Genomic DNA, 55238 nt, shown 5'->3' on the forward strand with positions numbered 1-55238 from the left:
TCTAAGGTCTCTTCCATTTGCACACGATCATGAATAAATTCGCGCACCCCGTATCGGCTCATTTTCGTACGACCATTGCCGCCGCATTGGCCATATTCCTTGCCCTTCCGCTCTATTCCGCGCCCGCCGCGGCCGCGGACGCCGAACAACAAACGAATGCCCCCGGCCAGACAAAACAGCTTCCACGCGTCATCGTGCTTGCAACCGGAGGCACGATCTCCGGAACGGCGGATGCCCGTTCCGCAATCGGCTACAACTCGGGCGAGCGCACCGGGCAGCAGTTGATCAAGGATGTCCCTGGCATCGAGAAATTCGCCACGATCTCGGCGGAGCAGATTTCGAATATCGGTTCGCAAGACATGAACGACAAGGTCTGGTTCCAGCTCGCCAAACGCATCAATGAGGTTTTTGATCGCGGCGAGGCAGACGGTGTCGTGATCACGCATGGCACGGACACCATGGAGGAAACCGCGTTCTTTCTGAAGAACGTTATCCATTCCACCAAGCCTGTCGTGCTCGTGGGATCGATGCGACCGGGCGGTGTCACCAGTGCTGACGGCCCCAATAACCTCCTCGAAGCCGTTGAAGTTGCCGCCAGCCCGCAGTCGCAGGGGCGTGGTGTGATGGTGGTCATGAACGATACGATTCATGATCCGCGTTGGATCACCAAAACGAATACCACTTCCCTTCAGACGTTTCTGTCTCCCAACGCCGGGCCAATCGGCTACGTGGATCCGGCGTCGATCCGCTTCGTTGCGCCCGTCCTCGCGGCTCGCAAGTCCTCGTACACGCTGCCCGCTGACGGACAATTGCCCCGGGTCGAGATTGTCTTCGCGCACAGCAACATGGACGCGACACAAATCGACCATGCGATCGCAGACAAGGCGAAGGGGATTGTGATCGCCGGGGTCGGCGACGGCGACGTTTCCAACGCCGCCATGCTGGCCATGCAGCGCGCTGCAAAAATGGGCGTCGTTGTCGTTCGGTCCTCGCGGGTTGGATCGGGTTTCGTGAACCGCAACGTCGAAGTCGACGATGACAAGAGCGGATTTGTCGCGTCGCTCGATCTCAATCCTGAGAAGGCCCGTTTGCTGACCCAACTGCTGATCGCCAATGGGATCACGTCGCCCGCGCAGGTCCAGGCCGCGTTTTCTGCGACTTACTGACCGAAGCCGGAGTGGATTGCGCCCGCAATGAGTCAGCGCGGGTGCAATTCGCGTGGTTGCGATCACCGACTTTCAGTGGGTCAGTCGCGATAGCGAGCGCGACCTGGTGCAACGGCACCAGCGTAAGATCGGAGCTTCCTGAAAACGGTATTTCGCGTCTCGGAAGGCGGGCCATACGTATGGAAATCAAGTGGGTCGAGGACTTCATCGCCCTTGCTCAATACCAGAGCTTTTCGCGCGCAGCGGAGTTCCGCAATGTCACGCAGTCCGGGTTCAGCCGGCGCATTCAATCGCTGGAGCAATGGGTCGGCGCGGAATTGATCGATCGCAGCAGCTTCCCTCCGGTGTTGACGCCCGCAGGTCAACTCTTCCGCGAAGTCGCGGAAGACATCCTGAATAAGCTCTTCGATACACGCGCCATCATCCGGACTGAAAAACGGATCGCAGGCAAGAGCCTCCAGATTGCCGCTGGCCACACGATTGCGCTGAATTTTTTGCCTGCGTGGCTCAAGGCGCTTTCCGCCCACTTCGGGGACGTGCGCGCGCGCGTGGTGCCGGCCAATGTGCACGACTCGATCTTGACGCTCGTGAACGGCAACTGCGAATTGATGTTCGCCTACCACCACCCTGAACTGCCCTTGCATCTCGATCCCGCGAAGTATGAGCATCTCACGGTCGGTATCGACACGCTCATGCCCGCCAGCCGGCCAAACCTGCGCTCCGCGCCGATGTATCGACTGCCAGGAACGGCTAAACAGCCGCTGCCTCACATTTCATACACCGAGACCAGTTATTTCGGCCGTTGCCTTGCAGTGCTGCTCGGTCGAGCCCCCTCTGCACCGTCCTTATTGCTCCACTATGAATCGGACATGGCCGAGGTGCTCAAAAAAATGGTCATGGAAGGCGAAGGGATGGCGTGGCTGCCGAAGAGCGCGATAGCCGCGGAACTGGATGCGGGTGAACTGGTCCCTGCAGGGCCGACGCCCTGGAATCTGGATATCGAGCTTCGGGTCTACCGCGACGCATCGAATCGCAGTGAGTTTCTCGATACGCTCTGGCAGCATCTTCGCGCGGTTGTACAGCCTGGCGTCTAGGGTATTCCCGCGTTATGCAAAATTCGCATACGCGCATGCAACAACGGCATCATCGCTTCTTTTGGCACCCCTAATATGCCTCCCAACGCTTGACCGAGGTCGCAGTCGATCTCGCTCCAGGCGTCTCTCAACGTACACCGGTCATGTCTTGACCGCCTTGCGTCACTCAAGGACAGACGGAAATGAAAAATCGCCTCACCGTTTTTATTGCCGTAGGCATGATACTGGGCGTCATTGCGGGCTACGCATGTCACGCCAGCACATCCGACCCGGCGACACTCAAAGCCATTGCAGGATACTTCTCGATCATCACGGACATCTTCCTGCGTCTCATCAAGATGATCATCGCGCCACTGGTGTTCGTCACGCTGGTGTCGGGCCTCGCCGGCATGGACAGCGGCCAGGACGTCGGCCGCATCGGTTTGCGTTCGGTGGGCTGGTTCGTTTGCGCGTCGCTGATTTCGCTCACGGTGGGCCTCGTCTTCGCCAATCTTCTGCAGCCGGGGGCTGGCCTGCACATGGTGGCCGGTGCCGGTGAGGTCGATACCGGCCTGAATACCTCGGCACTGAACTTCAGGGACGTCCTGACCCACGCCTTTCCGACCAGCCTGCTCGACGCCATGGCGCGTAACGACATCCTGCAGATCCTGGTCTTCTCCGTCTTCCTCGGCCTTGGACTGAGCGCAACGAAGCGCGACGCGCGCGTCAAGGTCGTGATCGAGATGATTGATGGCATGGTGCCCGTCATGCTGCGGGTGACGAACTACGTCATGCGGGCGGCGCCCTTCGGCGTGTTCGGTGCGATCGCCTCGGCGGTGACACTGCGCGGCCTCGACGTCATCTACACGTATGGCAAGTTGATTGGCTCCTTCTATCTGGGGCTGGTCGTGCTGTGGGCGATCCTGGTTTTGGTCGGCTATCTGTTCCTCGGCCGTCGCGTCGGCACCTTGCTCAAGGCGGTGCGCGAACCCGCCATGATCGCGTTTGCGACGGCGAGCAGCGAGGCGGCCTATCCGCGGCTGACTGAGCAGCTGGAGCGCTTTGGCGTCGACAAGAAAGTCGTCGGCTTCACGCTTCCGCTGGGCTATGCGTTCAATCTGGACGGCTCGATGATGTACCAGGCGTTCGCGGCCATCTTCATTGCCCAGGCGTTCGGGGTCAACATGCCGATCTCGCAGCAGTTCTTCATGCTGCTCGTGCTGATGCTGAGCAGCAAGGGCATGGCCAGCGTCCCGCGCGGCTCGGTGGTGGTAGTCGCGGCAGTGGCGCCGATGTTCCATTTGCCGGTCGAAGGCGTGGCCATGGTGCTTGCGATCGACCAGATTCTCGACATGGGCCGCACGATGACCAATGTGATCGGCAACAGCGTAGCTACCGCGGTGATCGCGAAGTGGGAAGGCGCGCGAGCGAGCAACGCCGCCGACTTCATCGAGGACGACGAACAGATTTTCGGCCCGGCGCATGGTGGAGCCAAATGACTTCCGATGTCGCCGGCCACAAGCGCAAGTTCGGTATTGTCGGCGGCCTGGGGCCGCTGGCAAGCGCCGATGTTTTCTTCAAACTGGTGAAGGCGACGCCCGCATCGACCGATGCCGAGCACTTCGACGCAATCTTTCAGCAGTCGCCATTTCCCAACTCGGGCTCCGGAAGCACCGCGACGACGGAACGCAAGCTGTATATCTTCGAGATGATCCGGGACTTCGAGAAGCGCGGCGTGACCACGGTCGTGCTGCCGTGCTTTCTCAGTCACACCTTCATCGACGAACTGCGCGCGAACACGCGCTTGCAGATCGTGGACATGATCGAGGCGGTTCGCAGCCATATTCGGCGCAAGTTCCCGGGTGCGAGCCGCATCGGCATACTTGCCTCCGACTACACGCGGGAAAAGCGCCTGTTTGAACGGTACTTTGCGCCCCTCGAGTTCGAAGTCATCCACCCCCGATGCGATGAACGCTTCGATCCGGTTACGGAAGCGGTATATGGATCGGATGGCATCAAGAGCGGGAACCTGGGCGGGCGTCCGGTCGAGCTATTGCGCGAAGCTTGCCGCGACCTGGTCGAGCAAGGTGCCCAGGTGATCGTGCCCGGCATGACGGAAATCGCCCTGGTCGCGGATGAAATCGGCCCGCTGGGCGTGCCGCTCGTCGATGCCAACCTCGCGTATGCGCAGTACGTCGTCTCTGGCGGCTACGGTTCGCCGTCTCACGCCTTCAAGGTTGGGGTCGTGGGCGGTGTGGGGCCCGCGGCGACGGTCGATTTTCTACAGAAGATTGTCCGCAATACGCCCGCCACGCGCGACCAGGATCACATCAAGCTGCTGGTCGAACAGAACCCGCAGATTCCGGACCGCACCGAGAATCTGATCGGCGACGGCGCGGACCCAACGGTCTCGCTGTACGCGACGTGCAAGCGGCTCGAGGACGGCGGCGCGGACATCATCGCCATTCCGTGCAACACTGCGCATGCATTCGTCGAGCGCATCCAGCCGTACCTCAACATCCCGATTGTGAACATGTTGACGGTCACGGTCGGCTATTTGCGCGAGACTTATCCGGCGCTTCGTGATGTCGGCGTGCTCGCGACATCGGGCACGATCGAGAGCGGGGTCTATCGAAAGGCGCTCGAATCGCAGGATCTTCGTCAAGTCCTGCCCTCCCCGGCGCTACAGGAGCGCGTAATGGAAGCCATCTACGGCAAACATGGCGTCAAGGCGGGATTGACGACGGGGCAGTGTCAGGAAGACATCGCTGCCGCCATGGAAGGACTGATTGCCGAAGGCGTTGAAGTCGTCGTCCTTGGGTGCACCGAACTCCCGCTCCTTTTGACCGGGAGTGAATTCGTGGGCAGCGGCGGCGCGCGCGTCAGGCTGATTGATCCCACCGACGTTCTCGCTCGACGGTGCATCGCGTACGCATTGTCGGCAGACGCGACCCTCGGTTGACCCGAACACTCTCCAACGGAGCAAAGAGATGTCCAATCGTTCTGAACGCATCGAACACGATCTTCTTGGCGACCTCGCCGTGCCCAACGAAGCCTATTACGGAGTCCATACGCTTCGTGCGCTCGCCAATTTTCCGATTACCGGCATTCCGATCTCGACTTATCCGAATCTGGTCAACGCCCTGGCGTATGTGAAAGAGGCCGCGGCGATAGCGAACTACGAGTTGCGCCTGCTTCCCGAGCACAAGATGAAGGCCATCGTTCATGCGTGCCAGCAGATCCGTGAGGGGGTTGTCCACGACCAGTTCGTCGTCGACGTGATTCAGGGCGGGGCCGGCACGTCGACCAACATGAACGCGAACGAGGTGATTGCCAATCTCGCGCTCGAACATCTTGGCCACGAACGAGGGGACTACGCGGTGCTGCACCCAAACGAAGATGTGAATCTTGGGCAAAGCACCAACGACGTGTATCCGACTGCGCTGAAAATCGCCACGTATATGGGCATCGCGCAACTGGTCGATGCGATGGGCGTCTTGCGCGAATCGTTCGAACGGAAGGCGGCGGAGTTTCGCGACGATCTGAAGATGGGGCGAACCCAGTTGCAGGACGCGGTCCCCATGACCCTGGGACAGGAGTTCAGCACCTTTGCAGTCATGCTCGAAGAAGACCAGGAACGTCTGCGGGAAGCGTCAAAACTGATTTGCGAAATCAACCTCGGCGCCACGGCGATCGGCACGGGCATCAACACGTCGCCCGACTATGCGCCGCTCGTCTGCCGCCATTTGGCCAGCGTCACGGGTATCCCGGTGACGACGTCGCCCAATCTCGTGGAGGCAACCCAGGACGTCGGCTCGTTCGTGCAACTGTCGGGCGTGCTCAAGCGCGTGGCGGTCAAGCTTTCAAAGACCTGCAATGACCTTCGCCTGCTATCGAGCGGCCCGCGCGCAGGCCTTGGCGAGATCAATCTGCCGCCGGTTCAGGCGGGCTCCAGCATCATGCCGGGCAAGGTCAACCCGGTCATTCCTGAGGTGGTGAACCAGATCGCTTTCGAAGTCATTGGCAATGACGTGACGGTAAGCTTTGCTGCGGAGGCCGGTCAATTGCAGTTGAATGCGTTCGAGCCGATCATTGCGCACAGCCTGTTCAAGAGCGTGGCGCACCTGCGTGCGGGATGTCTTACCCTGGCGTCGAGGTGTGTCGACGGGATCACGGCCAATCGCGAGCGGCTTCGCTCGCTCGTCGAAAATTCGATCGGCATCGTGACCGCGCTGAATCCGTACATCGGCTATACGAATGCGACGCAGGTAGCCCAGGAAGCGCTCGTCTCGGGAAGGAGCGTCGCCGATATTGTCATTGAGAGAGGATTGCTCACGCGGGCGCAACTCGAGGACATTCTCAAGCCAACGATGCTGACGCAGCCGAGGCATCACCTGCCGCTTGCATAGCTACCGTACGCCGCCAGTCGAACACCGCCAGCATCCGGATGAAGTCCAGCGCGTTCATGCAGCTGGACGGCCAGCCACCGTATGGCTAATTGCGACCTTGCAGACGGTAGAGTTCGTTGGCGCGCGTAAGATGGGCGCGCATCGCCTCCTCGGCGGCATCACCGTCACGGGCGGCGATCGCATCGACGATGCGTTGATGCTCAGTGAGCGTCAGTTCCTCAACGCCTGGCGCGCGCACGAGCGGCTGGTAGTATTCGCCCGCCCACCGGAACAGCGACTCCACGATCGAGGGAAAAATCGGGTTGCCGCTGATCTTCGCAATTTCGCGGTGGAACGCCATGTCCCTCTCGATGAATTCCGCGAGATTGACCATGGACGCGCGATGCTGCGCCACGCTTAACTGAAGCCGTGCGACGTCCTCTTCAGTAGCCCGCTCGGCTGCCATGCGCGCAGTGCCGGTTTCCAGGAAGAGCCGCGCATGCTTGAGGTGCTCGAGCATGTCGGGCTGGGTGCGCAGCAGATGCAGCGCGCCACCGGCGATCTGGGCGATCAGGCGGTCTGCGGTTGGCACGACCACGCGGGCGCGCTCACCATGCACGATCTCGACGATGCCGGAACGCTCCAGCGCCTGCAGCGCTTCGCGCACCGCCGGGCGCCCGACGCCGTATATCTCCATCAACTCGCGCTCGGACGGCAACTGCGCGCCGGGCGCGATCTCGCCCGCACGAATGCGTTCCATGAGCCGGTCGACGACTTCCTGGTATAGCTTGCGACGTGGAATGATCTCGCCCATTGCAGTGGTACTGTAAACGTCTGGTGTAATGACAATACCACACCGCGCCGCCGGCCACCACGTCACAGCCGGCTCACTTCGCCTGCCCTTCGCGTACGGCGCCAAAGAAGTCGGCCTGGCCGATCTGTCCGCCCTTGAGCACAATTTCGAGACCATCGCGCCCGGCAGCGCTCGACCACGCCCGGCACAGCGGCGCACCGGGCGCCACGCCCGCCGCCACACTCAGCGCGTCAATGCCGAGCGCGCTGGCGACCTCGCCCGAACTGTCACCGCCTGCAACGACCACACGCGAGACGCCGGTGCGATCGAGCATGTGCCGCATCACCTCAGCGAGCGCACGGCCCACCTCGCGGGCAGCGTCCTGGCGCGTGCGTCCGGAGCGCCGCGCAATCTCGTCGAAGCCGCGCACGACCGGGTCGTCCGGGCCTTCCGCGCTGTGGACCAAGGCGCTGCTTCCGCTGACGATGGCTTGCGTAGCCGCACCGGCCGCCCGTTCGATTTCAGCGGGTCCGGCCTGCGGATCGAGAGCACGCGTGAGGTCGAGCCGATCCACGTGAAAACCGTGCTGGCGTGCCCAGCCAATCTGTGCCGCGGTGACAGGTGAACAACTGCCGCTCACCACGCCAATTGCCTCGACCGGGCTCGCCGCGGGCAACGACGGCGTAGCAGGCAGCCAGCCGCGCGAGTGCCAGTACGCGGCAAGCGCATACTGGAGGCCCGATGACGAGGCCGTGAACACCCCTTCGCCGCGCGCTTCCCAAACGAGGCGGCCCGCTTCTGCCAACGTTTCGTCGTCGAGCACATCGATCAGCACGACGGGGGTATCGTCCGCGCATAGCATGCCGACGCGTGCGGCGCCCTCCCCGGCGCGCAACTGAAGCATGTCGACGAGTTCGATGCGGCGCGCCGTCTGCCGCGCGAGATGGCGGCGCAGATCCGCTTCGTCCATCGGCGTCACGGGGTGGCGCGCCATCGTCGGATGACGGTCGAGGCGATAGCCGACGCCGTCGACGGCTGCGAAGAGATTGCCGAACACCTGGTAGCGTTTCAGGCGCGGTGCGCCGATCACCATGGGCGACCAGCGCCCCGGTATGTGCTGCGCGCCGATGTCGATCGCGGCGCCAATCGAACCGACCTCAGGCGACGAATCGAACGTGGAGCACACCTTGTACTGCAGCACCGGTGCGCCGAGCGCGGCGAGGCTCGAAAACGCATGTGGCAGCGTTTCGCGCATCCACGCCGTGCTGCGGCCGCGCGACGATCCCGCAATGCCCACACAACGCGCCTCGGGAAAACGCGCGAGCGCCTCGGGTGTTGGCGTGTCGAGAAAAAGGACGGTGGGGATGCCCGCGGCCGTCATGGCCTCCATCGCATCGGTCGACCCCGTGAAGTCGTCGCCGTAATACGCGAGCAGCAGGCCCTCGGGCAGGGACGCGTTGTTTGCTTCAGCCATACCGCGGCTCACTTCCAGAAGCCGAGCGCCGCGCGCAAGGACGGATGCCTTTGCGCGTGCTGCTCCAGCGGTACCCCTTCGATGGCGGCGCACCAGGCTTCGCGCAATGCATCGACGCCCGCGGCCACGCCCTGCGGGTGTCCGAAGATGCCGCCGCCCGCCGTGTGGATGAGATCCGCGCAGCCGAGTGCGGCGTAGGTATCGGCGGCCTGCAGGCCGGTCTGCCCCGAGCTGAAAACAGGCATGGCCGGCATTGGGGCGCTTGCCATCACGGGCGCGAGCACGGCGCGCGCCGCGCCGATCACGCTGTCGTCGGGTTCGCTGAACTTGTTGCGCAGGCCGTTCACGTGCATGTGGTCCGCTCCGGCGAGACGCCAGATCATCTGCCACGGCGCGTAGTCCCAACCGAGCGCCGGACTGCGCGAGAGGTAGCCCCACCCCGCCCGATGCGCGTGGATGGGCAACTGCGAATGCCGCCGCAATTCATGCAGGCCCACGATACCCACCGAATTGAGCACGGCCATTACGCACGTTCCGCCATGCGCGAGCACGAGATCGTGGCGGCGGCGCATCTGGTCGAGGTCGCCCGTGAGATTGAACGCCACCATCGCCTTCTTGCCGGTGCGCTCGGCATGGTCGTTGACCACGCGCATCACCGCCTTCACACGTTCGTCGAAGGGACAATGGGAGCCGTCGGCCTGTAGTTCGTCATCCTTGATAAAGTCGATGCCGCCCTGCACGAGCTCGCGCACCTGCTGCGCGGTTTGCTCGGGCGAGAGCCCCACGCTCGGCTTGATGATCGTGCCGATCAGCGGACCGTGCGCCACGCCCGTGAGTTGCCGCGTGCCTTCGATGCCGAACGCCGGCCCCGGATAGGCCGCCGCGAACGACTCTGGCAGTCGCAGCCCGGTGAGCCTCAAGCCCGACACCTGGTGCAGCTCGAACAGGTTGCCTGCAACGGTCGACATCAGATTCGGCAGCGACGCGCCGAAATTCTCGATCGGCCACGAGAGTTCGAGCGTGCAGCGCGTGTAGGTGTCTGAGCGCATGCCGCCGGGCAGGCTCGGCGCATCCGCGGTTTCGAGCACGTCGAGGCGCTCGACACGCGCGCCCGAGCGCGCCTTCAGCTCGGGTGTTTCGTTTGGCAGTGCGACGAAAGTGCCGCTCGACTGCTCTCCGGCGATGACGTCGGCGGCACGCCGCGGATCATCGCCGGTTTCCAGCCAGTAAGTCGCGTGAATACGTTCGGTCACGGTGTGCTTCCTGTTTCGGGTCAGGTGATACGGCGAATGCTCTCGGCGATCTCGGCGCGGTCGAACACGCCCTTCCAGTCGTCGCGCATAAGGCGCGGCTTGCCGAATTCGATCGCCTTGTTGCAGGCGTCGGAGAACGCGCCGGGTATCTCGTTGAAGATCACCGCGCTCAGGATGTTCATGTGGCCGAGCAGGAAGTCGCGCGCGGCTTCCTTGGGCACACCGCGCTGGATGGTCTCGTCCATCGCTTCGCGCATCACATACAGGAGCGTCGCGCAGACCGTTTCGGAGAGGCCCGGCTCGAGCATGGCCATCTGGTCCACACTCAGGCGATACGAGCGCAGGATCGGCGCGTAGATGGTTTTCGCCACGTCTTCGCCGAGATCGAACGCCTCGTCCGGGCCCTGCATCAGCGCGCTCGTGATCGACTGCTTTGCGTATGCGCCACCGAAATGATCGTGAAGTGACTTTTCATCGACATCGTAGTTAAAGATGATCGGATGGCACGGATGCGCCACGAAGTACGTGAGATCGGGCCGCTCCGGCAGATGGCCCGCGAACGGCGCGGCGGCGTCGAGCGTCATCACCATCGTGCCGGCCTTCAGCATGGGCGAGATCTCGTGGCTCAGCTTGCCGATCAGCGTATCGGGCACGGCGAGGATGACGACGTCGGCGCTATCGAGCGCCGCTTCGACCGACACGCAGTCAATGTTCAACTCGTCCTTGAGTCGCTTGCGGCCCGCCTCGCCGACTTCGACGTGCGCCACGCGGTAGTCCGACTTCTGCAGGTTGCCCGAAAGGCGAAAGCCCATCTTTCCGCCCGCGCCAAAGAGCGCAATTTTCTCTTTCATGCTCATCCTCCTTGCAAGGTCCGTGAGTCCAGGTTCGATCAGTTCGCGGCGAGCGTGCGCGCGCCCTCGCCTGATGCGCGCGGTTCGCGGGCAAAGGCCAGCGCGAGCACCGCGCTCAGCAGCATCAGTGCGCCGACGACGAACATCGGCGCGTGGTAAGAGCCGGTTGCATCGTGCATGGCGCCCGTCACGTAAGGCGCGACGAAGCCCGCCACGTTGCCGACCGTGTTGATGAGCGCGATGCCCGCGGCGGCGCCCGCGCCCGAGAGCGAGCGGGCCGGCAGCGTCCAGAAGCACGGCAGCGCGGCGAACACGGCGCAGGCCGTCACCGTGATGACGGCAATGCTGGCGGCCGGCGACTTCATGTAGAGCGCGAGCGGAATGCTCAGAGCGCCGAGCAGCGCGGGAATCCCGACGTGCCAGCCGCGCACGCCGCGGCGCGTGGCGTCGCGGCTCCAGACGAAGAGTGCGATGGCGGCCGGCAGATACGGAATGGCCGTAATGAGCCCCTTCTGGAACACGTTGAAGTGCGTGCCGAACTGCCCTTCGAATCCGCCGATGATGGTCGGCAGGAAGAACGCGAGCGCATAGAGGCCGTAGACGAGCCCAAAATAGATCAGCGAGAACATCCACACCCGCGGGCTCAGCAGGGCCGCGCCCGCATGCGCGCCGTGGCTCGCGGCGCCCTGCTCTTTTGCGCGCGCCTCGGCTTCGATTTCCGCGGTGAGCCATGCCTGTTCGTCGCGTGTGAGCCAGCGCGCCTGGGAGGGACGGTCGCTCAGATAGAACCACGCGATCACGCCCACCACGATGGCCGGCAAGGCCACGCCGATGAACATCACGCGCCACCCCGCCAGCCCGAACCACCCATGCGCCCCGATGAGCAGCGCGGCGAACGGCGCGCCGATCACGATGGTGAGCGGCTGCGCCAGATAAAACAGCGCGAGGATATGGCTGCGATGGCGCTGCGGCACCCAGTTGCTGAGGAAAAGGATCGCGCCGGGGAAAAAGCCCGCCTCCGCTACGCCCAGCAGGAAACGCAGCACATAGAGCGAGGTCGCGCTGTCGACCCACGCGAGCAGGAGCGCGACCACGCCCCACGTCACCATGATGCGCGCGAGCCAGCGGCGCGCGCCGTAGCGATGCAGCGCCAGGTTGCTCGGCACTTCGAGAAAGATGTAGCCGATAAAGAACACGCCCGCCGCGAAACCGAACTGCGCCGCGTCGAGACCGAGGTCGTGCGCCATGCCGTTCGGGCCGGCAAACGAGATCGCGGTGCGGTCGAGGAAGTTGATGAAGAACATCAAGGCGACGAACGGCACGAGGCGCAGCGAGACCTTGCGGATCGTCGGACGTTCGAAAGCGGATTCGGCTTTTCGTGAAACGGCTTGCATGCATTGGCTCCCGCGAGATGATCCGCAACAGATCATATGTGCTGGTGTGATGAGTAGACCACTATGACGGAACGACAACACCTGGTATTTCCACCGACGTGCCTGCACGCCCCAGCGCTTATGAGCCGCGAACGCTGCGCCTACACCACGCGCGAAGACGCGAACACACAGGCAAACGGACGCAGCGTTACCGGAACACCGGGCGACAGCGTCCACGGCGTGGGCGCGCCGGGTCGTCCGCTCAACGTGCATTCGTCGAGGCTCGTCGCTTGCAGTGACGTGGGGATTGCCTCGTTGAATTCGAGCCGAACCTCGCGTGGCTCGCTCGTCAGATTGGCCAGCACGAGTTCGATCGCGCCGTCTGCGTGGCGTGCTGCGAGACACGCGATACGGGCGGCAGTGCCGCTTCCCGTGACGCGCAAGCGCGCCGCTCCCGCCACGCGAGCCAATGCCTTCGCGACATCGAGAACCGCATAGCGTGCGGGCGTGTCGCCTTCCACATCGGCAAGCCCGCGCGGCCCCGTCAAGGCGCCGAGCGTGAGTGCTTCGATTCCCGCGCCTTCGAGCGCAGCCGCGTACCCGGCGAGCCAGGCCGCGCCGAATAACGCGCGCTGGCGCGGATCGTTGGCGGCCATGGCGACGCGTTCGCCTGCGGGATTCGGCATCACGCGCGAACCGTACGGGTTCTGCCGCATGCCGATCGAGACCGGCCCGATCGCGTAGGGCTGCCCGCCGATCAGCGCGCGGCACGAGCGCGTGATGTGGGGAATGGCTTCGAGCGTCTGCATCACACTGCGGTCGTCGGCGGCGTGCACGATGGGGCACGTCGCGTGGGTAACCCAGTCGACCATGTCGAGCGGCGGCCGCTTGCGGTTCAGTTCCGTGAAATAGCTCAGCATGCCGCCGCCAAGGCGCAGCTTGGGGAACGCACGGCGCGCCTCGCGATAGACCTCGTCGAGCGCGGGGCACGGCGGGCTCACGCTGCCCGGCGGGTTCGACTGCCGATGCACAGCCGGGCTCACGACGATGCCCGTCAAGGCGAGGCCCGCCTGGTCGATCTGGGCAGCGAGGCGCGAGAGTTCCACAGGCGGCGCCTCGACGCCGGGCAATGCAAACTCCAGCACGGCTGCCACGCCGCTTTCGCGCTGCAACTGCGCAAAGCGCCCAAGCTCGGCCACGCCATCGCCCGCAAGCGGGTCGAAGCCCAGCGTCAATTGCTGCGGCCCGAGTTCGGCAAGCAACGAGAGATTCGCGAGCGCCGCCGCGGCATCGTGTGCGGCGATCGCTACGCCGATCGCCGGCATGGTTTCGGGCAGCGCGGAGTCAGCGCCCCCGATTTCGATCGTGAGTGCGCCAGGCTCGCGCGGCTTTTGCGCCGCCTTCGCCACATCGTCCGCCGCGCTCACGCTCAGCGTCACCGTCTGCGCGAACGTCGCGCCCTTTTCCAGCGTATAGGGCCAGGGTAGTTCGAGCGGGCGTGAGTAGGTCTTGAACGACGCATCGGACCAGTTGCGCTGGTCTTCCATCTCGAACACGTCGCCCGTGAAGGCGCAACGCACCGTCAATCCGTTCGGCAGATCGTGTTCGATTGCCGCGATGTCCTTGAAGGGCTGCCACGGATCGATCAACGCCGGGAAGGCCGCGCTTTCGCGACTGCCATCGCCGTGCTCCACACGCGCAGGTGCGCCTGCTACGCTGTCGATGGGATGCAGCACGCAAAACCCGCAACGCGCCGCGAGAAACTCGGAATACACGGTGACGGCGCTGCGAAACGAGAGCGCGCCATGGCCAGAGCCATCGATGGCAAGTGCAAAGCGGAGCGCAGCTCCGTCCGGATTCGCGCAGCGCGCGTCATACGCGACGTGAAAGCCGCCCGCCGTCTCTTCGACGTCGATGCGTTCGATGTCGGGGCGGCACGTGCCCCAGTCCTTGTCCCGCACGAGAAACGACACGGCGCGTATGACTTCGGTGCCTTGATAGCGGATGTCATGCAATGCGCCGTCGATCAGCCACGCCGACCACGGTCCCGCTTCGAGGCGGCGCGCCGGTGTCACCGGCTGCTCCGTGCCGTAGTAGACCGCGCTGTTGATACCCGCGCTCATGACGCCGCCTCTCCCGGCACGACGCTGCGCCCCTCGCGCGCCGAAAGATACGTGGCCTCCACAAGTTCCAGCGTACGCAGATTGTCGCGACCGCTCGTGGCAGGCTCGACGCCGCGCCGCAGGCAATCCACCCAGTGCGCCTGAATGCTGGACACGCTGCCCTGGATCGCCACCCAGGGCTCGCTCGTCCACGAGAGCGCACGCGGTGCGACGTTGCGCAGCTCCGTACCTGTACGCGTATGGATCTGCAACTGGTAGTCGGCGAAGAGCCGCAACGAACCCTCGGCGCCGTCGATTTCGATGAGCGTCTGTGGAAAAAGCTCGCGCGGCAACTGCGTCGCGTAGCTGCAATCCACCACGCTGCTCACGCCGTTTTCATGCGCGAGCAGGATCGTCGCGACGTCTTCGCCGCGAATCGAAGGGTTCACGCGCGCGGTCGTTGCGCTCACACGCGCCACGTCGCCGAACAGGAAGCGCGCGATATCGAGAATGTGTATGCCGAGATCTTCGACGATAAAGCGCTCGCCCTGCGCCAGATAGGGTTGGCCGCTAAACACATCATAGGCAGAACGAAACGACACGCGGCCCCAGAACGGCTGCCCGATCGCTCCCTCGCGCAGCGCCCTTCCGACGGCCTGGATCGCGCTCTGCCAGCGAAAGTTTTCATGAACCATCAGCGGCACGCCGGCCTCGTGGCACGTTTGAACCATCGCGCGCGCATCGTTGAGCGTGGAGGCGAACGGCTTCTGGCAGATCGTGGCCACGCCGGCCGCCGCCGCAAGCTCCACGAGCGCGCGGTGACTCGGCACAGTGGTCGCGATATCGATGAAATCGAGCCGCTCTTCGCGCAGCATCGTCGCCGCGTCCGTGTAGCGCCGCTCGATCCGAAAGCGCTCGCCGACCTCGTCGAGACGCGCGCGGTTGGCGTCGCACAGCGCGACGATCCGTGCGCCGTCGATGTCCTGCCATGCATGCAGATGATTGAGCGAGAAGAATCCGCAGCCGATCAACGCGCCCTTCAATTGCGCCGGTGTTGCACTCATCGGTCACGCCCCCGTTGCAGCCTGTTTTTGCAGCGCAAAGCGTTGCTGCGCGCGCCGCTGGATCTGGTCCACGACCACCGCCGCCACGATGACGACGCCCTTGATCACCGTTTGCCAGAACGAACTCACGCCCATCATCACGAGGCCATCCGAAAGCATGCCGATCACGAACGCACCGACGATGGTGCCCCCGATCTTGCCGCGTCCGCCCGACATCGACGTGCCGCCCAGCACGGCCGCCGCGATCGCGTTGAGTTCGAATGTCTCGCCGCTCATGGGGTGCGAAGCGACCAGTTCGGACGCAATGATCAACCCGACGATCGCCGCGCAGAAGCCGGAAAACATATAGACGAACATCTTCACGCGGTTCACGCGCACACCCGAGAGCTGGGCGGCGCGCTCGTTGGCGCCGACCGCGTAGATCTGCCGGCCGAGTGGCGTGCGCGCGGCGATGTACGCGGCGATCACGCCCACCACGACCAGCAGCCATACCGTGAGCGGGATGCCGAGTATCGTCGCGCTGCCGAGAACGGGAAAGCCACCCGTGCCGTAGGCGGGATTGCCCGTGAGGTTCGGGAAGGTCTCGCCGCCCGAGGACAGCAACGCGGCGCCGCGCGCGATATAAAGCGTACCGAGCGTCGCGATGAAAGGCGCCACGTTCAGCCGCGTGATGAGCAGGCCGTTGATCGCGCCCACGAGTATTCCCGTGATGAGCGCCACGACGATCACGGCAGGCACGCTCAGGAACAATGTGTACTCGCTGCCGATGGGAATGCCCTTGAGGATGAGCCCGCCTGCCACCATGCCCGTCAGGCCCACGACCGAGCCCACCGAAAGGTCGATGCCGCCCGCCACGATCACAAACGTCATGCCGATCGCGAGGAAGGCATTGAGCGCGACGTGCCGCGACATAATGAGCAGGTTCTCGATGCTCAGAAAGTTGTGGGCGGCGAACGAAAAGAAGACCACGACCGCGAACAATGCGATGAACGTGCGCAGCTTCAGCAGCAGGAGCAGCGGCGCCTCGCCGAAGCTCGCTCCGGGTGCCGTGCTCTTGATGGCCAGCGACATGAATGCTCTCCAGATGAATACAGGCTAAATGTTGGAACCGTGACAACCGTTGAACGCGCTTGCTCAAGCCGCCTGTTCGTGCGCCGCATGGGCGGCATGCGCCGTCCTGTGCCCGACTGCGGAGGCGGCGACGAGCGCGTCCTGCGTAGCGTCGGCGGCATCGAATTCAGCGGTGACACGGCCGTTCGACATCACGAGAATGCGGTCGGACAAGGCCATCACCTCTTCCAGATCGGACGTCACGAACAGCACGCCCAGTCCCCGGCCGGCCAGGTCGCGCATGACCTTGAAAATGTCCGCCTTCGCGCCCACGTCGATGCCGCGGCTGGGCTCGTCCATCAGCAGGACTTTCGGCGTGGTCATCAGCGCACGGGCGATCACGACTTTCTGCTGGTTGCCGCCGGAGAGCGAGCTGACCGGCAGCCGCCAGTCGGCGACCTTGATCGCGAGGTCGCGAATGTAGTCGAGCACCGAGCGCTGCTCGCGCCGCGGATCGATGTGAAAACCTCGCGCATGGGCCGCGAGACTCGAGAGCGTCATGTTCTCGCCAATCGACATGATGGGCAGCAGCGCGTCGGCCTTGCGGTCCTCGGGAATGAGCGCGAGCCCCTGCGCGACGCGCCCCGCGATCGGCTTGCCGTCGAGCGCCTTGCCGTTCAGCACTACGCTGCCGGTTGCGTGAGGATGCACGCCCAGAATGCATTCGAACAGCTCGGAGCGCCCCGCCCCCATCAGTCCGTAGATGCCGACGATCTCGCCCGCGTGCAGCGACAGCGAGACGTGATCCACGAGCAGGCCACTGCCCTTGCGCGGCAGCGTGACGTCCCGCAGCGTCAGCACTTCGGCACCGCGAGAGTGGCCGACGGGGCGCGAAAAGTCCTTCGTTTCGCGGCCCACCATTTGCCGCACGATCCACGGCACGTCGATCTGCGCCATCGGTTGATGGCCCGTGATGAGGCCGTCGCGCAGCACCGTGATGTAATCGCCGATCCTGACCAGTTCTTCGAGCCGGTGCGAGATGTAGACGATCGACACGCCCTGCGCTTTCAGCTCCGCAATCACGCGAAACAGCACGGCCACTTCCGCCGCGCTGAGCGCCGAGGTGGGTTCGTCGAGAATCAGCACGCGCGCATCGTGGGCGAGTGCCTTCGCGATCTCCACGAGCTGCTGCTGCCCGATGCGCAGATCCTCGACCAGCGTGTCAGGGCTCAAATCGAGTTCGAGCCGCGCGAGCAACTCGCGCACTTTCTCGCGCTGCGCGTCGGCGTCGATATCGATGCCGACGCGCGTGATTTCGTGCGCGATGAAGATGTTCTCGGCGATCGTGAGGTTCGGAAAGAGGTTGAGTTCCTGAAAGACGATGCCGATGCCGTGGCGCAGTGCCTCTGCACTGCTGCCCGGTGCGACAGGCTTGCCGTCCAGAACCAGACTCCCGCTGGTCGGCTGCTCCGCGCCCGCGATGATTTTCATGAGCGTGGATTTTCCCGCGCCGTTCTCGCCCACAAGGACATTGACTGCGCCACGCCGCACCGAGAAGTTCACGCCCTTCAGTGCAACCGTGCCGGGATAGACCTTGGTGACGTCCTCGACCTGGAGGATCACGTCCGCATTGCAGGCATCGGTCATGACTTGCCCCCGACCGTGACCGCGAGCGGCACGATCTCCGGCTGGTCGCTCGACGAGTCGTACGAGAACGACCCCGTTACGGTAATCGGCTTGCCTTTCAGATCGTTGCGCGGCAGCGGCTTCATGACGTGATTCGCCGCGTACGCATTGAGCGCCGTGCCAAACTGCGCATACTCGATCTGGTTGCGGAAATTGCTGAATGAAATGAAATCGAGCGAATCGCGCAGCGTGGTGCCGAGCACCGTCGGCCCGATGTCGACGATCACGCTCGCCTGCCCGCTGCCGTCGACGTCCACGCCCACGGTGCCCTGGCTCGACTGCGTGTCCACGTCCACGATGGTGCCGTGCAGCGTGGTCGGAAAATTCCACGGCGCGCCATCGTCCTTGCCGCGGTAGCCGTACTTGTGGCCGGCGGCGTCGGGGTCCGCCTTGATCGCGTCGCGCAGCGTGCGATAGTCCACTGCGCGCTTCTCGATGTCGGGCACGATCTTCGTACTCCACATCGACGCCACCATGGCGTTCGGGTCGTAGCCCGCCGACGCATAGTTGTCGTGCGATCCACCCGAGCCCTGCAGGTCGCTGTTTTTCACGAGCTTGCAGCCGTGCAGCGCGCCGCTCGCCACAACGGCAATGACCGCGTACCGAAGCACTCCCATGCATAACCCCATGTGGTTACGGATGTCGTTGCGGAGCGCGCCGCGCTCCGCTCGTGCAATGCTTGTGCTGCCGATGCGCGCCTTAACGCAACGCGAACATGTCGAGCTTGCTGGCGTTCGTCTTCGTGATGAGCGAGCAGTTGATGAGCTGCTTTTCGGGCTTGCCCGTCGCGCCGGTCTTCAGATACTTGTCGGCCTGATCGACGGCGTCCGTGGCCGCCTCTGCCGCGGGCTGCAGCACCGTCGCGCGGATGTCGCCGCGCTTGATCGCGTCGCGCACGTCGTTGCTGCCATCGAAACCCACCACGATGATGTCGTTGCGTTTCGCAGCCTTCAGCGCGGCTGACGCGCCCATGGCCATGGTGTCGTTGCCGGCTATCACGCCCTTGATGTCGGGGTGGCTCTGCAGGATCGATTCCATCACCGTATAGGCTTCAGTCTGACTCCAGTTCGCCGACTGGTGCTCGACCATCTTCATGTTCGAAAACTGGTCGATCACATCGTGATAGCCCTTCGAGCGGATGCCCGCGTTGATATCCGCCTCGCGGCCGACGAGTTCCACGTAGTTGCCTTTCTCGCCCATCGCCTTGACGAAGGCGCGCGCGCCGAGCTGCGCACCCTGGTAGTTGTTCGAAACGATTTGCGAAATGGCGATACCGGTCGCGTTGATTTCCCGGTCGATCAGAAACGCGGGAATTTTCGCGTCCTTGGCCTTCTGGACTGCGGCGATGGACGCCTCCGAACCGGCGTTGTCGAGAATGATCGCCTTCGCCCCGCGGGCGATGGCGGTGTCGATGAGCTGCGATTGCTTGTTGGCGTCGTCGTCGTGCACCAGCACGATGGTGTCGTAGCCAAGCGCCCTGGCGCGCGCGTTCGCCGTGTCGGCTTCCGCCTTGAAGAAGGGATTGTCGTGAGAGGGGGTGATGATGGCGATGAGACTGGCCGCTTGCGCGGCCCCCGCCGTGCCGAGAACCGCAAATGACATCAACGTCGACGCAAGCCAACGCCTGGGTGCCTTCATGATGCTGTCTCCTGTCTGGTTAAACGCCTTTGTCTGACTACAACCAGCTGACGGTCTCGACTGCTTTGCAATACTCATCACTTATGCCGTCATGATGTCATCATACCAGTAGACGCGCGTTCCGCTATGTTTTTAGATCCAGGGTTTTCTCTCATCCGGAGAGATGGGGACGGGGCACGGCCAGCGCGCTTCACCCGGTGCGCGAGAAGACTCAGAATCTGGCCGAATCTGCCCCCCTGCCCAAGTTAAAGATTTATAGTTCCCAGACCAAACCGGCACGCAGCCCGCTCGCGCGCCCATCGTGCTTCTGCTCCGCTTTTTTAGTCCTCTTTCCGCTTCCAGCCTGCTATGAAGTCCCATCGGCATACCATCTTCACGGCGCTGCTTGCGGCCGCGCTGTTCGGCATCACCACACCGCTCGCCAAGGCGTTGCTCGGCAGCGTCTCGCCGTTCATGCTCGCGGGGCTCTTCTATCTCGGCAGCGGCTCGGGGCTCGCGGCCGTGCTGCTGTTGCGCCGCCTCCCGGCGCGCCGCGACTCGGCCGCCGCGCAACAGCCCACGCACGACCCGCTGCGCATGGCCGAATTGCCGTGGCTTGCCGGTGCGATCGCCGCGGGCGGCGTGGCGGCGCCCGCCCTGCTCATGCTCGGCCTGAACACTACGCCCGCCGCCACGAGCGCGCTGCTGCTGAACCTTGAAGGCGTGCTGACGGCGCTCATCGCATGGGTCTGCTTTCGGGAAAACTTCGATGCGCAGATCGCGCTAGGCATGCTGGCGATCGTGGCGGGCGGCGTGCTGCTCTCGTGGCCCGGCGCGCATGCCGGCGCCGTGTCCGGCATCGCGCCCGGCGCGCTGCTCGTCGCGCTCGCGTGCCTGTGCTGGGCCATCGACAACAACCTCACGCGCAAGGTCTCGACCAATGACGCGATGGTCGTGGCGTGCACCAAGGGGCTCGTGGCCGGGCCGGTGAATATCGCCATTGCGCTCGCGGCGGGCGCGCACTGGCCTGCGTGGCCGGCGGTCGGCGGCGCCATGGCCGTGGGTTTCGCGGGCTATGGCGTGAGCCTCGTGCTCTTCGTCGTCTCGCTGCGCCATCTCGGCACGGCGCGCACCGGCGCCTACTTCTCCGTGGCGCCGCTGTTCGGCGTGGCGCTTTCACTGCTGCTGTGGCCGGAGCGCCCGGCGCTCGCTTTCTGGCTCGCGCTCGCATTGATGGCGTTTGGCGTGTGGCTGCACGTGCGCGAACGTCACGACCACACGCACACGCACGAGCCGCTCGAGCACACCCACGCGCACCGGCACGACGAACACCATCAGCACGAGCACGATTTCGCGTGGGACGGCTCGGAGCCGCACGCGCATGCGCACCGTCACGCGCCGATCACGCATAGCCACGCGCACTACCCCGACGTGCACCATCGGCACGCGCATTGAGGCGGCACGAGTCGCAGCCGCTGCCCTCGCAAACGACGTCAAGATTTCCCAGGACCGCCGTGCGTTGCGCGCGCACGATGCACTCGTCACACAAAACGAAGGAGACAAGTGCGATGGCTACCGTCTACCGGGACATCCCCGTTGAAGCCTCGGCGCAAGACGTCTGGGCCGCGCTGCGCGACCCCGCCAACGTCGACCGTGTGTTCGCCGGCGTGTTGACCGACGCGCGCATGGAAAACGACGTGCGATGGGTGACGTTCGCCGACGGCACCGTGATCGAGGAACGCGTGATCGGCGTCGACGACGCCCACATGCGCCTCGCCTACACCGTGTGCGGCGGACGCTTCGAGCATCATCACGCGACGCTTCAGGTGATGCCGGATTCACCCGATTCGCCCCAACGTTGCCGCGTGGTCTGGATCAGCGACTTCAAGCCCGATGAGCGGATCCAGATGGTCGAGCCGCTCACGGATGCGGGCTGCGCAGCGCTCAAGCGCAATCTCGCGCGGCGATAAGGGTGGCCGCGGGGCAGTAGTGGCCTGAAACAGACCCGGCGCGTGCGCTCGGGCATCTGCGCCGCATGCCCTGGAGACCGGTTTTATTCGCGTCGATGGCTGGACTCCTTTGCGGTCGCGCTGGCCAAATTCGACTGCCGTGGTCGGGCTTGACAGTTAGTTGCACAACCATGTCGCAGCCAGGCTGACAAAAGGCACGAGCCAGGCGCCGTGCTGCCGCGAAACGCACTGTGCGACGGCGTCCATACCGGCACGCCAATTGCGGCCACAATAGTGTCAGATGACTCGACACCGGGAGCCGCAATGCGGGTAGGTAAATTAACGTTGGCCGTGCACTGCATCGCTGTCTGCGCGACCCTTGCTGGAACACCCACGGCGCACGCCGCAGGCACCTTCGATGGCGACTGGAACGTGACGCTCACGTGCCCCAAGGGCGCCGGCGACACACCGGGCTACCGGTATCAATTCCCCGCCGAAATCCAGCAAAACGTCCTGCACGGAGAACACGGCGAACGGGACGCCAGTGGCTGGCTCACGCTGGACGGCAAGCTCGAACCCGACGGGTCTGCCACGCTCGTCGCCCAGGGTCTGACTGCCACATCGCCCCACGCCGACAATCGAGCGCCCTATTCGTATGAAGTCAGCGCGCAGTTCGACGCGACCTCAGGCAGCGGCTCGCGCACGACCACACGCAAATGCGACTTTGTGTTCGTAAAGGAATGACTGGCGAGGATGGCTGGCGGCCTGAGCAAACCGGCGCCAGAAAAGAAAAAGCCCGCTGAGAGAGCGGGCTGAATCCATATCAAGAGGAGACATGGAGGAGACGGGTTAAGTATAGGGTTTTCCCCTAAGCTGTGCAACTGTTTTTTTGCGCGATCTTGCCGCGGCCTGCTTCGACCTCAATCGGCGCGCTTTTCCCGCTGAACCGCGCCGAAATGGAACGCAAGAAAAAGCCCCATGATGAGCCCGCCCGCCAGCAGCGCCACGACGTCCTCGCGCGTTGCAGGCTGCTGAAGACGCCCAGTGCCCAGCGCGATTGCGATCGCGATATTCACGAAGCCCCAAACCACGTTCACGATGGGCGACGAGTCGCCCCGCCCTCGCGGACGGGCGAAGGGCGTAGGAAAAGGCAGCCCCTGCAGGCCGGAAGCCAGATGCGGGATCGCGTTGCAAAAGAACGCGCCAGCGAAAAAGAGCCACACGTACGGCATGTCGTAACCTCGAACGTTCAAACGGGAAAGGTAAGCGTGATGGCGGCAGCGGCGGCGATCGCCGCGCCGAAATGCGAGGATAACCTCGCAAATCATGGTAGAGAGTATCCTCGCATAAGTCAATTCATCGGCAAGCAGCTGGCGCGCATCCATTTGTTTCCGTGCGTTCTGGCGCCTCGCCGTGAAAGGCGTCCCGCATGCTAATATGCGAGGTATTCCTCTCATATCCTCGCATTTGAAGATATCGCCATGACGTCCACCACGCCTGCTGCGGAAACCGCGCGCCCTACCGAGCCCAAACGCGAAAGGGGCCGCCAGCGCGTGGCCGCGATCATGGACGCCGCCGTCGCCGTGTTCACGGAGAAGGGTTACGACGCCGCCACCATGACCGAAATTGCGGCGCGCTCATCGACGGCAATCGGCTCGCTGTACCGCTTCTTTCCGACCAAGGAGGCGCTGGCCGAAGCGCTGTTGCTGCGTTACGCCCAGCAGGCAAAGAACGGACTCGCCGAGCTGGAGCGACAGGTTCCGGAGATGACACTCGAGGCCGTTGCCGACGCGCTCGTCGATTTCGTGCTGCTGTTGCAATCGCAGCGCAGCTTTGCCGTTGCACTCGTCGACGCCCGCAGCGGCAGCGACGACCACCGCAAGCACTTTCGCGAAGCGATGCGCGGCGGCGTTGCCGACATCCTGAGCCGCGCGATCGCGCATCTCAGGCCGCCCAGGGCAAAAGTCATGGCGATCGTGCTGATTCACATGCTCAAGGGCGTCGCCAGCATCGCCGACGAAGAGCCATCGGCGCGCGCCGTGCTGATGGCCGAGCTGCGCGATCTCGTGCGTCTGTATCTAGTTTTCGCTGCGGAACGCGCCGACGGCAAATAGCCTGGCGCCGGGAAAAAGCCGCTTCAGGCGCGCATGATCTTTGTGCGCTACCATCGCTGCATGCCCGAACAACCGCTATCCGCACACGCGGCTGCCGCGCCGCCTACCGCCGCGGCGCAGCCGCCGAGTCCCTACGCCACCGCGTTGGCGGGTGTCATCGCGCTGCTCGCGTGGGGAGCGCTCGCCGCGCAAACCGACATGACGATCGAGCGCATGGTGCTGCGCGGCTTCGACACGTTCGAGGCCATCGGCAGGCTGTCGGCCTACCTGACCAATCTCACGGTGCTGCTCGTCGCGCTCACCTTCACCTGCATCGCGCTGCGCGTGCGCACGTGGCCGGCACGCCTGCTCCGCGCTCCGGGCGCAGTGAGCGCAGTCACGGTGTATATCGTGTTCGTTGGCATTGCTTACAATCTGTTGCTGCGGCATCTCTGGACGCCGCACGGTTACCGCGCGCTGCTCAACGAGAGCCTGCACAGCCTGATCCCGCTGCTATGCGCGGCGTATTGGCTGCTGTTCGTGCCACGCTTCAGCCTTACTGCTCGCGACCGCTTCGCCTGGCTCCTCTACCCGCTTGGCTACCTTGCCATCACCTTCTGGCGCGGCAGCGAGACGGACTTCTACCCCTATCCGTTCATCGACGTCGCTCAACTCGGCTATGCACACGTGCTCGTCAACAGCGCCTTGCTGCTCGCCGCCTTCATGGTGCTGATGGCGGCCTTCGTGACGATCAACGCGCGCAGGCGCCCTGCCATCGTGGCAAACGAAGGCCTCGCCGCAACCGCTTTGCGGCGCCCTGACTAGCTCCTGGCTTCCCGATCGATCCCATGCCCGTCTATATCGCCCTGCTACGTGCCGTGAATGTCGGCGGAACCGGCAAGCTCCCCATGCCCGAACTTCGCGGCATGTGCGAAGCGCTCGGGTTCACGCAAGTGCGCACCTATATCGCGAGTGGCAACGTGGTGTTCGAGAGCCGGCTGGCCGAAGCATCGGTGAAAAAGAAGCTCGAGCAGAGCCTGGAGGCTTATGCGGGCAAACCCGTTGGCGTGGTGGTACGTACGGCCGCCGAATTGGGCGCGGTGCTGGAGGGCAACCCGTTTCCCGCTGCCGCACCGGATCGCACTGTCGCGATCTTTCTCGACTCGCCGCCGCCCGCGGACGCGTTCGACAACGTGAGCGGCCAGCAGGCGGAAGAATTCCGCCTGGGCGAGCGCGAGATCTTTGTGTTCTACAAGGACGGTATCGGGCGCTCGAAGCTCAAGATCGCTGCGGCGAAGGCCGGAACCGCGCGCAACATGAATACCGTGGCGAAGCTTCTGGAGATGGCGCAGGCGTAAGCTGCCCTTTGAAGCACGGCCCAAGCCCTTACTTCAACAACCAAAAGAAAGACCCCATGATTACCTGCTATCTGCGTTACGTCATCGATCCATACCAGCTCGTAGAATTCGAAACGTACGCCAAAATGTGGATTCCGCTCGTGGAAAAGTTTGGCGGCAAGCATCACGGCTACTTCCTGCCTTCCGAGGGCGCCAACAATATCGCGCTCGCGCTCTTTTCGTTTCCGAGCCTCGCGGCCTATGAAACCTACCGCGCCGATTCGATGAAAGACGCCGAATGCCAGACCGCATTCCGCTATGCCGCCGATACGCGTTGTATCGTGAGTTACGAACGGAGTTTTTTCAGGCCGGTGCTGGAATAGGGCACATCAACCGCATGGCCCGCAGAGGCGATTCGGTTAGCCGAAAACGCCGGCCTCGTTTTCAGGCACCTCGCAAAGCAGCTTACGAAAGCGTTCCGCAGTGACTGCGGCGAGATGCTGTTCAGGAGGCGTCGCCCCGCTACGCGTTACCCCCTGCCAGTCGCCGCCGCCAAAGCCCCCTGCCGCGCCTCCCCGCTCGCCTGCGCCGGATCGACTTCGCTCGTATCGTGCAGGCGGTCCGGAATGAACAGCGCCATCACGCCGCTCAGGAAAAACACCGCGCCGACCAAAAGAAAGCCCATGCCGATCGAAAACTGCGTCGCGATATAGCCGATCACGACGGGCGCCGCGCCAGAACAAAAGCGCCCCACGTTATACGAACCGCCCACCGCCGTGCCGCGAATGCGCGTTTCGAAGCTCTCCGACATGAACGTGCCGATCGTGCCCAGCGGCACGCCATAGAGAAAGCCGAACACGAGCATCAGCCACGCAATGTTCTCGCGGGTGTGGAACAGCACGATCATGGGAAGAAAGACGGCCGCACCGATACAGCCCACCACATACACGCCGCGCCGGCTCCAGCGGTCGCCCAGCCAGCCCGCCACGATCTTGCCGATGAACGCCACGACCCATGTCGCGGTCATGTACCCCGTCATCGAGCCGAATTTGATATGCAGTTCGCTTTCCAGATACGTGGGTAACCAGTTGTTCAACCCATAGAACCCCGAAAGCGCAAACACGGAAGCGAGCGACCAGAAGATGAACATCCTGCGCGCTTCGCGGTCCGCGAAAATCAATGCGTAGCGGTTGCCGTGCCAGCGGCGGCCGCTCGGGCGAGCCGCGGCCTCGCTCATGCGCCAGCTCGGCGGCTCGGCCACGAAGAAGTGAATCGCCACTGCGAGCAGTACGGGCGCCGCCGCCACATAAAACAGCATACGCCAGCCGTAGTACGGCAGGATCCAGGTGCTGAGCGCGATCACGGTGATATAGCCTGCGGAAATCGCCGTTTGCAGCATGCCGAGTATCAGCGAGCGCCGCGCCATGGGCACGTATTCGGCCACGAGCGTGCTCACCAGCACCATGCAGCCAATGCCCATCGAGCTGACGAAGCGCACGACCGCGAATTCCAGGAAGCTGTGCGTGAAACCGAGCAGCCCCGCGCCCACCGAGAACAGCATCATCGCCCAGACCACCACACGCACGCGCCCGAACGAGTCGCTCGCCCAGCCGCCGAGAATTCCGCCAATCGCCATGCCGAGCAGCGTCAAGCTGCCGAGCGCGCCCGCCTCGACATTGGTCAAGCCGAATTCGCTCTTGATTCGCGAGAGTGTGAGGCCGTACATCATGACGTCCGCACCGTCGACCAGCAGCGCGAGATAGCCGAGCGCGAAGACGAGCAGCCAGCGATTGGCGTTTCCTGCGGATGTCGTTGTCTTCATCAACATGGGTCCTGCGATCAGGGGCTCGAATGGGCTGCGCAAGACATGCCGTGCGCGACGAGCGCAGGCGCGAGAAACGCGCCGAGCAGCAGGCCCGTTGCCTCGTGTTGCGCGGTGTACCAGCCCTCCACGTGCGTAAGGTTCATCGTCCCGACACAACGGCCGTTGTAGGCAACCGGTATGTTCAGAATCGAGCCGAGCCCCATCGCCGTCATTACCGCGTGATCGTCGAAGGCTTCGCGCAGGCCGTCTGGCGTCGTGGCGCGAAACGGTTCGAGATCCGAAAGAATTCGCTGTGCCCAGGGCGTGCCGCTTTTTCGCTTGCGCCCGCCCGGCGGGTAGACGTCGGGCATATTCGTGAACATGCGCTCCACCTCCTGGTTCCCGGCGTCATAGGCCATGATCGTGAAGAGGCGAAAGCCGATGGCTTCGGCGGCGACGGCACACACTTCGCGGAAAATCGCGTCCGGTTGCCCGGGCTGGCGAATGACGCGCGCAAGACGCGCGAGCGTGGCAAGTTCGCGTTGCAGCGCGTAGGGTTCGCTCGCGAGGGAAAGGGGCGTTTGCATGGGACGTACTCGAGAGTGAGAATGGCGTGTGCTCAGCCGCGCAGCCCGTCGCGCGCGAGCGGCTTGTGCGCATCGAAGTCCGCCTGCGCGCCGCTCGCCTCGATGTCTTCGAGCGAGCGATTGCGGGTTTCGATGCCGAGGAAGAACACGACGCAAGCGCCCGCGAGCAGCACGGCGGTCGTCATGGCGAACACGCCGAGAAAGCCGAACGCGGGATACACGAGACCGACCAGAATAGGCGCGCTCACCGAACCGATGCGACCGAACGAAGACGAAGATCCCGTACCGGTCGTGCGTACCGCTGTCGGGAAGACCTCCGGCGTATAGGCATAGACGCCCGCAAACGCGCCATTCATGAAGAACGAGAGGCACACGCCCGCCACCGTGATCTGCACGCCCGTATGCGAGAAAGCCAGCGCAATCGCGGCGAGCCCGCCAAGCGTCATGTAAGAGGCCACGACGCCCTTGCGGCCGATCCGCTCATTGAGCCACGCCGCCGAGAAATAGCCGGGAATCTGCGCACCGTAGATGGCAATCGAATAGCCGAAGCTCTTCGTGAGCGTCAGGCCTTCCTTGACGAGCAGGCTCGGAATCCACGAGAAGAACGAGTAGTACGCGAAGGCCACGGAGAACCACATAAGCCAGCTCACCGCCGTCGTGCCCACGAGCCGGCGTGAAAACAGCGTCAGCACGTTCTGCAGCGCACTGCCGCTGCCCTGCGCCGCGGCGGGAATCGCGCCCACCGAGCCCAGCGGCGCCAGCGCAATGCCCTCCTGCTCGTAGCGCGACTCGATCGCCCGCACGATGCTGTCGGCTTCGGCAGAGCGTCCGCGGCTTTCGAGCCAGCGCGGCGACTCGGGCAGCGTCCTGCGCCACCAGAGCAGCATCACCACCGGCAGCGAAGTCAGCACCGCGAGATAGCGCCAGCCGTCCGGGAAATTGCGCACGACGGTATAGCCAAGAATCGATGAACTTAGATATCCGAACGACATGAAGCCGACGAGCGCGCCGCAGAACATGCCGCGATAGCGCCGCGGCACGAATTCCGCGAGGAACGGCGCGATGACGACCGTTTCCGCGCCCGAACCGAAGCCCGCGAGCATGCGCAGCGCGAAAAACGTGTGCCAGTCGTGCGCCGTGGCGCTCGCCATGGACGCCGCGCAATAGATGGCCAGCGCGCTCATCATGATGCGCCGGCGACCAATCACGTCGGCCAGCACGCCCGAGAGAAATGCGCCGAAAAAGTAGCCGATATACGTGCTGCTGGCGACGAGTCCCGTTTCGGCGCTCGTCAAATGCCATAGCTTGCTCACGACCGGCAGCAAAAAGGCGAGCGACGACGAGTCCAGCCCGTCGAACATATAGCCGAGACCGCCGATCAGCAGCAGTTTGCGATGGAAGCCCGCGAGCGGCAGTCTTTCGAGTCGGGCGGCGACGGTGGACATGGTGGGTCGGTTCCGGTTGAGCGTGGCGCGTGTTCAGCGGCCGATCGCATAGGCCTGCATCTGGCGCGGCGTGGCCGCGCCGCGCATGAGCCCGTTGCGCATGCCCACCGCGCACACCCGCCCGAGCCCCCACGGCTCGGCCACAGTGAGATCGTGGCCGCGCGAGCGCAATTCGGCGAACGTGGCTTCGGGAAAGCGCGACTCGGCCGACATCTTGCCGAGCTGCATCGAGCGCGGATAAAACGAGCCGGGGAAATGCGCGGTCTGGAACGAGGGTGCGTCCACGGCGGCCTGCAGGTTCATGCCCGCATGCACGTGCCGCAGGAACAGCTGCATCGACCATTGATCCTGCTGGTCGCCGCCCGGCGTGCCGAACGCCGCATAGGGCTTGCCCTCGCGCGTGACGAGCGTAGGCGAGAGTGTCGTGCGTGGACGCCGGCCCGGCCCGAGCGACGAAGGCAAGCCCTCTTCCATCCAGAACATCTGCGCGCGCGTGGTGACGTTGAAGCCGAGGCCGGGCACCGCGGGCGACGCCTGCAGCCAGCCGCCCGATGGCGTGGCCGACACCATGTTGCCCCAGCGATCGACCACGTCGAGATGAACGGTATCGCCGCGCAATTCGGGCAGCGGCGCGAACGTCGGTTCGCCCTGCCCGAAGCCGCCCGGCTGCTGGCGCCCCGCGTTGGCGAGGATGCGCGCCGCGCGCGCTTCGCTGTCGAGCAGCGGACCGGGACGGAATTCGAACGAGGCCTTGTGCGGATCGACAAGACGGCGGCGCGCGTCGTTGTACGCGTCGCTCAGCAGCGTATCCATCGGCACGTCGGCAAAGCGCGGGTCGCCATAAAACACGTCGCGGTCGGCGAACGCGAGCTTCGACGTTTCGATGACGGTGTGCACGAAATCCGCACCGAACGGATCCATCGCACCCAGATCGAAGCCCTTGAGCAGCGCGAGCTGTTGCAGGAACATCGGCCCCTGGCCCCACGGTCCTGTCTTGTGCACCCGCAGGCCCGCGTAGTCGTATGAGAGCGCTTCCTCGTAGGTGGGCTCCCAGCGCGCGAGATCGTCCGCGTTGAGCAGGCCGCGATTGCGAAGCCCCGAGGTGTCGAGCACGTCGGTCGAGCGGAAATACTGGTCGATCGCGTCGGCCACAAAGCCGCGGTAGAACGCCGTGCGCGCGAGTTCGCACTGCTCGGCGCGGTCGCTTTTCGCGCTCGCCTCCAGCAGGATGCGGCGGTACGTGGCGGCAATGGCGGGATTGGCGAACAGCGCGTTCGGGGCGGGGGCGTCGCCGTTGCGCAGCCATTGCCCGGCGGAGGTCGTCCATTCGCTGAGGAAGAAGTCCTTGATCGCGAGAATCGACGCGCACATGCGCGGCAGCACCGGATAGCCATTCTCTGCATAGCCGATCGCGTAGCTCAGCACGTCTTCGAGCGGCAGTTGCCCGTAGTCGCGCAGCATCGTCATCCAGGCGCCGAATGCGCCGGGCACCACGGCGGGCAGCAGGCCGGTGCCCGGCACAACTTCGAGCCCGAGCGCGCGCATGCGTTCGATCGTCATGGCCGCCGGCGTCACCCCCTGGCCGCACAGCACGCGCACGCGGTCTTCCCGCGCGCTGTAGAACACGACGGGCAACTCGCCGCCGGGACCGTTGAGATGCGGCTCGACGATCTGCAGCACGAAACCGGCCGCTGCCGCCGCGTCGAACGCGTTGCCACCCTTCTCGAGCACCGCCATCGCCGACGCGCTGGCGAGCCAATGCGTGGACGCCACCATCCCGAAGGTCCCGATCAGCTCCGGACGCGTTGTAAACGACATCTTCCACTCCCTGTGCGAAAGGTTCGACTGGTGGACGAACCATTCATGATTGGTTCCAAAACCTTTCACGATCAGCTTACGAAGGAAGATTTTTGGCCGCACCCGGTGTTAACCCTGAAATCTCGACCAAATCCTACGGTTTTGTCCATTCTGGAGACCGTGCGGTTGCGCGTCACCGCCCGGCTGCTAGAATCGAACCAATTCATATTGGTTCACACGACACCATGGAAAGATCCGCGCTCGACCACCTGCTTGCCTACATCGCACAACACCGCTTGAAAGACGGCGACGCGCTGCCTCCCGAACGCAAGCTCGCCGAGGACCTCGGCGTGAGCCGCCGCGAACTGCGCGCGGCGCTTGCCTCGCTGGAGGCGTCGGGCCGGATCTGGCGCGGCGTGGGGCGTGGCACTTATCTGGGCGCGCGGCCCCTGCAGTTCGCGCCCACGCTGCGCGGCCTGCGCTCGCGTACGAGCCCGGCCGACATTGCGGAGATGCGCCTCATGTTCGAGCCGGCGTTAGCCGGGCTTGCCGCCGCCAAGGCCACGCCCGAGGATCTGAACGAACTGGAGAAGTGCGCAAAAAGAAACGCGACGGCGAAAACCGATGAGGAGTGGCAACTATGGGACCAGCGCTTTCACCTTCTGATCGCCCAGGCCTCGCGCAATCCCGCGATCATTGCCCTCATGGAAGTGATCAACGGCATGCGGGTCAAGCCAACCCAGCGTGAAAAGACCACGGATCAAGCCACGCGCCATCATTTCGCGCAGCAGCACCAGTTCATCGTCGACGCGATTCTCGCCCGCGACGGCGAAACCGCCGCGCGTTGCATGCGCGAGCATCTGCTGAAGGTGCAGGGATACGGCTCGCCGCATTGACTGAGGAAGCTACGGCGCCTCCCGCGTTCACTTCACGGTGGAAGCCGCAGCCTTGCACGTTACGGCATCCTGATCGCCCGTGCCGCCGCTGCAGCCGATCGCACCGATCACCTTGCCGTCCTCGACCAGCGGAAAGCCGCCGGGTGAAGCGACGAGGCCCGGCACGAGCGTGGCAACGTAGGCATGACCGCTCTCGAACTGGTTATAGAAAACGCGGGTCTCGCGGCGAAAGCGCGCGGACGTGCGCGCCTTGTTCTGCGAGACCTCGACAGAGGCGTACTGCGCGCCATCCATGCGCTCGAAGGCAACGAGATCGCCATGCGGATCGACCACGGCGATGTTCATTTTCCAGTCGTGCCTGCGCGCCTCGGCTTCAGCAAGCGCAAGCAGATGCTTCGCCGCATCGAGCCCGATAGGCGAACCGTAAGGAATGTCGTAAGGCATGCGCTCGGGCACAGCAGCCGCTGGCGGCGTGGAAGCTGACGTTTGAGCCTGCACGGAGGTTACAAAGACGAGACAGGCCACGCCTGCGATCTGAACAGAGTGATGCATTGCACACCCTCCTTCATCGGCGGGCCCAAGGCGTCTCGCGCGTCCAGCCCTCGCCAGTCAACATACTCGCGCGATCCGCCGTGTGCAAGGCCGATGGGTCAGCCCTCCTTACCATCGACACGCGGTGCAATGAGCCATCCGGCGTAGCGATAGCAGTAGGCCGCGAACGCAACGACCCAGCACGCGCCTGACGCTTCGATCCAGAACGTGAGCCACTGCGGCGCGAGCCAGGGTCCCACCACGCGAATCAGCGCGGCGACCACGAGCAACACATAACAGGCGATATCGAAGCCGCCCGCCACCAGCTTGCGGCCCGTATGTCCGCGCGCCGTGCGTGTGATCATCGCCATGATCGCGCAACCGATAGCGCCCACCGTGAACGCGTGAATGGCGAGCGTATGCGCGACGAGCCCCAATGCGGCCAACGCGAGCAGCACGAAGCCGACGGGTATCCAGGCATAGGCGATGTGCAGGATGGTCAGGATCGGCCGGATGCCGACTCGCCACGAACGCCAACCCCAGATCCGTGCGCCTTGTGCGCACGCCGCCGCGAGCGCGGCGATCGCGACGAGCACACCGGAGCCGAGTGCGGCATCGAGCACGAACGCCAGTGCGCTGAGCGGCATCACCGCGCGCTCGACCGCATTCCAGCGCTGCGCCGTGTAGCCAGGCACGGCGTTGGCCGTGAACGACGGGATGACGCGTCCGCCGATGATCGTGATGAACAGCACCAGCATGCCCACGGCGAGATACGCGCTGTGCAGCGCCCAGTCCGCGCGGCCGGCCAGCATCGAAAGATGGAACGCCACGTTCAGCGCGGCGAGCATGCCGAGCGCGACCGGCAAGAAGATGTTGTGGCTGTTCTTTGCGCCGATGAGCACGCGCAGCAGCACGAGCGCGCATGCGGGGAGAAAGAGGCTGTCGACCACGGCGGCGACGCCAGACGGTGCGTAGGCAACGGTGATGCGCCCCGCGAGCCACAGGAGCCATAGCGCAGCCAGCGACTTGCCCTGCGCCGGCGTGACCGACGTCCACGCGCGCACGGCGGTCAGCAAGAAACCCGCCACGACCGCTGCGCCGAAGCCGAATATCATCTCGTGCGCGTGCCAGAACATGCCCGGCAGGTACGAACTGAGACCCGGCAACGGATGGCCGGCATACGCGGCCATCCAGGCCAGCAGCGCCGCGCCGCCAAAGAGCGCACCGCCAAGGTAGAAGGGCCGGAAGCCGAGCGCCCACAGCGCGAAACCACCGCGAGCGGTGGGGGTGGGTTCTTCGATTCGAAAGACGGTCATGATTGCTCTCGCCAATACATTCATTTTCAATGCATCTTATATGGACTGGCTGAGAAATGCCGCTGGGAAGCTGAAAGGTGCGGAACAAAAGAGATTGAAAAGTCAGCAAAAAACCCCGAAGAACCGGCGTGGAGCGCGGAAAACAGACATGAAAAACTGAAAGTGCGGTGTAATGTCGCCCCCCTTCATTTCTCAAAGACAACATAGGAAGTCCGGACGCCTGCGTGGGAATCGCGCAGATCAGCGGCTGCAATTTAAGCATGGGATTGCTGCGACAACGCCGCTTATCGAAGGGAAGACGAGCTGTCGTCGCCTGACTCCAACCCGGGGCCGCCACGATGGTTTGCCCGCCCCCGTCGCGTCGCCTCATCTAGCCTGGTCGACACTCGCGCACCCCTGTCCAGCCCTGCCGATGCATCAGCGGGTTGAATCCGCAGCAAAGACATTTGTACACATCGCCGGGCAGACGTTTAGACGGCCCTTCCGCTCGACAATGCGGACAGCGGCGGTCAACGCCCCCCAACCCTTGCCAGGGAATACGCGCCCCAGAAATACCGATGCCGATGGAGCAACGGGCCAAACTCGCTAACCTATCAGGTTAGTCGGGGCAAACGAGCTAAAAGCGATTAAGTAAGAAACCAGTTTCTCCTGGCGGAAGTCAACGAAGGAACGTATAGACGTATTGCATAGCATCGTTGCCTCTCATTTTTTCTGAAGCAGGAAAACCTGTCGAACATTGACGCACATGTCCACGACTCTCTATCTCCGTTAGATATACTTAACAAACTGCGAAAAAAATTGGGGATGGTCCGAGGCCAACACGTTGGCCTTCACTGCTTTCGACACTCGTTACACAGATGAACCACCGTGGCCACAACGGCGAATCGGAACAGACGGTGCTCGGTCCGTTTCATCGTGCGGACATCTGCGAAACGGATTTCTTCGCACTCGAATATGACTTCGTGCTGCGGCAGGCAACTGTCGGCTGAACAAGTACTCGCTCGAAAATGTATCGGCAACCGGAAAAATTCAAATGCCCCACTCTCCCATCACGAACCTCGTTTTTACGCAGGCACGCAGCCAGAACGGTTGGCTCGACCGTCCCGTCAGCGACGAACAGTTGCGCGCGCGTTACGAGCATCTGAAATGGGGGCCAACCTCTGTGAACTGTTCACCCGCCCGCTTCGTGCTTCTGCGCACGTCAGCGGCAAAAGAGAAACTGAAACCTGCGCTCGCGCCAGGCAATGTCGAGAAAACGCTGAGCGCGCCCGGCGTCGTAATAGATGGGCGATTACTAGCTGGCCATGCAGCAGCGTGGCTGGTCGCTAGCAACACTTCGTCCACGCTGGCAGCATAGAACAATATTGAAAAGAATTTCGAACTCACGACGTCAGGTCTTCGTGTGACATCGCAGTCGGGAGCTTGCTCATGAAAGTCCAAAGCGCGACACCATACCTGTCATTGCTTGCGAGACACTCGTCCTATGCCGCATTATTGCTCGGCTGCCTGACAAATCCGTCCGCAGCGCAGGAGCCAGCAAGTAAGCCCGGCACACCCACGGCTGACGCGCCGAGCTACAAGGTCGGTGATACGTGGACCTTTATATGGGGGCGAACCGACTCCAGGCCCGGGACCCCTCTTGTTATGACGGTAGTCGCGGTAACAGAGACGCAGACGACGATGTCGTCCTCGTGGAACGGCGGCCCCCCAAAGGAAATCCACTACGACAATCAGGGCAACCTGACGCGGGACGGCAACGGAACAACGTATGAACCTAGCAACGGAACCCTGAGTTTCCCAATGACTGTGGGAAAAAACTGGGACTTTCATCATGTCCGGCGTTTCACGTTCGGAACCATTGACGTCAGTGGCCACGATGAGATCGTTGCATTCGAGCGGGTACAGGTACCCGCTGGTTCATTTGACGCCTACAAGATCGTCAGCCATGGGGTGAACGCCAGGCAGCTTGATCGCTTGTACGATGCGCCGTTCACCGAAACTTACTGGTATGCGCCAAGCGTTAAAAAGGTCATCAAGTCGGATTACGTGTTGTATCTCGATCACCATGCGCTGCTGACCCGTACTTCCGAATTGAGTGCTTTTTCACTTGCCCCATGACGTTACCTCGATGGTCCACCATCGCCCGCAGGACCAGCATCTGGTTCAGGTTGAACAGGCGTCGAAGAATCGTGCAAGCAATCGAGAGTATTGTGCTAACACGTCTTCGACGCGTGTGCCATTCTAGGTAGCTAGCCATCACAGGAGGGCAATATGCTGAACACGCGCAAGCTTGGACGTGAAGGACTCGTCGTTTCGGAGATTGGGCTCGGGTGCATGGGGATGTCCTACGCGTACGGCACGCCCGATGACGCAGAGTCGATCGCCACGATTCATCGGGCGGTCGAACTGGGTTGCACATTCCTCGATACCGCAGAGATCTATGGTCCTTTCGCCAATGAAGAACTGCTCGGACGCGCGCTAAAAGGACGTCGTCACGCGGTGACGATCGCAACGAAATTCGGCTTCAGGTTCGACAACGGGGTACGCGGTCTCGACAGCCGCCCCGAGCATATCAAGGAGGTGATCGACGCGTCGCTGGTCCGGTTGCAGACCGATCACATCGATCTGCTCTATCAGCACCGCGTGGATCCCGCCGTACCGATCGAGGACGTGGCAGGCGCGGTCAAGGACGCGATCGCCGCAGGCAAGGTTCGCTATTTCGGCTTGTCGGAAGCGAGCGTCGATACCATCCGGCGCGCCCATGCCGTGCAACCCGTCTCGGCCGTGCAAAGCGAGTATTCGCTGTTCGAGCGCGGCGTCGAAGACAAGGTGTTGCCGGCCCTGCGCGAACTGGGTATCGGCTTTGTACCCTACAGTCCGCTTGGCCGGGGCTTCCTGACCGGCAACGCCAGGCGGGCGGAGGAGCTTCCCGCCGACGACTGGCGGGCAGCCAATGATCCGCGCCTACAGGGCAGCAACTTCGATACGAACGTCAAGCTCGCAGATTTCGTCAGGACCCTTGCCGACGAGAAGTCCGTGACACCGGGCCAGCTCGCGCTTGCCTGGCTGCTCAAGCAAGGTGACGATCTGGTGCCGATCCCCGGCACCAAACGGCGCCAATACCTCGAGGAAAACGTGAACGCAGCTTCAGTTCGTCTGACGCCAGCGGATCTGGATCGCATCCGCGGTTTCCTGGCTGAGCACCAGACCGCGGGCACACGTTACCTGCCGCCCATGCTGTCGCATCTTGACCGCTAGCGGACGCCAATAAGCATCGAGTTTTGCCCGCCCAGCGGTTCGGCTCTAATCTCCCGAAAGCCCGCCTCGGTCATCCATTCACGGCACTGCCCGGCGGTATAGTCGAAACCGCCGGGCGTCTCGATCAGCATGTTCAGACTCATCAGCAAGCCAAACGCATTGTGCCTGCGCCCGTCGTCGATCATCGCGTCGTAGACGATCAGACATCCGCCGGCGGGCAACGCCTGATAACTCCTCGCGAGCAGTTCGCGCTTCTGTTCGAGATTCCAGTCGTGGAGAATGTGTCCCATCACCATGACGTCGGCTGAAGGCATGGCGTCCTTGAAGAAGTCGCCCGGATGAAAGTGGATTCGCTCCTGCAGCGCGTTCGCCGCGATGTAGTCGTTGAATACGGGAGCGACCGCGGGCAGATCGAACCCAATTCCCGCAAGATGCTCGTGTGCACGTGCGATCTCCGCCACCAGAGCACCCTGCGCGGTGCCGACGTCGACGACCGAGCGATAGTTCTGCCAGGGAAATTTTTGCGCAATCTCCTTTGCCAGTTCCAGGCTGACACCCGTCATTGCGCCCAGAAACTCACGGAGCCCCCGTTCGTCACGATAGATTGCCTCGAACGGGTCACCGCCCTGTTTTGCTTCGTTCTGCGGCAGCCCCGTGCGCAGTGCTTCGGTCAGCGAACCCCAGAAGGGGTATAGGCGGTTGTTAGCCATGCCCAGCAATCCGGCGATACAACCCGGCTTGGTTCTGTCGAGAAATGCGCCGGCCTCAGCGGTATTGCGGTATAGGCCGTCGTCTCGATCCAGGACCCCCAGCGCAACCAGAGCATCGAGAAAGTCGTATGCCGATCGCGGATGCAACTGCAGTTGCTCCATCAGTTGTGTTGCTGTGCGCGGGCCTCTGCCCAGAACGGTGAACAGGTCGAGCTCGACCGCGGATAGCAGCGCCTTCGAGGCCCAGAAACCCATGGCCAACTGAAGCAGCTTTTGCGGAGAAGCGGCGGATGCATTCCCGCTTTCAGACGTCAAGGTGCTCGATTGCGTTTCCATTGTCTCGTTTCCTTTCGCAGAGATACCAAGGTTTTCGATGGTTTGCTTTGCTACGCGAATCTACTTTGCGTCAATAGAACACCTTGCGGACGAAGACTATTCCGCGCCTGCCTCAGATTCCAGACGCTGTGCGCTTTCCTGCATCGTCCTGGTAGGCGCGTCCTGTAGATATCCGCCTTTCGGTAATGGCTTGCGCCCGTTCGGTCACCGTTGCCAGGATGTGCGCCGGTGCCGTTTCCGGGGAACCGGACTGGAATGGTGGCTTCGGGTCATAGGCCATATACAGTTGCAGTTCCTGGGCGACCGTCTCTCCCCGCAGCAGCGAGACCACGATCAAGGAGCCATCGATTCCCGACGTCACGCCACCCGCGCTGATCAGTTGCCCGTCGATCACCACACGCTCGCCACTGGGAATCGCGCCATAGAGCGGGAGGACGTCCATTGCCGTCCAGTGCGTCGTGGCATGCTTGCCATGCAGCAGGCCAGCCGCACCGCAGAGCAGCGCGCCGGTACAAACCGAATAGACGTAGCGCGCGCCCGCTGCCTGATTGCGGATGAACGACAGAACGATTTCGTCGTGCATCAACGCCGCCTGGCCGTGTCCGCCCGGCACGAGGAGGACATCGAGCTGCGGCGCCTCTTCGAACGTGGTGTCGGCGAGCAGCTGCATGCCAGCCAGATCGCGAACCGGGTTCTTGTCCTTCCAGAGCGTGATGAACGACGAATTGGGCACTCGCGCCAGCGCTTCGAAAGGTCCGGTGAAGTCGCACTGGTCCATGTCCGGGAAAATAATCCCGCCGATCTTCAGGTGAACGTGCAGAGGAACAGTCATAGCCGTCTCCTTAGAAAACGCAGAACGTCAAGGGTGACCAGCGAGGAGGCGGACCGTCGACTGCCGCCCCCTCACTGGGTACATCAGCACATAGTGCGTGCTTAGGCCTGCCAGGCGTATTGCTGGAACATCTCCTCGAGCGGCGGGTTGGCGACGCTGCCGGTATAGTTCGTCATCGTCGACGCAGCGACAACCAGGATGACGTCCAGCACCAGAGCCGGGGCGAAACCGGCGGCCGTGAAGGACGCGACGTCCTGATCGTCGAGACCGCCACGCTTGTCGATCAACGTGCGTGCGAGATGCGAAAGCGCCGCGAGCTTCTCGTCGGCCGGCAGACGGCCGGCGCGAATGGCATTCACATCGGCTTCGCTGAGCCCTTCCTTGAGTCCGAGGAAGGTGTGGAAGGCGACGGCCCAGGTGCTGCCATTGGTGACGGCATTCGTGAGCAACAGGGTCTGAACCTGTGCCTCCGTAAAATTGCCGCCGTGGACCTGCTGAAACACGCCGGTCAGGCCGTTGATCAGCTTCGGCGAACCGGCAATTGCGCCTGCAATGTTGGGAACCATACCGAACGCTTCAGCAAGACCTCGAAAGGCCGGTTTCGAACCTTCCGGTGCCGTTTCGAGTGTATATACGGGGAAGTTAGCCATGATATTTCCTTGGGAGTTGGGCGCATGCATCAAGAGGCGATGACACGACAAGCAAAGCGTAGTGATGCGCCGCAGCCTCGCCAATTACATGGCGTGTAATAGAAAAGAGTCGTTCAGCATCCGGCGAAGACAACCGCGCCTGCACGCAAAAACGGAGAATCGAATAATGCACCATCTCGGCATTGCGGTCATTGTGTTTGCATGCGTGTTGAGTAGCGCCTTGCTCGGCCTGTATCTGCACACCATGCTGCCGGCGCACCATCTCAGCGACGAATCGGTCAGCGTCATTAAGCTGACGATTGGATTGATAGCCACCATGGCCGCATTGGTGCTCGGGCTGCTGATCTCGTCGGCGAAAAACTCATTCGATGCCGCGAACGCCGCGGTCGTACGCGACGCCACCGAGATCATTCTGCTCGATCGCACACTGGCCCAATATGGTCCAGACACGCAGGAGATCCGGGCCTTGCTGAAGCAGAGCGTCGCCACAGGCCTCCAGAAGATCAGCTCCGGCGATCCGGGTCAGCTGGCAAGCATGCGTAGCCCCGAGGAACTTAAACGCGGGGAATATATTCAACGCCGGCTGGCGGAACTGTCGCCGAACAGCGAAACGCAACGCCGGCTGCAGGCGCGCGCCATCCAGATCGCGGGCGAAGTGCTGGCGATGCGCGAGCTTGCGCTGCTGCAGGCGGCAGGCTCGACCCCGATGCCGCTACTGCTAACGCTCGTGTTGTGGCTGTGCATCATCTTCGGCTCGTTTGGGCTGTTCACCTCACCCAACACGACGGTCGTCATCACGTTCTTTATGGGCGCGATATCCACCTCCATCGCCATTTTTCTGATCCTGGAAATGAATACGCCGCTCGGCGGAATCGTCGCCGTCTCCCTCGCGCCCGTGCATGAGGCGCTCTCCATACTTGGACAGTAGTCGTAGCGGTCCCGCGTAGAAGTTTTGCCGCCGCGAACGACATCGGGCGCTAGTTCGTTCGATTGGGCATTCCGGTTACAGCCGGAAGTGCTTTTTTTGCTCGGGAAAGCGCTTTGCAGCGCTTGCGAGCGTCCTGCCCCCTCTCCCTTCGAAATGCCACGCAAAAAAAATCGATCGGTGTAACCGGCGTCCAGCCTCGCGCGAATTAGCTGGTGTATCCGCAATGGGTACCTCTCATCTCAATTACTGGAGAACGTCCATGTCCGCCAAGACCACTGTTAGTTCCGCTCTGCTCGCAGGTGCCGTTGCCAGCCTGCTGGCTTCAGTCGCTCATGCCGCGCCGCTCACGAAGGAAGAAGTGAGTGCCGCCGTCGCCGCTCACAAGGAAAAGTGCTTCGGGGTCGCGCTGAAGGGGCAAAACGACTGCGCCGCCGGTCCCGGCACGACCTGTCAGGGTACGTCGACGATGGACTTCCAGGGCAACTCGTGGAAGTTCGTTCAGGGTGGCACCTGCGCGAGCATCGTCGTGCCGGGCGGTGGACACGGCTCGCTCACGCCGATCAAGTCCTGATCGCGAGAACGACGAAAGAGAGGGGACGATCATGAACGCTTCCATCCAATCAGCGGCAAGGTCTGGCCGTCCCCTTCGCACGGCGCACGGCGGGGCCGCGCTCGCGGGCACGAGCTTCAAGCATGAGCATCTCGCGGCGATCCTCGAACACGGACTGCAGGACGGATTTTTCGAGGTGCACGCCGAGAACTATATGGGCGCAGGCGGGCCGCCGCACCGCGCGTTGAGTGCGATCCGCGAGCGCTATCCAGTCTCGCTGCACGGTGTGTGCATGTCGATCGGTGGACCGGACAGGCTCGACGCCCGCCACCTCGCGCGCTTTAGCGCGCTGGTCGCGCGCTATGAACCCGCACTCGTTTCCGAACACCTCGCGTGGTCCTCGCACGGCGGCACGTTCTTTAACGATCTGCTGCCACTGCCTTACACGAAGGCGACGCTCGATAAGGTCTGCGAACACATCGATCAGATGCAGGAAGCCATTGGACGTCCGATGCTGCTCGAGAATCCGTCGACGTACGTGGCCTTCGCGGCGTCGACGATGAGCGAAACGGAATTCATCCGCGCGGTCGCGCAGCGCACTGGCTGCGGGCTGCTGCTCGACGTCAACAATGTGTTCGTTTCGGCGACCAATCACGGTTATCCGGCACGCGCTTATCTCGCGGATTTTCCTCTCGAACACGTCGGCGAGATTCACCTGGCCGGCCACAGCGAGCAGCACGACGACGAGCACGCGCCGCTGCTCATCGACAGCCACGACCGCGCCGTCGCCGATCCGGTATGGGCGCTCTACCGCGAAGTGATCGCGCGAACCGGGCCGATACCGACGCTGATCGAGTGGGACAGCCAGTTGCCTGCGTGGCCCGAACTGCGCGCACAAGCATTGGCGGCCCGGCGCATTGTCGCCGAACTTTCCAGCAACAATGCATCGGAGTCCGATATATATCACCCGGAGCGTGCCGCCCATGAAGCCTGAGCAATTCACGAGCGACTACGCGACGGCCTTCGCGCCGGGACTGACGAACCCCGAACTCGCAGCGCCGAACGGTGTCGTGGCTGCGCACGGCAAGGGCGTCGTCAAGCGCTACAACGTCTATCGCAACAACGTCACCGTTAGCCTCATCGACGCGCTGGCCGCAATCTATCCCGCCGTGCAGCGCATCACGGGCGTCGAGTTCTTCCGCGCGATGGCACGCTTTCACGTACGCGCCACGCCGCCGGCATCGCCGCTACTGTTCGAGTACGGACGCGATTTTCCGTCGTTCATCGAAACCTGGGAGTACGCACGTGACATGCCATGGCTTGCGGATACGGCACGCATCGAGCGCGCGTGGCTCGACGCCTGGCACGCCGGGGACGCCGCACCGCTTGCGGCCGACGCATTCGCGGGCATCGACGCGGATTCGCTCGCGCAGGTGCGCTTTGTCCCGCATCCGGCCGCTCGCATCGTGCGCTCGCGCTACCCGGCCGTCGCGATCTTCGCGATGAACCGGGCGCCCGGCCCCGTCACCCCGCTGCATTCGAACGATGCAGAAGACGCGCTCGTCACGCGGCCCGAATACGACGTGATTGTCTCGCGCCTGCCTGCAGGCGGCGCGGCGTTTCTGCTCGCACTCATCGAGGGCATGCCGCTCGGCACCGCCGCGCAGGCAGCCTTCGAGGAGAGCGACACCTTTGACCTGCCGGCCAGCCTGGCCGCGATGATTTCGGCTGGCGTGTTTGCCGCCATTCAACCAGGAGCGTAACCATCATGCAAACTCAACAGGACTCCAGACCGTCTTTCGCGGGCAACGTCGCTCGCGCGATCGGCTGCGCCCGGCGCTTCATCGAGCGGCTCGCACAACCGTCGTTCGTGCAGCTCGTGCTGCGCCTTGCGCTGGCCGTGCCTTTCTGGAAATCGGGCATTCTCAAGTGGCACGGTTTCCTGCAGCTCAACGACACGGCCATCGATCTCTTCACCGACGAATTCAAGCTCCACCTGCCCGGCGGCCCGTATCCGTTTCCGGCGCCGGCCCTCTTCGCGTTCCTCTCCGCGTGCGGCGAGGTCGGCTTCCCGGTGCTGCTCGTGCTCGGGTTCGGCACGCGCTTCGCGGCCGCCGGATTGCTGCTGATGACCTGCATCATCGAGCTGACGGTGCCGGACGGCTGGCCGATCCACATCACGTGGGCCGCCATGGCGCTCGGCATCGCCGCCTGGGGCCCCGGCGTGATATCGATCGACTACCTGCTCGGAGACCGCGCGTACCGGTCATGAAAACGCGAGAGCTGGTCACCCGGCTCGCGAGCGACGTGTCGCCCGTCGAGCGCAACGCCGTCCCGAGGCTGCTCACGCGCGCGCTGCTGTACGGCCTCGCCGGCAGCGCGGCCCTGCTGGTTGCGCTGTACGGCGTACGCAGCGACATGCCCGAGCTGATCCTAACGACGATGTTCTGGATTCGCCTCGCGTTCCCGCTCGCGATCATCGCCGCGGCCATGGAGCTCGCCGGGCGGCTGGGCCGCCCCGGCGCACGCCTCAGGCTCGCCGGGCTCGCGGCGGCGCTGCCGGTGGCCTCCATGCTGCTCGCCGCGGGCAGCATCCTGCTGGCGACGCCGCCGGGCTACCGGCTCGAGTTGATGCTCGGCACCACATGGCGCACGACGACGGCGAACGTCGTACTGCTTTCGCTCCCCTCGCTCGCTGCAATATTGCGCGCGATGAAGCAACTCGCGCCGACGCGGCTCGCCCTGGCCGGCGCGGGCGCGGGTCTTCTGGCCGGCGCGCAGGGATTGCTCGTCTACTCGCTCTATTGCTCGGAAATGGCGGTCCCGTTCTGGGGTGTCTGGTACGTGCTCGCAATCGTCATCACGACCGCGGCCGGCTCGGCTGTCGCGCCGCATTGTCTGCGCTGGTGAGATTCGCGTCGACGCCGCATGCGCCGTGATGGTTCGCTCGAAAGGGTGCCGTATGTTCTGGAACGCCTTCAAACCCCTGGTCCGCGTCGCGCCCAAAGTACGCGCGCTTTGCATGCCGTGGCTGCTTCTTGCCACACGCGTCTGGTTCGGGCAGGTCGTGCTCGTGCATCAGATCATGGCCATGGCGCAAGGCAATCAGGGCGGCTTAACCGGCGCCGGATTGCATGCTCCGTCCAGCGTGGAGGCAGCGCTGCACGGTATCGTGCCGCTCCTGCTCACCGCTGGCCTCTTGACCCGACCCATAGCGCTTGTGTTGCTGGTTGGCGGCTACGGATCGATCGCCCTCGGTCCGGGCGGCGCAACGCTTGTTTTGCTCGCGTGGCTGGTCGTGCTGGGTCCGGGAACGTTCTCCCTCGACGCGATGTTGGCGCGAGGCCTGGCGTGGGCTCCACTTGGCCCGGCCCGACAGATCAGGAAAGGCTACGAGCTGCTAGAACGATTTGTGTCCCCTGTGCTCCTGCTCTTCTCGCGCGCGGGCATAGCGGCGTCGCTCAGTCTCGCTTCGGCATTGACGCCTTCCCTTTTCGGGCAGGCTGCCCATCAAGGTCTGACGACACTGTTCGCCTACCCCTCATGGATCGCTGCGCTGCTCGCATTCTGCATCGCCTTCGGCTGCATGACGCGGCCGGCGATGTTCATCTATGCCGCCATGGTTCCACTCGCTGGCATCGCCATGGCCATGGACGACCGGCTGGCCATTCTTCTCTTGCTGCTTATGTTTGTCGCCACGGGGCCCGGCGTCATCTCGGTGGATCATTGGCTCGCCCGCTGGGTGCTCGACAGCCCGGACAGAGAAAAAGGCACGTTGAATGCGTATCCACATGTCGTGGTGGTAGGCGGTGGCTTTGGCGGGCTCGAGACCGTTCGCGGCCTACGCAATTCGCACTGCCGGATCACCCTCATCGACCAGCGGAATCATCATCTGTTTCAGCCGCTGCTCTACCAGATCGCGACAGCGGCGTTGTCGCCTGGAGAAATCGCAACGCCGATCCGAAGCCTCTTTCGTGGACAGCGAAACGTCCAGGTCCGTCTGGGAACCGTCACAGGCATCGACACTGCCACCCGCGAAGTGCTGATCGGCAAAGCCAGCCTGAAATTCGACTATCTCGTTCTCGCGACCGGCGCACGTCACAGCTATTTCGGCAACGATCACTGGGCGCCGTACGCGCCCGGGCTAAAGAGCATAGAGGACGCGACCTCGATCAGGAGCCGTCTGCTGCGGGCATTTGAAGAGGCGGAAACGGCCGCCGACGCAGCAGCCCGCGCCGCATGGCTGACGTTCATCATCGTCGGCGGAGGACCAACGGGTATCGAGCTGGCCGGCGCCATCGCCGAACTCGCGCACCATGGGATGGATCAGGAATATCGCGCAATCGATCCGTCGACATCGCGCGTCATTCTGGTTCATGCCGGACCCCGCGTTCTGCCGACATTCCCGCCGTCCCTGTCTGCCGCCGCGGAACGTTCCCTTCGCAAGCTGGGTGTCACGATCTACCTCGATACCAGGGTGCTGGGCGTCGATCAGGAGGGCGCCGATCTCGGCAAGGATCGAATTGCATCCCGCACCATCCTGTGGGCTGCCGGGGTGGCGGCGTCTCCGGTCGCCCGATGGCTAAAGCAGCCAGAGGACGCGTCTGGACGAATCAAGGTGAACGACGACCTCTCTGTTCCGGCAGCTGAAGGCATCTATGCAATTGGCGATGCCGCTTCGAGTCTGGGCTGGAACGGAGTAGCGGTGCCGGGGTTGGCGCCAGCCGCCAAACAGCAGGGAAGATATGCCGCGCGGGTGATCAACGCACAGCTTGCGGGTCGCCGTCGTCCGCCGCCGTTTCGATACAGACATTTCGGCAGCCTGGCAACGATCGGGCGTCAGGCCGCGGTGGCGGAAATCGGCCCCATCCGCATGTGGGGTGCGCCAGCGTGGTGGTTCTGGGGCGCCGCACACATCGCGTTCCTCACCGGCGGGCCGAACAGGGTGAAAGTCATGCTGGATTGGCTCTGGGCCTATGCCACCTACCGACGCAGCACGCGACTCATTACCGGCCCGGCTTCCGACAGGCAGCCGGATTGATGTTCGCAGTGCACAAACCGGTCGCTTGCCGCGCTCGGCGCGCCGCCAGCTGAAGCGCGCGCGCCGGCCTGCCGCCAACCCGCTTGCGCCTGCTTATGCGCCATCCGGGGTCATCTGCTCCTCGCGCGCGTACTGCGTCGGCGGCCGGCCGACGTGCCGCGTGAAGGCAACGCTGAACGTGCTGGCCGAACTGTAGCCGACAAGTTGTGCAATCTCGGCGATACGGCCGTGATTGCGGCGCAACAGATCCTTCGCGAGCGCCATGCGCCAGGTCAGCAGGTATTCCATCGGCGCGACGCCGACTGCACGGCTGAAGCGCTCGAAAAAGGTCGAGCGTGAGAGCGCGGCCTCCTTCGCGAGCGCGGCAACTGTCCACGGCTTCGTCGGGTGCTCGTGCATCTCCCGGATCGCTGCCGCGAGACGGCTATCGGAGAGTCCGCGCACGAGACCCGGTGGCGCATACGTTCCCGCCGTGGATCGTAGTGCTTCGATGAGCAGCACTTCCAGCAGGCGGGAGAGCACGACTTCGCGCGCAGGCCGCTGCTCTCTCGATTCCTCGCGCACGAGTTTTACGAGCGTGGCCAGCCGTTCCTGGCCGCGGACATGCACGAGTTGCGGCAGTAGCGAAACCAGCAGCGATGAATCCGGCGACCCGAAGCTGCAGTGGCCCGCCACCATGCGCGAGTCGACCGCCTGGTCCGCAGCGCCGATTCTGAATTCATTGTTGCCCAGCGCGACGGGCGTCACTGGCTCGACGTCCGGCGGCGGAGGCTCGAGGCTGCTAATCCCGATGCCATAGGACGCAGGAATCAGGACGAAGTCACCGGCCACGAGCTCGAGCGGCGCATGATCGTCGATCGTGATGCAACACCCGCCATCGAGGATGACGCAATAGAAAGGCTCGCCCGCACCCGAACGACTGATGCGCCAGGGGCCGGTGCCGAGGACGAGTTTGGAGTAGCGCGCACTCGGCTGCAGCAGCGTCACGACTTCAGCCAACGGATCGATCATGGCCGGACTCCTGCAAACGAAATTCGGACCTTTGATTGTAGCAAGTACGGACTGCGCGATCTATCGTATGGACACACGCAAACCATGCCAAAGGAGATTCCATGCAAACCGTGCTGATCACCGGCTGCTCGTCCGGATTCGGGCTCGAGATCGCCCGCTACTTCCTGGCCCGTGACTGGCGGGTCGTCGCCACGATGCGTACGCCGCGCGACGACGTGCTGCCGCGTTCAGAGCACCTGCGCGTGCTGGCGCTCGACGTCACGAAGCCGGAGAGCATACGCGAGGCCGTCATGGCCGCGGGCCCGATCGACGTCCTCGTCAACAATGCGGGCTTCGGCGCGGCTTCCCCGGCTGAACTGGTTCCAATCGAGGCCGTCCGCGAGGTCTTCGAGACCAACACGTTCGGCACGATCGCGGTGACGCAAGCCGTGCTGCCCCAGTTCCGCGAGCGCAAGGCGGGCGTCATCGCGAACGTCACGTCGAGTGTGACGTTGAAGGCGCTGCCGCTGATCGGCGCGTACCGCGCCAGCAAGGCGGCAGTGAACGCGTTCACCGAATCGATGGCGCTGGAACTCGAACCGTTCGGCGTGCGGGTGCGCCTCGTGCTGCCGGGCCGTTCGCTGGAGACACGCTTTGGAGAGAACGCGCGGGCCCACATCCATGGCTTCGACAATGAAGCCTACGCCGGTCTCGTCAAAGAAGTCCTCGCGCGTCTGGAGGACACGGCGTCCCCCCTCACCCAGGCACAGGACGTCGCCGAGGCCGTGTGGCGCGCGGCGACGGACCCCTCGACTCCGATGCGTATTCCCGCCGGCGCCGATGCCGAAGCATGGGCAGCTGAGGTGAGCTAATCAATACCAGGAGGTTTCCATGCAGGACAATGTCATCGCCCTCGTCACCGGGGCCAATCAGGGAATCGGTCTTCAGATCGCGAAGGATCTCGCGTCACACGGCCTCACGGTGCTCGTCGGGTCGCGCAATCTCGAACGCGGTGAGGCCGCGGCCAGGGAGGTTGGGCCGAACGCGCGTGCGCTCCAGCTCGACGTGACGGATCACGCTTCGATCGCAGCGGCCGCGCAGCGCATTCGCGACGAGCATGGCCGCCTCGACGTGCTCGTCAACAACGCCGCGATTTCGAGCACGAACCGGCAACCCGGCCAGTCGGTCGAGGACTTCGCGAAGACCACCCGCCCGAGCAATGTCTCCCTCGACGAAATGCGCGCGGTGTGGGACACCAACGTGTTCGGCGTGCTGGCCGTTTATCAGGCGATGCTGCCGCTCCTGCGCAAATCGACGGCCGCCTGCATCCTCAACGTGTCGAGTGGCGTTGGGTCGCTCACGACGAACTCGGACCCTGCGTTCCCATGGCGCTCGATCTTCGGTCCGGTATACCCCGCCTCCAAGACGGCGCTCAACGCATTGACCGTTGCGATGGCGATCGAGCTGGAGCCGGAGGGAATCAGGGTCAACGCCGTCTCGCCGGGCTACACCCGCACGAACCTCAACGGCTATACGGGCACGGAGACCGTCGAGGAAGGGGCCCGCGAAGCGGTGCGCGTCATTTTGCTGGGACCGGACGGCCCGTCGGGGACATTCACCCGCTGGGAAAATCAGACGATTCCGTGGTGAGCCAGGGGCCGCTGAAGCATCTTCGCCAAAGGCGACGCGCGCGATCTAGCCCAGACTGCAGTGCGCCGCAAGATTCCCTAATTTTATTGTTGTGCTGTGCCGACACGACCCGCCGCTATTTTTGTCGGCTAGAAGAATGTCACACGCCTTGCGTAATCTGGCGATGCGCCTGAACACGGAATAGCCCCCGTTAGGTGCACCCCTCGGCCGCGTCCCTGTATGCGGCTTTTTTTTATGCACTGCAAACATTTGAGGCCGCCTTGCCTTGCGGCCGCGAACGGCCAATCGAGGTTCGCACCGCCGCGGCATTCGTGGCAGGGCGAGCTGACATCGAACATCCAGCGCTGATACGCCGCCGCAATGGCAGACCTGCCAGTAAGTGAAAACCTCGCTCCGGGTTCGGCGCACCGCTCCCCGAGCCGTCAGTTGAGCATCGTTTCCCCGGGGCGCAGCGTCAAGACCCGTACGCCGTTTCGGGTCACGGCTACGGTGTGCTCGAACTGAGCGGACAGTTGCCCGTCGCGTGTAACGACCGTCCAGCCATCCTCTTCGGTCCAAACGGCAGACCTCCCCTGGTTAAACATCGGTTCGATGGTGAACACCATTCCTTCGCGCAACATCAAACCTGTTTTCGGCTTTCCCCAATGCAGCACCTGAGGATCCTCGTGCATTTCCCGCCCAATGCCATGCCCGCAGTATTCCCTTACGACCGAATAGCCATTTCTGCGGGCGTGCCGCTCAATGGCATGACCCACATCGCCAAGTCTGGCACCGGGACGAACGGCCCTGATTCCTTTCCACATCGCTTCGTAGGTCACTTGCACGAGCCGTTTGGCCAGTGGCGACACCTCACCAACCAAATATGTTTTGCTGGAATCAGCGATATATCCATTCTTCTCCAACGTGATGTCGAAATTGACGATGTCCCCGCTCCGCAAAACGTCTGTCGTGGAAGGAACGCCGTGGCAAACCACGTTATTGCGGGAAGCGTTGAGCGCGTAGGCGTAGCCGTACTGGCCTTTGCTTGCCGGGCGTGCCTTGAACTCATCGACGATGAGGCTATCGACCATGTCATTCACTTGCATCGTCGACATGCCGATCAAGCTCAATGTATCCAGATAGCCAAATACGTCCGCCAGCAACTTGCCCGACTCCGCCAGCAATTCGATTTCTTCCAGCCGTTTGGTCATGGTGTAGCCACGTTGACGGATTGCGCTACAACGCCAGCGGCTCTGAGTTCGCGGGCAACGATCTCATTGAACCCCATCGTCGGATTCATTTCGCACAACATACCGATCTTGATCCAGAAGGCCGCTTGCGCATTGATTGACCGGCACGAAACTGCGCTTGCCTTTCGTATCTGATCGTGCAGCTCGTCGTCGATATTCACGATACCCATGTGCCACTCCATCCGTATATGATTCGTATATGTATCATATACGGAAACAGGACGACAGTGCAAGCGCCGTGGCGATATCGCGCGGGGATGAGCGGCGAGCGGGCAGAACGCGCCGCTCGCATCTCGCAAGCCGACCGGGCGCGAGGAAAGGGGTACCATGAGAAAGCTATCGAACGCCAGGCTGATCCGCGCCTGAGCGTGTAACGTCTCCGTACCCAGGGGGCCCGCCATGATCCAGTATCACTCCACTCCCGATTCGCCGGTCGTCGAAATCACCGTCGAAGGCAAAATCACCGACCACGATCTGCGCGAAGCCATCGAGCGCATGCGTGGCGATCTTGAACTGAACGGGAAGACCCGTGTGCTCGAACGCATCGAGCACTTCAGCGGTATCGAGCCGAAGGCGCTGTGGACCGACATGACGCTCGGCGTCTCCCTCGCCCGCAAGGTCACACGCGCCGCGGTGGTGGCCGACGCGGCCTGGATTCGCGCCTCGATGCATTTGGCCCGATTCTTTACCAAGGCTGAAATCAAGGCGTTCCACACTAACGAACTGGAGCAGGCGCGAGCCTGGATCAACGCCTGAACGTCGCCTGCCGCCGCACGCTTCGGACGGCAGGCGGCGACGAGCCGGCATTCGTTCCCCAACGTCGGGTTGACTGCTTTCGCAGTCAGGATGGGCTTTGCCTTCATGACAGCGGACAGCGCAGTCGCGAGCACGGAGAACACAATTTATTCCGGCAGATCGATCCCGCGCGATTGCTTCATATGCTGTTTCCACCGTGCCATCAGTGTTCTTCTCCGCACATCATGCGGCTCGTCAAGAAACGTGGCGCCGACAATCCGATCCGCCCTGAAGTGACGAAACTCCTGACGTAGTTCGCACCACGCAACAAGTAGTCGGACAGCATCCGCGTACCCAATGAGCAGCGGCCATATTGTGCGTTCGCTCGCGCGTCCGCGTTCGTCGCGGTAACGGATTCGAAGCTTGCGACCCACGCGAATCCACTCGCGAACCTGCGCGATGTTCAGCATATCGGCCGGCGACGATTGTGGCGGCGGCGTGCTGACTGTCGGCTCCGCGATGAATGGCCTCAACTGGTCCGGCACCGCCGCCGTGATCTTGGCGATCAGATCCTGAGCGGCTCTTGCCAGCACCGGATCGCTTCGTTGGGCGACCCATTGTGCGCCGAGCACGGCGGCTTCCAGCTCATCTGGTGTCAGCATGAGGGGCGGCATGTCGTAGTGACGGTCGAGCACATAACCAATGCCTGCTTCGCCAGAAATGGGCACACGCTGTCCCATCAGATCGGCGATGTCACGATAAACAGTCCGCACGGAGATTTCCAGCTCATCGGACAGAACGCGCGCGGTCACCGGACGCTTTGCGCGTCGAAGAATCTGGATGATCTGGAAGAGTCGGTCTGCACGCCGCATGACGGAATTTCGCTGCTGACAGAATGGTGGCAGCAGGCCTTTTGTAGGATGCTGGAAAGTCGTCTACCGCGTTAGCGGCGACTTTATCGCCGGACCTCGAGCTTGCCAACGCTGGTCCGGATACTGGTTTGCCTAATAAAGGACAAGAAAATGGACTTCGTCTCCGCTCGCATTATCACCGATGACATCAAACGGCTGGTCCGATTCTACGAGGACATCGGGCTGAAGGCTATCTGGTACACGGAGGAATTCGCAGAACTGTCGACAGCTACCTGCACGCTCGCAATTGGCAGCAAGCGCACCATGAACCTGTTCGGGTCGGGGGCCGCGATACCGGCAAGCAATCACTCGCTCATTCTCGAATTCCATGTGCCCGATGTCGATGAGGTTTACAGCCGGCTCGGCGGGCGGCTCAAAGACGTTGTACAGGCACCTACCACCCAGCCATGGGGCAATCGCTCACTGCTTTTTCGGGATCCGGACGGCAATCTGGTCAACTTCTTTACGCCGGTCAGCCCGGAGGCAATTCGCAAGTATATGAAGAGGTGAGTCGTTGCGGCGGGTTGCTCTGTCTCATCCCGCTCCGCGACTGTCCGTTGTTCTGCATGTATCGGCCATTGCATATTAATTCGTATATCCAACCTATTTTTTATCAGAAGCACCGAAACGACACAGACGGCGCTTCCCTGGTGCATAGGGATGCTTCCCAGCGCGTCCGACGGGGCAACGAGGGCGGGGAGCGCGAATTCCAGAGCGCCGCTCATCACCATCTGGCATGGGGTATGTGACAGCGAGAGGGAGATACGGGGACTAAACGATGGCCATCGTATTGCGGCGGTTGCGTGAATATACGCTCAACGGCTGAGATACCGGATCAGCGTCAAGCGCGAGCCCAACGGCGTCGCTTCGAACTTCCTGCACGACGAAGTTCGCGAAGGAAGCGTGTTAAAGCTCTTTCCGCCTGCTGGCGAATTCACCCTCCGCGATAGTGACAGGCCCCTAGTACTGATCAGTGGGGGCGTCGGTATCACGCCCACGCTAGCCATGGCGCAAGCGGCTTTGGACGGCAACAAGCGGGACGTCATCTTCATCCACTACGCGCGCAATGCGCTGGTGCATGCCTTCGCAGATGTATTCAAGGCGTGGCATGGCCGTTTCCCACGGCTGAAGTCTTACGTCGTCTATGAAGAGACTGAAGCACGGGGGACGCAGATTTCCGACGGGCGGCTCCCCGACGGGCATGTTCCCGACGGAGTGGGTCGGCCGACCCTGGAGCAATTGCGAAAGTGGCTTCCGCCGGCCGACGACGTCGACGCCTACTTCCTGGGTCCAAGACCGTTCATGGCTTTCATCAAGCGGTCACTGCGCGAACTGGGGGTACCCGAGGATAGAAGCCGATACGAGTTCTTCGGCCCCGCAGAAGCGCTGAATTGAGCTTCCATACGGTCGGCCACGTCGAGCCGGCGTCGGAATCCGCTAGCCGACGCCCGGCAAAGGGCGAGCAATTTCGCGCTAGGGTGCGAGTTCCGCGCTGATGAAGCGCTAAAGGATATGGTTGCCGTGAGACTCCCTCATCTGATTCGGCACGCCGTTGTTGTTACGGCCTTCGCCTCGAACGCAATCTACGCGCATGAGATTGGAGCAAGCCCGGATTGCCATGCTGGGCCGCACGAATTCATTCAACAGCTGCTTGCCAAAAAGGAAATAGATCCACGACCAATGAAAGTGTCGGCCAATTCAGTCAATGCGTATTGTCCCAGGCAGAAGCAGAGCCTGACTGCGCTCGGATTTAAAGTCCAGGCTGTATTTGGCTCCGTCCCGGACGATGGGACGTTCCAGCAGACAGCCGATGGTGACGGAGCGCCGCGTCAAATCTATGGTGTTGCCGTAGTGGCAGGGGAAGACGCGGTGAGGGAGCGCCTTTGTCAAATCGGCAGCACCGCGACGGTGAAGGTCGTCATGCCGCTTGTCATCTCCGCCGTTGTTTGTGAGAAGTAGCCGGTTTTCAAACTTCCTGCGACTCGGCAGTCGCTCGAGCGTTGCAGCACATAGTGCATCTACACCTCGCGCCTGACAGGATGTATGGCGCTATTCGAGGGTTTTCGGTAAAATAGGCCTTTCCATGGTCTTCGGCTTACTACTTCGTCATGCATCGAATTGGATTCTTCGTTTGCCGTGGCCACGATGCTCTTGATCTTGGTGGGCCACTTGCGGCTTTCAATCAGGTGGCGACAGCCGCTGGCCGTACTCCATATGATCTTCATGTAATCTCGCAGTCCGGAGGCCCGGTTCCTGGCAATACGGGCCTTTCGATCGAGACAAAGCCGATCGGAAAGCGCACGTTTGATACCGTCATTTTCGTGGGCGGTGATATCGATCCGATGCAGACACCGGAAAACATCGCCGCTGCCAGGAAACTGGGCGCCAGGGCGTCGCGGGTGGCGAGCGTGTGTACGGGAGCGTTTCTGCTTGCGGAAACCGGCTTGCTGGATGGATTGCGCGCAACGACGCACTGGCGATATGCTGCTCTATTGCAGTCTCGCTTCCCCCACACCAGGGTCGAGGGCAATAGTATCTATATCGTGGACGGCCGCATTTGGACGTCGGCGGGCATCGCCTCCGGAATAGACCTGGCGCTCGGCATGATTGAAAGAGATATGGGTGCGGAAACTGCGCGCGCTGTTTCCAGGCTTCTGGTTGTTCCGTATCGTCGACCAGGAGGGCAGTCCCAATTCTCCGCCATGTCGCAAATGGAGCCGGAATCGGATCGTATCCGCATCGCCCTGAACTTTGCCAGGGAACATCTGGCTGAAGCGCTACCTGTGGAACGACTCGCCGATGCCGCGAGTTTAAGTCTGCGACAGTTCGGACGAGCATTTCGCCGGGAAACGGGTGAAACACCTGCGAAGGCGGTCGAACGCTTGCGGGTTGAAGCTGCGAGGCTGCGCCTGCAGGATGGCAGCGAACCGATCGAACAGATTGCTCTGGCCGTGGGATTCACTGATCCGGAACGGATGCGGAGGGCCTTCATCAAACTGCATGGGCACCCACCGCAAGCGATCCGGCGCGAGAGCAGATTGAACAGTGCGCGCTGATCGAGCGCCGGCCTGGTGGCGCTCGCGGTACGTGACTACCTACATCGCCAGGCGCTCAGCGGCCATCGGATTTCTGGGCAGCGTAGTCATTCCAGATGTCGCGATGCAATTTCCACGCGCCGCCCTCCTTCAGAAAGAGGAGGATCTGCTTACCGCGGTATTTAAGGTTTCCAACATGGTCACGGATTTCCGCATCCGAGACCTCCGTCACGATCCGGTCGTTACCGTAGAACTCGTAATTGCTGAACGATACGGTGTCGGGTTTTGCGCCGGCATACCCCTTGGCGAAGTGCGCCGCAATCGCGCTGCCACCCGTCACCCTGTCGCCGCCGGGCGGCAGGAGTGCGCCATCGTTGGTATAGAGGCTGCCTATCGCCTCATAGTCCCCTCGCGCAAAGGCATCCGCCCATCGCGCGTTCTCGGCTTTGATGGCCGCTTCGGTTTGAGGCTGCAGGCCGCCAGCAATTGCTGGCACGGCAAACGCGAAAAAGGAAAAGCAGGCTGCAACGGCAGCAGCAAAAAGACGAATCTGTTGCATTTAACGATTTCCGATCAGGGTTTAAATCGAAGGGACTGCGCCAGAGTGGGCAGGTGAGGCAAGCAATGTCGGCTGCGGCTGCATCGAAACCCGTGCAAGTCCTCACAGACATTGCCTGCGGGCATGTCAGCGAACGCCTGGGATTCGTGCGAGCCCCCGGGATGCGCCGGGCAGTTCTT

The 55238-nt window shown here is 63.0% G+C and carries 58 protein-coding genes (1 of these 58 only partly in view); 31 read left to right on the forward strand and 27 right to left on the reverse strand.

Annotation, left to right across the window (positions count from 1 at the left end):
- Positions 1–29 precede the first annotated feature (29 nt).
- The 5 genes from A3CW_RS0121565 to aspA all read left to right on the forward strand — a co-directional run bounded on the left by A3CW_RS0121565 (position 30) and on the right by aspA (position 6648).
- Positions 30–1166 carry an asparaginase gene (locus tag A3CW_RS0121565; protein WP_028205421.1) on the forward strand — a complete coding sequence of 379 codons (1137 nt, stop codon included), beginning with the start codon at positions 30–32 and terminating at the stop codon, positions 1164–1166.
- A 179-nt stretch (positions 1167–1345) separates the two neighbouring features.
- Positions 1346–2260, forward strand: coding sequence for a LysR substrate-binding domain-containing protein (locus A3CW_RS0121570; protein WP_028205422.1), 915 nt, complete (start codon positions 1346–1348; stop codon positions 2258–2260).
- 182 nt (positions 2261–2442) lie between these two features.
- Positions 2443–3738, forward strand: a complete 1296-nt coding sequence (locus A3CW_RS0121575) for a dicarboxylate/amino acid:cation symporter (RefSeq protein WP_028205423.1) — start codon at positions 2443–2445, stop codon at positions 3736–3738.
- Positions 3735–5201, forward strand: a complete 1467-nt coding sequence (gene cuyB, locus A3CW_RS0121580; RefSeq protein WP_028205424.1) for a cysteate racemase — start codon at positions 3735–3737, stop codon at positions 5199–5201. The genes A3CW_RS0121575 and cuyB overlap by 4 nt, the downstream gene beginning before the upstream one ends.
- Positions 5202–5229: 28 nt before the next feature.
- Entirely contained in the window at positions 5230–6648 is a 1419-nt protein-coding gene (gene aspA, locus A3CW_RS0121585; RefSeq protein WP_028205425.1) for an aspartate ammonia-lyase, read from the forward strand.
- A gap of 85 nt (positions 6649–6733) precedes the next feature.
- Here the strand turns inward: aspA and A3CW_RS0121590 are convergent, their stop codons facing one another.
- The 11 genes from A3CW_RS0121590 to A3CW_RS0121640 all read right to left on the reverse strand — a co-directional run bounded on the left by A3CW_RS0121590 (position 6734) and on the right by A3CW_RS0121640 (position 19911).
- Positions 6734–7441, reverse strand: a complete 708-nt coding sequence (locus A3CW_RS0121590; protein WP_028205426.1) for a transcriptional regulator NanR — start codon at positions 7439–7441, stop codon at positions 6734–6736.
- Positions 7442–7514: 73 nt separating this feature from the next.
- A complete protein-coding gene (oiaK, locus tag A3CW_RS0121595; protein ID WP_028205427.1) occupies positions 7515–8894 on the reverse strand; it encodes a 3-oxo-isoapionate kinase OiaK in 1380 nt (459 codons plus the stop codon).
- Positions 8895–8902: 8 nt separating this feature from the next.
- On the reverse strand, positions 8903–10147 hold the full coding sequence (locus A3CW_RS0121600) for a ribulose-bisphosphate carboxylase large subunit family protein (protein WP_028205428.1): 1245 nt from the start codon (positions 10145–10147) through the stop codon (positions 8903–8905).
- Between the two features lie 20 nt (positions 10148–10167).
- The gene (locus A3CW_RS0121605; RefSeq protein WP_028205429.1) at positions 10168–10998 is read right to left on the reverse strand and encodes a phosphogluconate dehydrogenase C-terminal domain-containing protein; all 831 of its coding nucleotides are present in this window, start codon (positions 10996–10998) and stop codon (positions 10168–10170) included.
- A 38-nt stretch (positions 10999–11036) separates the two neighbouring features.
- On the reverse strand, positions 11037–12392 hold the full coding sequence (locus tag A3CW_RS0121610) for an MFS transporter (protein ID WP_028205430.1): 1356 nt from the start codon (positions 12390–12392) through the stop codon (positions 11037–11039).
- A 140-nt stretch (positions 12393–12532) separates the two neighbouring features.
- Positions 12533–14494 carry a D-apionate lactonase gene (gene apnL, locus A3CW_RS0121615; protein ID WP_028205431.1) on the reverse strand — a complete coding sequence of 654 codons (1962 nt, stop codon included), beginning with the start codon at positions 14492–14494 and terminating at the stop codon, positions 12533–12535.
- Positions 14491–15537, reverse strand: coding sequence for a Gfo/Idh/MocA family protein (locus tag A3CW_RS0121620; protein WP_028205432.1), 1047 nt, complete (start codon positions 15535–15537; stop codon positions 14491–14493). The genes apnL and A3CW_RS0121620 overlap by 4 nt, the downstream gene beginning before the upstream one ends.
- 3 nt (positions 15538–15540) lie before the next feature.
- Positions 15541–16608 (reverse strand): ABC transporter permease, encoded by a 1068-nt coding sequence (locus A3CW_RS0121625; RefSeq protein WP_028205433.1) that lies wholly within the window; start codon positions 16606–16608, stop codon positions 15541–15543.
- A 63-nt stretch (positions 16609–16671) separates the two neighbouring features.
- Positions 16672–18234 carry a sugar ABC transporter ATP-binding protein gene (locus tag A3CW_RS0121630; RefSeq protein ID WP_028205434.1) on the reverse strand — a complete coding sequence of 521 codons (1563 nt, stop codon included), beginning with the start codon at positions 18232–18234 and terminating at the stop codon, positions 16672–16674.
- On the reverse strand, positions 18231–18890 hold the full coding sequence (locus A3CW_RS0121635) for a DUF2291 family protein (RefSeq protein WP_028205435.1): 660 nt from the start codon (positions 18888–18890) through the stop codon (positions 18231–18233). The genes A3CW_RS0121630 and A3CW_RS0121635 overlap by 4 nt, the downstream gene beginning before the upstream one ends.
- Before the next feature lie 82 nt (positions 18891–18972).
- Positions 18973–19911, reverse strand: a complete 939-nt coding sequence (locus A3CW_RS0121640; RefSeq protein WP_028205436.1) for a D-ribose ABC transporter substrate-binding protein — start codon at positions 19909–19911, stop codon at positions 18973–18975.
- Positions 19912–20259: 348 nt separating this feature from the next.
- On the opposite strand from A3CW_RS0121640, the gene A3CW_RS0121645 reads away from it, so the two are divergent.
- The 3 genes from A3CW_RS0121645 (at position 20260) to A3CW_RS0121655 (ending at position 22583) form a co-directional block, all read left to right on the forward strand.
- Positions 20260–21345: a DMT family transporter gene (locus tag A3CW_RS0121645; protein WP_028205437.1), complete on the forward strand. Its 1086-nt coding sequence runs from the start codon at positions 20260–20262 to the stop codon at positions 21343–21345.
- A 113-nt stretch (positions 21346–21458) separates the two neighbouring features.
- Positions 21459–21860: an SRPBCC family protein gene (locus A3CW_RS0121650; protein ID WP_028205438.1), complete on the forward strand. Its 402-nt coding sequence runs from the start codon at positions 21459–21461 to the stop codon at positions 21858–21860.
- A 324-nt stretch (positions 21861–22184) separates the two neighbouring features.
- Positions 22185–22583 (forward strand): hypothetical protein, encoded by a 399-nt coding sequence (locus tag A3CW_RS0121655; protein ID WP_028205439.1) that lies wholly within the window; start codon positions 22185–22187, stop codon positions 22581–22583.
- A 176-nt stretch (positions 22584–22759) separates the two neighbouring features.
- Here A3CW_RS0121655 and A3CW_RS0121660 read toward each other — a convergent pair whose 3' ends face one another.
- A complete protein-coding gene (locus tag A3CW_RS0121660) occupies positions 22760–23224 on the reverse strand; it encodes a hypothetical protein (protein WP_322787962.1) in 465 nt (154 codons plus the stop codon).
- A gap of 96 nt (positions 23225–23320) precedes the next feature.
- On the opposite strand from A3CW_RS0121660, the gene A3CW_RS0121665 reads away from it, so the two are divergent.
- The 4 genes from A3CW_RS0121665 to A3CW_RS0121680 are packed head-to-tail and all read left to right on the forward strand — an operon-like array spanning position 23321 to position 25652.
- On the forward strand, positions 23321–23953 hold the full coding sequence (locus A3CW_RS0121665; RefSeq protein ID WP_028205441.1) for a TetR/AcrR family transcriptional regulator: 633 nt from the start codon (positions 23321–23323) through the stop codon (positions 23951–23953).
- Positions 23954–24013: 60 nt separating this feature from the next.
- Positions 24014–24757 carry a Pr6Pr family membrane protein gene (locus A3CW_RS47110; protein WP_169739113.1) on the forward strand — a complete coding sequence of 248 codons (744 nt, stop codon included), beginning with the start codon at positions 24014–24016 and terminating at the stop codon, positions 24755–24757.
- Positions 24758–24780: 23 nt separating this feature from the next.
- The gene (locus tag A3CW_RS0121675) at positions 24781–25290 is read left to right on the forward strand and encodes a DUF1697 domain-containing protein (protein ID WP_028205442.1); all 510 of its coding nucleotides are present in this window, start codon (positions 24781–24783) and stop codon (positions 25288–25290) included.
- 56 nt (positions 25291–25346) lie between these two features.
- Positions 25347–25652: an NIPSNAP family protein gene (locus A3CW_RS0121680; protein WP_028205443.1), complete on the forward strand. Its 306-nt coding sequence runs from the start codon at positions 25347–25349 to the stop codon at positions 25650–25652.
- 146 nt (positions 25653–25798) lie between these two features.
- Here A3CW_RS0121680 and A3CW_RS47115 read toward each other — a convergent pair whose 3' ends face one another.
- From A3CW_RS47115 to A3CW_RS0121700, 4 genes are read right to left on the reverse strand one after another with little or no spacing between them, the layout of a single operon-like run.
- The gene (locus A3CW_RS47115; RefSeq protein WP_245623709.1) at positions 25799–27091 is read right to left on the reverse strand and encodes an MFS transporter; all 1293 of its coding nucleotides are present in this window, start codon (positions 27089–27091) and stop codon (positions 25799–25801) included.
- Positions 27092–27108: 17 nt separating this feature from the next.
- On the reverse strand, positions 27109–27660 hold the full coding sequence (locus A3CW_RS0121690) for a GAF domain-containing protein (RefSeq protein WP_028205444.1): 552 nt from the start codon (positions 27658–27660) through the stop codon (positions 27109–27111).
- A 32-nt stretch (positions 27661–27692) separates the two neighbouring features.
- Positions 27693–29105, reverse strand: coding sequence for an MFS transporter (locus A3CW_RS0121695; RefSeq protein WP_028205445.1), 1413 nt, complete (start codon positions 29103–29105; stop codon positions 27693–27695).
- A gap of 33 nt (positions 29106–29138) precedes the next feature.
- Positions 29139–30923, reverse strand: a complete 1785-nt coding sequence (locus A3CW_RS0121700; RefSeq protein ID WP_028205446.1) for a gamma-glutamyltransferase family protein — start codon at positions 30921–30923, stop codon at positions 29139–29141.
- 224 nt (positions 30924–31147) lie between these two features.
- Between A3CW_RS0121700 and A3CW_RS0121705 the strand changes: the two genes are divergently transcribed.
- Positions 31148–31798, forward strand: a complete 651-nt coding sequence (locus tag A3CW_RS0121705; protein ID WP_028205447.1) for a FadR/GntR family transcriptional regulator — start codon at positions 31148–31150, stop codon at positions 31796–31798.
- Positions 31799–31825: 27 nt separating this feature from the next.
- Here the strand turns inward: A3CW_RS0121705 and A3CW_RS0121710 are convergent, their stop codons facing one another.
- Positions 31826–32350: a GlcG/HbpS family heme-binding protein gene (locus tag A3CW_RS0121710; RefSeq protein WP_035513488.1), complete on the reverse strand. Its 525-nt coding sequence runs from the start codon at positions 32348–32350 to the stop codon at positions 31826–31828.
- A 98-nt stretch (positions 32351–32448) separates the two neighbouring features.
- Positions 32449–33645: an NnrS family protein gene (locus A3CW_RS0121715; protein WP_035513490.1), complete on the reverse strand. Its 1197-nt coding sequence runs from the start codon at positions 33643–33645 to the stop codon at positions 32449–32451.
- On the opposite strand from A3CW_RS0121715, the gene A3CW_RS53370 reads away from it, so the two are divergent.
- The 4 genes from A3CW_RS53370 (at position 33644) to A3CW_RS0121730 (ending at position 36903) form a co-directional block, all read left to right on the forward strand.
- A complete protein-coding gene (locus A3CW_RS53370) occupies positions 33644–33805 on the forward strand; it encodes a hypothetical protein (protein WP_169739111.1) in 162 nt (53 codons plus the stop codon). The genes A3CW_RS0121715 and A3CW_RS53370 overlap by 2 nt on opposite strands.
- Positions 33806–34502: 697 nt before the next feature.
- Positions 34503–34634, forward strand: a complete 132-nt coding sequence (locus tag A3CW_RS54330; RefSeq protein ID WP_281175139.1) for a hypothetical protein — start codon at positions 34503–34505, stop codon at positions 34632–34634.
- A 439-nt stretch (positions 34635–35073) separates the two neighbouring features.
- Positions 35074–35763 carry a hypothetical protein gene (locus A3CW_RS0121725; RefSeq protein ID WP_154678000.1) on the forward strand — a complete coding sequence of 230 codons (690 nt, stop codon included), beginning with the start codon at positions 35074–35076 and terminating at the stop codon, positions 35761–35763.
- Positions 35764–35916: 153 nt separating this feature from the next.
- Positions 35917–36903, forward strand: coding sequence for an aldo/keto reductase (locus A3CW_RS0121730; RefSeq protein ID WP_028205451.1), 987 nt, complete (start codon positions 35917–35919; stop codon positions 36901–36903).
- Here A3CW_RS0121730 and A3CW_RS0121735 read toward each other — a convergent pair.
- From A3CW_RS0121735 to A3CW_RS0121745, 3 genes are all read right to left on the reverse strand, one after another.
- Positions 36900–37949: a methyltransferase gene (locus A3CW_RS0121735; RefSeq protein ID WP_028205452.1), complete on the reverse strand. Its 1050-nt coding sequence runs from the start codon at positions 37947–37949 to the stop codon at positions 36900–36902. The genes A3CW_RS0121730 and A3CW_RS0121735 overlap by 4 nt on opposite strands.
- 112 nt (positions 37950–38061) lie before the next feature.
- Entirely contained in the window at positions 38062–38781 is a 720-nt protein-coding gene (locus A3CW_RS0121740) for a DJ-1/PfpI family protein (protein WP_028205453.1), read from the reverse strand.
- Positions 38782–38882: 101 nt separating this feature from the next.
- Entirely contained in the window at positions 38883–39431 is a 549-nt protein-coding gene (locus tag A3CW_RS0121745; RefSeq protein ID WP_028205454.1) for a carboxymuconolactone decarboxylase family protein, read from the reverse strand.
- A gap of 166 nt (positions 39432–39597) precedes the next feature.
- Here A3CW_RS0121745 and A3CW_RS0121750 point away from each other — a divergent pair, with 166 nt between their 5' ends.
- The 7 genes from A3CW_RS0121750 (at position 39598) to A3CW_RS0121780 (ending at position 45950) form a co-directional block, all read left to right on the forward strand.
- Positions 39598–40359, forward strand: coding sequence for a bestrophin-like domain (locus tag A3CW_RS0121750; protein ID WP_028205455.1), 762 nt, complete (start codon positions 39598–39600; stop codon positions 40357–40359).
- A 259-nt stretch (positions 40360–40618) separates the two neighbouring features.
- A complete protein-coding gene (locus tag A3CW_RS0121755; protein ID WP_028205456.1) occupies positions 40619–40930 on the forward strand; it encodes a BufA1 family periplasmic bufferin-type metallophore in 312 nt (103 codons plus the stop codon).
- A gap of 31 nt (positions 40931–40961) precedes the next feature.
- Positions 40962–41903, forward strand: coding sequence for an MNIO family bufferin maturase (bufB, locus tag A3CW_RS47120; RefSeq protein ID WP_051481620.1), 942 nt, complete (start codon positions 40962–40964; stop codon positions 41901–41903).
- Positions 41893–42672: an HvfC/BufC N-terminal domain-containing protein gene (locus tag A3CW_RS0121765; protein WP_028205457.1), complete on the forward strand. Its 780-nt coding sequence runs from the start codon at positions 41893–41895 to the stop codon at positions 42670–42672. Before bufB ends, A3CW_RS0121765 begins: the two co-directional genes overlap by 11 nt.
- Before the next feature lie 5 nt (positions 42673–42677).
- Positions 42678–43181 carry a DoxX family protein gene (locus A3CW_RS0121770; protein WP_028205458.1) on the forward strand — a complete coding sequence of 168 codons (504 nt, stop codon included), beginning with the start codon at positions 42678–42680 and terminating at the stop codon, positions 43179–43181.
- The gene (locus tag A3CW_RS0121775; protein WP_028205459.1) at positions 43178–43819 is read left to right on the forward strand and encodes a DUF1109 domain-containing protein; all 642 of its coding nucleotides are present in this window, start codon (positions 43178–43180) and stop codon (positions 43817–43819) included. The genes A3CW_RS0121770 and A3CW_RS0121775 overlap by 4 nt, the downstream gene beginning before the upstream one ends.
- 52 nt (positions 43820–43871) lie before the next feature.
- The gene (locus A3CW_RS0121780) at positions 43872–45950 is read left to right on the forward strand and encodes an NAD(P)/FAD-dependent oxidoreductase (RefSeq protein ID WP_051481621.1); all 2079 of its coding nucleotides are present in this window, start codon (positions 43872–43874) and stop codon (positions 45948–45950) included.
- Positions 45951–46043: 93 nt separating this feature from the next.
- Here the strand turns inward: A3CW_RS0121780 and A3CW_RS0121785 are convergent, their stop codons facing one another.
- Positions 46044–46961 carry an AraC family transcriptional regulator gene (locus tag A3CW_RS0121785; protein ID WP_028205461.1) on the reverse strand — a complete coding sequence of 306 codons (918 nt, stop codon included), beginning with the start codon at positions 46959–46961 and terminating at the stop codon, positions 46044–46046.
- Positions 46962–47062: 101 nt separating this feature from the next.
- On the opposite strand from A3CW_RS0121785, the gene A3CW_RS0121790 reads away from it, so the two are divergent.
- On the forward strand, positions 47063–47812 hold the full coding sequence (locus tag A3CW_RS0121790; RefSeq protein WP_028205462.1) for an SDR family oxidoreductase: 750 nt from the start codon (positions 47063–47065) through the stop codon (positions 47810–47812).
- 19 nt (positions 47813–47831) lie between these two features.
- Positions 47832–48590 carry an SDR family oxidoreductase gene (locus A3CW_RS0121795; protein WP_028205463.1) on the forward strand — a complete coding sequence of 253 codons (759 nt, stop codon included), beginning with the start codon at positions 47832–47834 and terminating at the stop codon, positions 48588–48590.
- A gap of 422 nt (positions 48591–49012) precedes the next feature.
- Here A3CW_RS0121795 and map read toward each other — a convergent pair whose 3' ends face one another.
- Positions 49013–49780, reverse strand: a complete 768-nt coding sequence (gene map / locus A3CW_RS0121800) for a type I methionyl aminopeptidase (protein WP_028205464.1) — start codon at positions 49778–49780, stop codon at positions 49013–49015.
- Positions 49777–49989: a ParD-like family protein gene (locus tag A3CW_RS0121805; protein WP_028205465.1), complete on the reverse strand. Its 213-nt coding sequence runs from the start codon at positions 49987–49989 to the stop codon at positions 49777–49779. The genes map and A3CW_RS0121805 overlap by 4 nt, the downstream gene beginning before the upstream one ends.
- A 229-nt stretch (positions 49990–50218) precedes the next feature.
- Here A3CW_RS0121805 and A3CW_RS0121810 point away from each other — a divergent pair, with 229 nt between their 5' ends.
- Positions 50219–50575, forward strand: coding sequence for a SpoIIAA family protein (locus tag A3CW_RS0121810; protein ID WP_028205466.1), 357 nt, complete (start codon positions 50219–50221; stop codon positions 50573–50575).
- Between the two features lie 146 nt (positions 50576–50721).
- Here A3CW_RS0121810 and A3CW_RS0121815 read toward each other — a convergent pair whose 3' ends face one another.
- A complete protein-coding gene (locus A3CW_RS0121815; protein ID WP_028205467.1) occupies positions 50722–51426 on the reverse strand; it encodes a helix-turn-helix transcriptional regulator in 705 nt (234 codons plus the stop codon).
- A gap of 150 nt (positions 51427–51576) precedes the next feature.
- Between A3CW_RS0121815 and A3CW_RS0121820 the strand changes: the two genes are divergently transcribed.
- The 4 genes from A3CW_RS0121820 (at position 51577) to A3CW_RS0121835 (ending at position 54521) form a co-directional block, all read left to right on the forward strand.
- Entirely contained in the window at positions 51577–51975 is a 399-nt protein-coding gene (locus A3CW_RS0121820; RefSeq protein WP_028205468.1) for a VOC family protein, read from the forward strand.
- Between the two features lie 495 nt (positions 51976–52470).
- On the forward strand, positions 52471–52860 hold the full coding sequence (locus tag A3CW_RS47125; protein ID WP_245623710.1) for an NO-inducible flavohemoprotein: 390 nt from the start codon (positions 52471–52473) through the stop codon (positions 52858–52860).
- Between the two features lie 117 nt (positions 52861–52977).
- Positions 52978–53424 (forward strand): hypothetical protein, encoded by a 447-nt coding sequence (locus tag A3CW_RS51120; protein WP_245623711.1) that lies wholly within the window; start codon positions 52978–52980, stop codon positions 53422–53424.
- A gap of 149 nt (positions 53425–53573) precedes the next feature.
- Positions 53574–54521: a GlxA family transcriptional regulator gene (locus A3CW_RS0121835; protein ID WP_028205469.1), complete on the forward strand. Its 948-nt coding sequence runs from the start codon at positions 53574–53576 to the stop codon at positions 54519–54521.
- Between the two features lie 55 nt (positions 54522–54576).
- Here A3CW_RS0121835 and A3CW_RS0121840 read toward each other — a convergent pair whose 3' ends face one another.
- Both A3CW_RS0121840 and A3CW_RS0121845 read right to left on the reverse strand, forming a co-directional pair.
- The gene (locus A3CW_RS0121840; protein ID WP_028205470.1) at positions 54577–55059 is read right to left on the reverse strand and encodes a YybH family protein; all 483 of its coding nucleotides are present in this window, start codon (positions 55057–55059) and stop codon (positions 54577–54579) included.
- 126 nt (positions 55060–55185) lie between these two features.
- Positions 55186–55238: the final stretch of a DJ-1/PfpI family protein gene (locus A3CW_RS0121845; protein WP_028205471.1), read on the reverse strand. The gene runs 802 nt beyond the window's last position; 53 of the gene's 855 nt are visible here — the last part of the coding sequence; its start codon lies off the right edge, out of view; it ends in the stop codon at positions 55186–55188.

The organism is Paraburkholderia nodosa DSM 21604, assembly GCF_000519185.1.
GTDB lineage: Bacteria > Pseudomonadota > Gammaproteobacteria > Burkholderiales > Burkholderiaceae > Paraburkholderia > Paraburkholderia nodosa.

Coding starts and splice junctions, on each gene's coding strand:
- A3CW_RS0121565 (WP_028205421.1), top strand. CDS start 30: ATGAATAAATTCGCGCACCCCGTATCGGCTCATTTTCGTACGACCATT.
- A3CW_RS0121570 (WP_028205422.1), top strand. CDS start 1,346: ATGGAAATCAAGTGGGTCGAGGACTTCATCGCCCTTGCTCAATACCAG.
- A3CW_RS0121575 (WP_028205423.1), top strand. CDS start 2,443: ATGAAAAATCGCCTCACCGTTTTTATTGCCGTAGGCATGATACTGGGC.
- cuyB (WP_028205424.1), top strand. CDS start 3,735: ATGACTTCCGATGTCGCCGGCCACAAGCGCAAGTTCGGTATTGTCGGC.
- aspA (WP_028205425.1), top strand. CDS start 5,230: ATGTCCAATCGTTCTGAACGCATCGAACACGATCTTCTTGGCGACCTC.
- A3CW_RS0121590 (WP_028205426.1), bottom strand. CDS start 7,441: ATGGGCGAGATCATTCCACGTCGCAAGCTATACCAGGAAGTCGTCGAC.
- oiaK (WP_028205427.1), bottom strand. CDS start 8,894: ATGGCTGAAGCAAACAACGCGTCCCTGCCCGAGGGCCTGCTGCTCGCG.
- A3CW_RS0121605 (WP_028205429.1), bottom strand. CDS start 10,998: ATGAAAGAGAAAATTGCGCTCTTTGGCGCGGGCGGAAAGATGGGCTTT.
- A3CW_RS0121610 (WP_028205430.1), bottom strand. CDS start 12,392: ATGCAAGCCGTTTCACGAAAAGCCGAATCCGCTTTCGAACGTCCGACG.
- apnL (WP_028205431.1), bottom strand. CDS start 14,494: ATGAGCGCGGGTATCAACAGCGCGGTCTACTACGGCACGGAGCAGCCG.
- A3CW_RS0121620 (WP_028205432.1), bottom strand. CDS start 15,537: ATGAGTGCAACACCGGCGCAATTGAAGGGCGCGTTGATCGGCTGCGGA.
- A3CW_RS0121625 (WP_028205433.1), bottom strand. CDS start 16,608: ATGTCGCTGGCCATCAAGAGCACGGCACCCGGAGCGAGCTTCGGCGAG.
- A3CW_RS0121630 (WP_028205434.1), bottom strand. CDS start 18,234: ATGACCGATGCCTGCAATGCGGACGTGATCCTCCAGGTCGAGGACGTC.
- A3CW_RS0121635 (WP_028205435.1), bottom strand. CDS start 18,890: ATGGGAGTGCTTCGGTACGCGGTCATTGCCGTTGTGGCGAGCGGCGCG.
- A3CW_RS0121640 (WP_028205436.1), bottom strand. CDS start 19,911: ATGAAGGCACCCAGGCGTTGGCTTGCGTCGACGTTGATGTCATTTGCG.
- A3CW_RS0121645 (WP_028205437.1), top strand. CDS start 20,260: ATGAAGTCCCATCGGCATACCATCTTCACGGCGCTGCTTGCGGCCGCG.
- A3CW_RS0121650 (WP_028205438.1), top strand. CDS start 21,459: ATGGCTACCGTCTACCGGGACATCCCCGTTGAAGCCTCGGCGCAAGAC.
- A3CW_RS0121660 (WP_322787962.1), bottom strand. CDS start 23,224: ATGGATGCGCGCCAGCTGCTTGCCGATGAATTGACTTATGCGAGGATA.
- A3CW_RS0121665 (WP_028205441.1), top strand. CDS start 23,321: ATGACGTCCACCACGCCTGCTGCGGAAACCGCGCGCCCTACCGAGCCC.
- A3CW_RS47110 (WP_169739113.1), top strand. CDS start 24,014: ATGCCCGAACAACCGCTATCCGCACACGCGGCTGCCGCGCCGCCTACC.
- A3CW_RS0121675 (WP_028205442.1), top strand. CDS start 24,781: ATGCCCGTCTATATCGCCCTGCTACGTGCCGTGAATGTCGGCGGAACC.
- A3CW_RS0121680 (WP_028205443.1), top strand. CDS start 25,347: ATGATTACCTGCTATCTGCGTTACGTCATCGATCCATACCAGCTCGTA.
- A3CW_RS47115 (WP_245623709.1), bottom strand. CDS start 27,091: ATGAAGACAACGACATCCGCAGGAAACGCCAATCGCTGGCTGCTCGTC.
- A3CW_RS0121690 (WP_028205444.1), bottom strand. CDS start 27,660: ATGCAAACGCCCCTTTCCCTCGCGAGCGAACCCTACGCGCTGCAACGC.
- A3CW_RS0121695 (WP_028205445.1), bottom strand. CDS start 29,105: ATGTCCACCGTCGCCGCCCGACTCGAAAGACTGCCGCTCGCGGGCTTC.
- A3CW_RS0121700 (WP_028205446.1), bottom strand. CDS start 30,923: ATGTCGTTTACAACGCGTCCGGAGCTGATCGGGACCTTCGGGATGGTG.
- A3CW_RS0121705 (WP_028205447.1), top strand. CDS start 31,148: ATGGAAAGATCCGCGCTCGACCACCTGCTTGCCTACATCGCACAACAC.
- A3CW_RS0121710 (WP_035513488.1), bottom strand. CDS start 32,350: ATGCATCACTCTGTTCAGATCGCAGGCGTGGCCTGTCTCGTCTTTGTA.
- A3CW_RS53370 (WP_169739111.1), top strand. CDS start 33,644: ATGATTGCTCTCGCCAATACATTCATTTTCAATGCATCTTATATGGAC.
- A3CW_RS0121715 (WP_035513490.1), bottom strand. CDS start 33,645: ATGACCGTCTTTCGAATCGAAGAACCCACCCCCACCGCTCGCGGTGGT.
- A3CW_RS54330 (WP_281175139.1), top strand. CDS start 34,503: ATGAACCACCGTGGCCACAACGGCGAATCGGAACAGACGGTGCTCGGT.
- A3CW_RS0121725 (WP_154678000.1), top strand. CDS start 35,074: ATGAAAGTCCAAAGCGCGACACCATACCTGTCATTGCTTGCGAGACAC.
- A3CW_RS0121730 (WP_028205451.1), top strand. CDS start 35,917: ATGCTGAACACGCGCAAGCTTGGACGTGAAGGACTCGTCGTTTCGGAG.
- A3CW_RS0121735 (WP_028205452.1), bottom strand. CDS start 37,949: ATGGAAACGCAATCGAGCACCTTGACGTCTGAAAGCGGGAATGCATCC.
- A3CW_RS0121740 (WP_028205453.1), bottom strand. CDS start 38,781: ATGACTGTTCCTCTGCACGTTCACCTGAAGATCGGCGGGATTATTTTC.
- A3CW_RS0121745 (WP_028205454.1), bottom strand. CDS start 39,431: ATGGCTAACTTCCCCGTATATACACTCGAAACGGCACCGGAAGGTTCG.
- A3CW_RS0121750 (WP_028205455.1), top strand. CDS start 39,598: ATGCACCATCTCGGCATTGCGGTCATTGTGTTTGCATGCGTGTTGAGT.
- A3CW_RS0121755 (WP_028205456.1), top strand. CDS start 40,619: ATGTCCGCCAAGACCACTGTTAGTTCCGCTCTGCTCGCAGGTGCCGTT.
- bufB (WP_051481620.1), top strand. CDS start 40,962: ATGAACGCTTCCATCCAATCAGCGGCAAGGTCTGGCCGTCCCCTTCGC.
- A3CW_RS0121765 (WP_028205457.1), top strand. CDS start 41,893: ATGAAGCCTGAGCAATTCACGAGCGACTACGCGACGGCCTTCGCGCCG.
- A3CW_RS0121770 (WP_028205458.1), top strand. CDS start 42,678: ATGCAAACTCAACAGGACTCCAGACCGTCTTTCGCGGGCAACGTCGCT.
- A3CW_RS0121775 (WP_028205459.1), top strand. CDS start 43,178: ATGAAAACGCGAGAGCTGGTCACCCGGCTCGCGAGCGACGTGTCGCCC.
- A3CW_RS0121780 (WP_051481621.1), top strand. CDS start 43,872: ATGTTCTGGAACGCCTTCAAACCCCTGGTCCGCGTCGCGCCCAAAGTA.
- A3CW_RS0121785 (WP_028205461.1), bottom strand. CDS start 46,961: ATGATCGATCCGTTGGCTGAAGTCGTGACGCTGCTGCAGCCGAGTGCG.
- A3CW_RS0121790 (WP_028205462.1), top strand. CDS start 47,063: ATGCAAACCGTGCTGATCACCGGCTGCTCGTCCGGATTCGGGCTCGAG.
- A3CW_RS0121795 (WP_028205463.1), top strand. CDS start 47,832: ATGCAGGACAATGTCATCGCCCTCGTCACCGGGGCCAATCAGGGAATC.
- map (WP_028205464.1), bottom strand. CDS start 49,780: ATGACCAAACGGCTGGAAGAAATCGAATTGCTGGCGGAGTCGGGCAAG.
- A3CW_RS0121805 (WP_028205465.1), bottom strand. CDS start 49,989: ATGGGTATCGTGAATATCGACGACGAGCTGCACGATCAGATACGAAAG.
- A3CW_RS0121810 (WP_028205466.1), top strand. CDS start 50,219: ATGATCCAGTATCACTCCACTCCCGATTCGCCGGTCGTCGAAATCACC.
- A3CW_RS0121815 (WP_028205467.1), bottom strand. CDS start 51,426: ATGCGGCGTGCAGACCGACTCTTCCAGATCATCCAGATTCTTCGACGC.
- A3CW_RS0121820 (WP_028205468.1), top strand. CDS start 51,577: ATGGACTTCGTCTCCGCTCGCATTATCACCGATGACATCAAACGGCTG.
- A3CW_RS47125 (WP_245623710.1), top strand. CDS start 52,471: ATGGCGCAAGCGGCTTTGGACGGCAACAAGCGGGACGTCATCTTCATC.
- A3CW_RS51120 (WP_245623711.1), top strand. CDS start 52,978: ATGGTTGCCGTGAGACTCCCTCATCTGATTCGGCACGCCGTTGTTGTT.
- A3CW_RS0121835 (WP_028205469.1), top strand. CDS start 53,574: ATGCATCGAATTGGATTCTTCGTTTGCCGTGGCCACGATGCTCTTGAT.
- A3CW_RS0121840 (WP_028205470.1), bottom strand. CDS start 55,059: ATGCAACAGATTCGTCTTTTTGCTGCTGCCGTTGCAGCCTGCTTTTCC.